This is a genomic window from Streptomyces sp. NPDC002156, from assembly GCF_053593675.1.
In genome coordinates, this window is sequence record NZ_JBSFDA010000079.1 from 1 (window position 1) to 46,450 (window position 46,450).

41 protein-coding genes and 1 pseudogene are annotated in these 46,450 nt (G+C 69.8%); 29 read left to right on the forward strand and 13 right to left on the reverse strand.

Annotated features, from left to right (window positions below):
• Positions 1 to 100 precede the first annotated feature (100 nt).
• The 3 genes from ACWCRB_RS28250 to ACWCRB_RS28260 all read right to left on the reverse strand — a co-directional run bounded on the left by ACWCRB_RS28250 (position 101) and on the right by ACWCRB_RS28260 (position 5,382).
• Positions 101 to 1,720, reverse strand: coding sequence for a penicillin-binding transpeptidase domain-containing protein (locus ACWCRB_RS28250; RefSeq protein ID WP_450998753.1), 1,620 nt, complete (start codon positions 1,718 to 1,720; stop codon positions 101 to 103).
• Between the two features lie 177 nt (positions 1,721 to 1,897).
• Complete coding sequence (locus ACWCRB_RS28255; RefSeq protein ID WP_450998722.1) at positions 1,898 to 3,526, reverse strand: penicillin-binding transpeptidase domain-containing protein; 1,629 nt, start codon at positions 3,524 to 3,526, stop codon at positions 1,898 to 1,900.
• 113 nt (positions 3,527 to 3,639) lie between these two features.
• Complete coding sequence (locus ACWCRB_RS28260; RefSeq protein ID WP_450998723.1) at positions 3,640 to 5,382, reverse strand: dolichyl-phosphate-mannose--protein mannosyltransferase; 1,743 nt, start codon at positions 5,380 to 5,382, stop codon at positions 3,640 to 3,642.
• Between the two features lie 72 nt (positions 5,383 to 5,454).
• Here ACWCRB_RS28260 and rsmI point away from each other — a divergent pair, with 72 nt between their 5' ends.
• The 5 genes from rsmI (at position 5,455) to ACWCRB_RS28285 (ending at position 9,803) form a co-directional block, all read left to right on the forward strand.
• Positions 5,455 to 6,342, forward strand: a complete 888-nt coding sequence (gene rsmI, locus ACWCRB_RS28265) for a 16S rRNA (cytidine(1402)-2'-O)-methyltransferase (RefSeq protein ID WP_450998724.1) — start codon at positions 5,455 to 5,457, stop codon at positions 6,340 to 6,342.
• 178 nt (positions 6,343 to 6,520) lie between these two features.
• Positions 6,521 to 6,910 carry a hypothetical protein gene (locus ACWCRB_RS28270; RefSeq protein WP_450998725.1) on the forward strand — a complete coding sequence of 130 codons (390 nt, stop codon included), beginning with the start codon at positions 6,521 to 6,523 and terminating at the stop codon, positions 6,908 to 6,910.
• 136 nt (positions 6,911 to 7,046) lie between these two features.
• Entirely contained in the window at positions 7,047 to 7,916 is an 870-nt protein-coding gene (locus tag ACWCRB_RS28275) for a TatD family hydrolase (RefSeq protein WP_450998726.1), read from the forward strand.
• Between the two features lie 104 nt (positions 7,917 to 8,020).
• Positions 8,021 to 9,379: a ubiquitin-like domain-containing protein gene (locus ACWCRB_RS28280; RefSeq protein WP_450998727.1), complete on the forward strand. Its 1,359-nt coding sequence runs from the start codon at positions 8,021 to 8,023 to the stop codon at positions 9,377 to 9,379.
• Between the two features lie 208 nt (positions 9,380 to 9,587).
• The gene (locus ACWCRB_RS28285) at positions 9,588 to 9,803 is read left to right on the forward strand and encodes a DUF6243 family protein (RefSeq protein WP_450998728.1); all 216 of its coding nucleotides are present in this window, start codon (positions 9,588 to 9,590) and stop codon (positions 9,801 to 9,803) included.
• A gap of 127 nt (positions 9,804 to 9,930) precedes the next feature.
• Here ACWCRB_RS28285 and ACWCRB_RS28290 read toward each other — a convergent pair.
• A pseudogene (locus ACWCRB_RS28290) lies at positions 9,931 to 10,214 on the reverse strand (ATP-binding protein); the annotation flags it as partial.
• Here ACWCRB_RS28290 and ACWCRB_RS28295 point away from each other — a divergent pair.
• The 9 genes from ACWCRB_RS28295 (at position 10,122) to ACWCRB_RS28335 (ending at position 18,241) form a co-directional block, all read left to right on the forward strand.
• Positions 10,122 to 10,784, forward strand: a complete 663-nt coding sequence (locus ACWCRB_RS28295) for a DUF5753 domain-containing protein (protein ID WP_450998754.1) — start codon at positions 10,122 to 10,124, stop codon at positions 10,782 to 10,784. The pseudogene ACWCRB_RS28290 and the gene ACWCRB_RS28295 overlap by 93 nt on opposite strands.
• 8 nt (positions 10,785 to 10,792) lie before the next feature.
• The gene (locus ACWCRB_RS28300; RefSeq protein ID WP_450998755.1) at positions 10,793 to 10,993 is read left to right on the forward strand and encodes a DUF397 domain-containing protein; all 201 of its coding nucleotides are present in this window, start codon (positions 10,793 to 10,795) and stop codon (positions 10,991 to 10,993) included.
• Entirely contained in the window at positions 10,990 to 11,148 is a 159-nt protein-coding gene (locus ACWCRB_RS28305) for a DUF397 domain-containing protein (RefSeq protein WP_450998729.1), read from the forward strand. Before ACWCRB_RS28300 ends, ACWCRB_RS28305 begins: the two co-directional genes overlap by 4 nt.
• A 262-nt stretch (positions 11,149 to 11,410) precedes the next feature.
• Positions 11,411 to 11,665, forward strand: a complete 255-nt coding sequence (locus ACWCRB_RS28310) for a hypothetical protein (RefSeq protein WP_450998730.1) — start codon at positions 11,411 to 11,413, stop codon at positions 11,663 to 11,665.
• A 130-nt stretch (positions 11,666 to 11,795) separates the two neighbouring features.
• Positions 11,796 to 12,722 (forward strand): 16S rRNA (adenine(1518)-N(6)/adenine(1519)-N(6))-dimethyltransferase RsmA, encoded by a 927-nt coding sequence (gene rsmA / locus ACWCRB_RS28315; RefSeq protein ID WP_450998731.1) that lies wholly within the window; start codon positions 11,796 to 11,798, stop codon positions 12,720 to 12,722.
• Positions 12,719 to 13,618 (forward strand): 4-(cytidine 5'-diphospho)-2-C-methyl-D-erythritol kinase, encoded by a 900-nt coding sequence (locus ACWCRB_RS28320; RefSeq protein ID WP_450998732.1) that lies wholly within the window; start codon positions 12,719 to 12,721, stop codon positions 13,616 to 13,618. The genes rsmA and ACWCRB_RS28320 overlap by 4 nt, the downstream gene beginning before the upstream one ends.
• A gap of 322 nt (positions 13,619 to 13,940) precedes the next feature.
• Entirely contained in the window at positions 13,941 to 15,023 is a 1,083-nt protein-coding gene (locus ACWCRB_RS28325) for a peptidoglycan recognition protein family protein (RefSeq protein WP_450998733.1), read from the forward strand.
• 288 nt (positions 15,024 to 15,311) lie between these two features.
• Positions 15,312 to 16,091, forward strand: a complete 780-nt coding sequence (locus ACWCRB_RS28330; protein ID WP_450998734.1) for an MHYT domain-containing protein — start codon at positions 15,312 to 15,314, stop codon at positions 16,089 to 16,091.
• 161 nt (positions 16,092 to 16,252) lie between these two features.
• The gene (locus tag ACWCRB_RS28335) at positions 16,253 to 18,241 is read left to right on the forward strand and encodes a sensor histidine kinase (protein ID WP_450998756.1); all 1,989 of its coding nucleotides are present in this window, start codon (positions 16,253 to 16,255) and stop codon (positions 18,239 to 18,241) included.
• Positions 18,242 to 18,335: 94 nt separating this feature from the next.
• Here the strand turns inward: ACWCRB_RS28335 and ACWCRB_RS28340 are convergent, their stop codons facing one another.
• Positions 18,336 to 19,934 (reverse strand): S8 family peptidase, encoded by a 1,599-nt coding sequence (locus ACWCRB_RS28340; RefSeq protein ID WP_450998757.1) that lies wholly within the window; start codon positions 19,932 to 19,934, stop codon positions 18,336 to 18,338.
• A 349-nt stretch (positions 19,935 to 20,283) separates the two neighbouring features.
• Here ACWCRB_RS28340 and ACWCRB_RS28345 point away from each other — a divergent pair, with 349 nt between their 5' ends.
• The 9 genes from ACWCRB_RS28345 to ACWCRB_RS28385 all read left to right on the forward strand — a co-directional run bounded on the left by ACWCRB_RS28345 (position 20,284) and on the right by ACWCRB_RS28385 (position 33,245).
• The gene (locus tag ACWCRB_RS28345) at positions 20,284 to 21,582 is read left to right on the forward strand and encodes a GNAT family N-acetyltransferase (protein ID WP_450998735.1); all 1,299 of its coding nucleotides are present in this window, start codon (positions 20,284 to 20,286) and stop codon (positions 21,580 to 21,582) included.
• 137 nt (positions 21,583 to 21,719) lie between these two features.
• The gene (locus ACWCRB_RS28350) at positions 21,720 to 23,531 is read left to right on the forward strand and encodes an ABC-F family ATP-binding cassette domain-containing protein (protein WP_450998736.1); all 1,812 of its coding nucleotides are present in this window, start codon (positions 21,720 to 21,722) and stop codon (positions 23,529 to 23,531) included.
• Positions 23,532 to 23,753: 222 nt separating this feature from the next.
• On the forward strand, positions 23,754 to 25,538 hold the full coding sequence (locus tag ACWCRB_RS28355) for an outer membrane protein assembly factor BamB family protein (protein ID WP_450998737.1): 1,785 nt from the start codon (positions 23,754 to 23,756) through the stop codon (positions 25,536 to 25,538).
• 54 nt (positions 25,539 to 25,592) lie between these two features.
• A complete protein-coding gene (locus ACWCRB_RS28360) occupies positions 25,593 to 27,191 on the forward strand; it encodes an outer membrane protein assembly factor BamB family protein (RefSeq protein WP_450998738.1) in 1,599 nt (532 codons plus the stop codon).
• Positions 27,192 to 27,429: 238 nt separating this feature from the next.
• Positions 27,430 to 28,113 (forward strand): helix-turn-helix transcriptional regulator, encoded by a 684-nt coding sequence (locus tag ACWCRB_RS28365; protein ID WP_450998739.1) that lies wholly within the window; start codon positions 27,430 to 27,432, stop codon positions 28,111 to 28,113.
• A 192-nt stretch (positions 28,114 to 28,305) separates the two neighbouring features.
• On the forward strand, positions 28,306 to 29,367 hold the full coding sequence (gene galT / locus ACWCRB_RS28370; protein ID WP_450998740.1) for a galactose-1-phosphate uridylyltransferase: 1,062 nt from the start codon (positions 28,306 to 28,308) through the stop codon (positions 29,365 to 29,367).
• Positions 29,367 to 30,329 (forward strand): UDP-glucose 4-epimerase GalE, encoded by a 963-nt coding sequence (gene galE / locus ACWCRB_RS28375; RefSeq protein ID WP_450998741.1) that lies wholly within the window; start codon positions 29,367 to 29,369, stop codon positions 30,327 to 30,329. The genes galT and galE overlap by 1 nt, the downstream gene beginning before the upstream one ends.
• A 52-nt stretch (positions 30,330 to 30,381) precedes the next feature.
• A complete protein-coding gene (gene galK / locus ACWCRB_RS28380) occupies positions 30,382 to 31,545 on the forward strand; it encodes a galactokinase (RefSeq protein WP_450998742.1) in 1,164 nt (387 codons plus the stop codon).
• Between the two features lie 95 nt (positions 31,546 to 31,640).
• Entirely contained in the window at positions 31,641 to 33,245 is a 1,605-nt protein-coding gene (locus ACWCRB_RS28385; RefSeq protein WP_450998743.1) for an MFS transporter, read from the forward strand.
• Here ACWCRB_RS28385 and ACWCRB_RS28390 read toward each other — a convergent pair.
• The gene (locus ACWCRB_RS28390; RefSeq protein WP_450998744.1) at positions 33,242 to 33,676 is read right to left on the reverse strand and encodes a DUF7144 family membrane protein; all 435 of its coding nucleotides are present in this window, start codon (positions 33,674 to 33,676) and stop codon (positions 33,242 to 33,244) included. The genes ACWCRB_RS28385 and ACWCRB_RS28390 overlap by 4 nt on opposite strands.
• 301 nt (positions 33,677 to 33,977) lie before the next feature.
• Between ACWCRB_RS28390 and ACWCRB_RS28395 the strand changes: the two genes are divergently transcribed.
• Entirely contained in the window at positions 33,978 to 35,378 is a 1,401-nt protein-coding gene (locus ACWCRB_RS28395) for a DUF2252 domain-containing protein (protein ID WP_450998745.1), read from the forward strand.
• 29 nt (positions 35,379 to 35,407) lie between these two features.
• Positions 35,408 to 35,833, forward strand: coding sequence for an SHOCT domain-containing protein (locus ACWCRB_RS28400; protein WP_450998746.1), 426 nt, complete (start codon positions 35,408 to 35,410; stop codon positions 35,831 to 35,833).
• 3 nt (positions 35,834 to 35,836) lie between these two features.
• On the opposite strand, the gene ACWCRB_RS28405 is transcribed toward ACWCRB_RS28400, so the two are convergent.
• A complete protein-coding gene (locus ACWCRB_RS28405; protein ID WP_450998747.1) occupies positions 35,837 to 36,748 on the reverse strand; it encodes a sulfotransferase family protein in 912 nt (303 codons plus the stop codon).
• A gap of 100 nt (positions 36,749 to 36,848) precedes the next feature.
• Positions 36,849 to 37,301, reverse strand: coding sequence for a GNAT family N-acetyltransferase (locus ACWCRB_RS28410; protein ID WP_405537006.1), 453 nt, complete (start codon positions 37,299 to 37,301; stop codon positions 36,849 to 36,851).
• Between the two features lie 308 nt (positions 37,302 to 37,609).
• Here ACWCRB_RS28410 and ACWCRB_RS28415 point away from each other — a divergent pair, with 308 nt between their 5' ends.
• A complete protein-coding gene (locus ACWCRB_RS28415; RefSeq protein WP_235478020.1) occupies positions 37,610 to 38,383 on the forward strand; it encodes a LuxR C-terminal-related transcriptional regulator in 774 nt (257 codons plus the stop codon).
• Positions 38,384 to 38,402: 19 nt separating this feature from the next.
• Here the strand turns inward: ACWCRB_RS28415 and ACWCRB_RS28420 are convergent, their stop codons facing one another.
• On the reverse strand, positions 38,403 to 38,900 hold the full coding sequence (locus ACWCRB_RS28420) for a MarR family winged helix-turn-helix transcriptional regulator (RefSeq protein ID WP_105974558.1): 498 nt from the start codon (positions 38,898 to 38,900) through the stop codon (positions 38,403 to 38,405).
• Between the two features lie 122 nt (positions 38,901 to 39,022).
• Between ACWCRB_RS28420 and ACWCRB_RS28425 the strand changes: the two genes are divergently transcribed.
• Both ACWCRB_RS28425 and ACWCRB_RS28430 read left to right on the forward strand, forming a co-directional pair.
• Positions 39,023 to 39,838 carry a trans-aconitate 2-methyltransferase gene (locus ACWCRB_RS28425; protein WP_450998748.1) on the forward strand — a complete coding sequence of 272 codons (816 nt, stop codon included), beginning with the start codon at positions 39,023 to 39,025 and terminating at the stop codon, positions 39,836 to 39,838.
• Positions 39,839 to 39,841: 3 nt separating this feature from the next.
• Positions 39,842 to 40,207 (forward strand): glyoxalase, encoded by a 366-nt coding sequence (locus ACWCRB_RS28430; RefSeq protein WP_450998749.1) that lies wholly within the window; start codon positions 39,842 to 39,844, stop codon positions 40,205 to 40,207.
• A gap of 193 nt (positions 40,208 to 40,400) precedes the next feature.
• Here the strand turns inward: ACWCRB_RS28430 and ACWCRB_RS28435 are convergent, their stop codons facing one another.
• Both ACWCRB_RS28435 and ACWCRB_RS28440 read right to left on the reverse strand, forming a co-directional pair.
• On the reverse strand, positions 40,401 to 41,078 hold the full coding sequence (locus ACWCRB_RS28435; protein ID WP_369035457.1) for a TetR family transcriptional regulator: 678 nt from the start codon (positions 41,076 to 41,078) through the stop codon (positions 40,401 to 40,403).
• Positions 41,075 to 42,100 (reverse strand): acyl-CoA desaturase, encoded by a 1,026-nt coding sequence (locus tag ACWCRB_RS28440; RefSeq protein ID WP_450998750.1) that lies wholly within the window; start codon positions 42,098 to 42,100, stop codon positions 41,075 to 41,077. The genes ACWCRB_RS28435 and ACWCRB_RS28440 overlap by 4 nt, the downstream gene beginning before the upstream one ends.
• A 277-nt stretch (positions 42,101 to 42,377) precedes the next feature.
• On the opposite strand from ACWCRB_RS28440, the gene ppc reads away from it, so the two are divergent.
• The gene (ppc, locus tag ACWCRB_RS28445; protein ID WP_450998751.1) at positions 42,378 to 45,119 is read left to right on the forward strand and encodes a phosphoenolpyruvate carboxylase; all 2,742 of its coding nucleotides are present in this window, start codon (positions 42,378 to 42,380) and stop codon (positions 45,117 to 45,119) included.
• 99 nt (positions 45,120 to 45,218) lie between these two features.
• Here ppc and ACWCRB_RS28450 read toward each other — a convergent pair whose 3' ends face one another.
• Together ACWCRB_RS28450 and pth are read right to left on the reverse strand one after the other, a co-directional pair.
• Positions 45,219 to 45,710, reverse strand: a complete 492-nt coding sequence (locus tag ACWCRB_RS28450; RefSeq protein WP_450998752.1) for a hypothetical protein — start codon at positions 45,708 to 45,710, stop codon at positions 45,219 to 45,221.
• A 65-nt stretch (positions 45,711 to 45,775) separates the two neighbouring features.
• Positions 45,776 to 46,378 carry an aminoacyl-tRNA hydrolase gene (gene pth, locus ACWCRB_RS28455; RefSeq protein WP_389352915.1) on the reverse strand — a complete coding sequence of 201 codons (603 nt, stop codon included), beginning with the start codon at positions 46,376 to 46,378 and terminating at the stop codon, positions 45,776 to 45,778.
• Positions 46,379 to 46,450 lie beyond the last annotated feature (72 nt).

Consider the following 46,450-nt stretch of genomic DNA (forward strand, 5'->3'; position numbering starts at 1 on the left):
CGGGCTGGTTTGTCAGCCCGTCCGGCGTTTGAGGACAAGGGGGTTCAGGGGCGGAGCCCCCGAGGATGGGACGGGTAGGGGCGGCGGGGGCGAGAGAAAATCAGCCGCCGGCCTTCAGCAGGGCCGCAACGATCGGCCCCGCCGTGCTCCCCCCGTGCCCGCCCTGCACAACCACACCCGCGCCCGCCAGATCCCCCCGGTACGCCGTGAACCACCCGTTCGGCTTCTCCTGGCCGTCGACTTCAGCAGACCCCGTCTTCGCCCCGTAGTCCGGGCCCAGCCCAACCATCGCCTCCGCCGCCGTCCCGTACGCCGCCGTGTACTGCATCAACTCCCGCAGCTGCGACAGCGTCGACGACGACATCGTCCGGGAGGCGGTCGCCAGCGTGCGGCCGTCCACCTCCGCCGAGACCAGATACGGCTGCCGGAACACCCCCGACTCCACCGTCGCCGCCACCGACGCCATGTTCAGCGGGTTCATCCGCACCCCGCCCTGCCCGATCAACGACGCCGCCATCTGCGCCTGCGACTGCACCGGCACCGACCCGTCGAAGGTCGAGACCCCGATCGCCCAGTTGTCCATGCCGAGGCCGAACACCTGCTGCGCCTGCTTGGTCAGGCTGTCGTTGTCGAGCTTCTTGGCCTGGCTGATGAAGGCCGTGTTGCAGGACCGCGCGAAACTCGCCTTGAACGTGCCGCCCTTGATCTCGAACTCGTCGTCGTTCTGGAACTTCCAGCCGCCGTACGTCGAGTACTTCGGGCAAGGGTGCGCCTTGTCCGCCGACGCCAGGCCCTTCTCGATCAGCAGCGACGACGTGATCACCTTCATCGTCGAACCGGGTGCGAGCGAACCCTGGAACGCCGTGTTGAAGCCGTGGGACTGGTTCGCCACCGCCAACACCTCGCCCGTCGACGGGCGGATCAGGACCACGGACGACTTCGCTTTCTTCGCGACCTGCGCCTCCGCCGCCGCCTGAAGCCCCGGGCTCAGCGTCGTCTTCACCACACCCGGCGTGCCCTTGCTCAGCTCCAGCAGCGTCTTGTCGGCCGACTTGGCCGCCTTGGACGCCGTACCGCGCACGACCCGGAGTTCGATGCCCGCCTTGCCGCCGGCCTTCTTGCCGTACTTCTCCCGGAGGCTGTCCAGGACCGTGCCCAGCGACGGGTACTTCTTCAGGGTCAGTTCGCCGCCGTCGCGGTCGACCGCCTTGATCGGCGGGGTGCCGGCCTCCCCCGTCAGCAGCTTGTCGCCGTCGGCCAGGTCGGGGTGGATCACCGACGCGTGCCAGTCGACCAGCGGCTTCCCGTCGGACGTACGACGGACCACGGTCAGGGCGCCGGTGTACGCCAGCGGCTTGCTCGTGCCGCCGAACGTCACCGTGCCCTTGACCGAGAAGGGCACCTTGGCGCCCGTCGCCACGCCGGGTGTGATCGTCACACCGGTGATGTGGGCGTCCTTGGTAAAGCCGGTGAGGAGCGTGGACGCCGCTTTCGTCGTGTCGTTCGTCGACGCCGCCGCCTGCGCGACCTTGCCCGTCTGCCAGGCGGTCAGGAACTGGGTGGAGATCGCCTTGACCTGGGCAGCCGACACCGGGCCCGTCGGTACCTTCGGCTTCTGGTCGGCCGTGGTGGCGGTCGAGGAGCCGTCCTCGGCCGCCGCTCCGCCGCCGTACAGCGCGTAGACGCCGAAACCGGCGCCGCCGACGACCACGGCGATCATCCCGCCGATCACGGCGGGCCTGGTCTTCCGTGCACTCTGTCGCTCGGCGACGTGCCTCTTCTTGCCCCTCTTGCCCACAGCTCCCGATCCTTCGCGGTAATCCCCAGGGTCCCCGTTGCCCTCACTTGCACCTCAACGACAACGACCACCCTAGAGTCCCGTCCTGTGCGGGTGAGTTCAGCCGCCGGTCCGTAGCACGGCTGCGACAATCGGGCCGGCCGCGTCGCCGCCGTGTCCGCCCTCCTGCGTCATGGCCGCCGCCGCGATGTCGCCCCGGAATCCGGTGAACCAGCTGTTGGACTTCGCCTGCCCGTCCACCTCGGCGGACCCGGTCTTCGCGCCGATGTCCCCGCTCAGCCCGGACATGGCCTCCTGGGCGGTGCCCTGGGTCGCCGTCATCCGCATCATCTCCTTGAGCTGCGCGGACGTACTCGCCGGCAGCCCCTTCGCCGTCGCCAGCTCACGGTCGTCCAGGTCCGGCGATACGAGGTACGGCTGCCGGAACTCACCGGTGATCGCCGTCGCCGTCACCGACGCCATGTTCAGCGGGCTCATCTGGACCTGGCCCTGCCCGATCGCGTTGGCCGCCCGGTCCGGGCCGGGAGACGCGGGGACACTGCCGTCGAACGACGTGATCCCGGTCTTCCAGTTGTCCTGCCCGAGCCCGAACCGCTCCTGGGCCTCGGTCGTCAGCGACTCGTCCGTGAGCGGGTTCGCCTCGGTGCCGTCGATCAGCTTGATGAAACCGGTGTTGCAGGAGCGCAGGAAGTCGTTGGCGAGAGTGGCGCCCTCGTTCGGCTCCATGCCCTTGAGGTTGTTGAAGGTCTGGCTCTGCCAGGTCGCGGTCGGCGTGCAGGGCGCCGGGCTGTTCATCGTCGCGACACCGTTGTCGATCAGCATCGCCGACGTGAGGATCTTCATCGTGGAGCCGGGCGCCAGGGTGCCCTCGAAGGCCGCGTTGAACTGGTCCGCACGGTGGTTGGCGACCGCCAGCACCTCACCCGTGCTCGGCTGTACGGCGACCACGGACGACTCCGAGAACTTCAGCACCGCCTTCTCGGCGGCGGCCTGCGCGCTCGCGCTGAGCGTCGTCGGGAGCTTGCCCGGGGTGCCCTCGGAGAGGGTCAGCAGCGAGGTGTCGGCCGTCTCGGTGTCCGCGTGCCGGACCATCAGCTCGATGCCTGGCGTACCGCCCGCCTTGTCGCCGTAGCGTGCCCGCAGGGTGTCCAGGATCGGCCCGAGCGACGGGTACTTCTCCTTCGTCAGCACCTTGCCGTCCCGGTCCACGGCCTCGATCGGCGGGTTCGCGGCCTCCCCGGTGACCAGCTTGTCCCCGGAGACCTTGAGGTCGGGGTGGATGACCGACGGCTGCCAGTCGACCAGCGCCTTCCCGGTCGTCGTACCCCGGACGATGGTCAGCTTGCTGCTGTAGGCGAGGGGCTTCGTCTTCCCCTCGTACGACACCGTGGCCTTCACCGAGAAGGGCACGGTCGCGCCGGTGGCCGTCCCGGGGGTGATCTTCACCCCGGTGATGTGCGCGTCCGTGCTGTACCCGGTGAGCAGGTTCTTCGCGGGTATCGCGTTGTTGGTGAGATCGGCGGCAGCCTGCGCCTGCCCCTTCTCCCAGGCCGCGAAGAACTCCTCGCTGGCCTCGGCGATCTCGTCCTTCGACGGCGGCCCGGTCTTCACGCTCGTACCGCCGTCGTCGCTGAGCGCGGACACGACGTTGAACGCGCCGTACCCGGCCCCACCGACCATCACCGTGAAGACGCTCCCCACGATGGCGGCCTTCGCTCCCTTGCGCATGTGTACTTCCCCTCCCCGTTGGCCACAGCACTGTAAGTGGCCTGAGGGGCTGCTGTGAGGGGAGTTGTCGTCTTCTTGGCCCAAGAGTGACCAGAGCGACAGGACCCGAGTGACTAGACCCAGGTGTCCAGCCACATCCGCGAACGCCACGAATCGAGCGGAATCGCCGTCCCCGTGTACAGGGGCCAGAAGTAGATGAAGTTCCAGGCGATCAGCAGCACCAGTACGCCCGCGCCCGCCGCCCCCGCGACCCGGCGGCGTTCGCTCGACCCTGGTGGGCCGACGATCGCGCCGATCATCATCGCCACGGCCAGGCAGAGGAAGGGCAGGAAGACGATCGCGTAGAAGAAGAAGATCGTGCGCTCCTGGTACATGAACCAGGGGAGGTAGCCCGCCGCGATGGCGCCGGCGATCGCGCCCGCGCGCCAGTCGCGCCGGAACAGCCAGCGCCACAGGACGTACAGGACCGCGAAGCAGGCCGCCCACCACAGCAGGGGGGTGCCGAGGGCCAGGACCTCGCGGGCGCACTGCTCGCCCGCGTCCGCCGGGCAGCCGTCCTTGCCGGGGGAGGGGGACTCGTAGAAGAACGAGACCGGGCGGCCCAGGACGAGCCAACTCCACGGGTTGGACTGGTAGTTGTGCGGGGAGTGCAGGTTCACGTGGAACTCGTACACCGCGTGCTCGTAGTGCCAGAGGCTGCGCCACCAGTCCGGGAACAGCCAGGTCCAGCTGCCGCCCTTGCCCTCGGTGGCCGCCCAGTTGCGGTAGTAGCCGCCGGTGCCGTCCGACGGGGAGAGGATCCAGGCCGTCCAGGAGAGCAGGTACGTGAGGATCGCGACCGGGACCGTCGCCAGGAACGCCCAGCCCAGATCGCGCTTGATGACCGCCTCGTACGGGTGGCGGGCGCCGGCGACCTTGCGGTTGCCGACGTCCCACAGCACCGCCATCACACAGAACGCGACCAGGATGTAGAGGCCGTTCCACTTCGTACCGATGGCGAGGCCCAGCATCAGGCCCGCCGTCCAGCGCCAGGGACGGAAGCCGAAGCGGGTCGTCTCGGCGACGTGCGCGTCCGGGCGTACGACACCGTCGGCGTCCGGCGGTAGCGCCGCCGCGAGCCGTTCGCGGGCCTTGTCGCGGTCGATGATCAGGCAGCCGAAGGCGGCGAGGACGAAGAACTGCAGGACGCCGTCGAGCAGCGAGGTGCGGCTCATCACGAAGGCCAGGCCGTCCACGGCCATCAGCGCGCCCGCCAGGCAGCCCAGGAAGGTCGAGCGGAACAGACGGCGGCCGATCCGGCACAGGATCAGGACCGACAGCGTGCCCAGCAGCGCCGTCATGAAGCGCCAGCCGAACGGATTGAACCCGAACATCCATTCGCCGAGCCCGATCATGTACTTGCCGACGGGCGGATGCACGACATAGGCCGGGTCGGACGGGATCGGGACGTTCCCGTCGGACTTCAGGATCAGGTCGTTGACGTTCTTGTCCCAGTTGACCTCGAAGCCGCGATGGATGAGACCCCACGCGTCCTTCGCGTAGTACGTCTCGTCGAACATCACCCGCTTCGGATTGCCCAGGTCCCAGAAGCGCAGCAGGCCCGCGAGCAGCGTCACCAGCAGCGGGCCGCCCCAGCCCGACCAGCGGTTGATCCGGTCGGTGACGGCCGGCGGCACCCCGAGGGTCGCCCACAGCCGGGGGCTCGGCGCGGTGTACGGCGGCACCAGCCGGTCCCGGACGTCGCTTCTCGGCTTCGCCGTGTATCCGTAGCGGCGCAGCCGCTGTTGCCACGACGGCCGCTGCTCTGGCGAGGATGCGCTATGCCGGGTGTCCGTGGAGGGCGCGGTACTGGTCACCGCGCCATCGTAGGGAACAGCGCTGTGTGCGTCCCGTGTAAGGGGTCCTTGGGGCCCTGCGAGGATGGAAACGTGACAGGAACACTGGTTTTGGCGGGCACACCCATCGGCGACATCACGGACGCGCCGCCCCGGCTCGCGGCGGAGCTGTCCGGCGCCGACGTCATCGCGGCCGAGGACACCCGGCGGCTGCGCCGGCTCACGCAGGCGCTCGGGGTGCAGCCCAAGGGGCGCGTGGTGTCGTACTTCGAGGGCAACGAGGCCGCGCGCACCCCCGAGCTGGTGGAGGCGTTGGTCGGCGGCTCGCGGGTGCTGCTGGTGACTGACGCCGGGATGCCGTCGGTCTCCGATCCCGGCTATCGGCTGGTGGCGGCGGCTGTGGAGAAGGACATCAAGGTGACGGCCGTACCCGGCCCGTCCGCCGTCCTCACCGCGCTCGCGCTCTCCGGGCTGCCCGTCGACCGCTTCTGCTTCGAGGGCTTCCTGCCGAGGAAGGCGGGCGAACGGCTGTCGCGGCTGGGGGAGGTGGCCGAGGAGCGGCGCACGCTCGTCTACTTCGAGGCCCCGCACCGCCTCGACGACACCCTCGCCGCCATGGCGGAGGTATTCGGGACCGACCGACGGGCCGCTGTCTGCCGCGAACTGACGAAGACGTACGAGGAAGTGAAGCGCGGTCCGCTGGCCGAGCTGGCGGAGTGGGCCGCGGAGGGCGTACGGGGTGAGATCACCGTCGTCGTCGAGGGCGCCCCCGAGAAGGGCGCGGAGGGGCTCGACGCGGCCGAGCTGGTGCGGCGGGTGCGGGTGCGCGAGGAGGCGGGGGAGCGGCGCAAGGAGGCCATCGCGGCCGTCGCCGCCGAGGTGGGGGTGCCCAAGCGGGAGGTGTTCGACGCGGTGGTGGCCGCGAAGAATGCGGAGGGCTCCGCCGGGAGCGCGAGGAGTGCGACGCCGGTCACGCCATAGCGGGGCAAAGGCGGGCGGCGAACGGCAAAGGGCAGGCCTCGGATCCGGGCTGTTCCCACAAGGAATGCCCAAAACGCCTTCAACAGTCGACAGGGGCTGATGCCTTCACGCCGGTGGAGGCGTCCACTGGTTCACAGGGACGCACCCGTCCTGTGTCCAGCGGACAAGAGGAGCTGGCATGAGCGAGATCACCGGCCACCGCAGCACGGCCACCGCCGTCGTTCACGAGTCGTATTCCTTCGCCTGCATGCGCTGCGGGCACGGCTGGGAACAGTCGTACGAGATCGAGCATCACGTCGACGGCAATGGTGCCGACATGGTGATGTACGTGGCGGACGGCCGGGTCGTGCCGTCGCCGCTTACCCGGCCCACCTGCCAGAACTGTGACAACCATGTGGTGCGCATCATGCGGGCCGGGCAGGTGTCCGCCGTGCAGCGGTCGGTGCAGCGGCAGCGGTCGGCTCCTGAGGCGGCGCCTGCGGCCGACGGGGCTGTCGAGGTGCCGAAGGAACACCACCACTGGCATCTCTCGGATCTCCTCCACCCGTTCCACCGCAAGGCGAGTTAGCGCTCCGCTGGTTGGGCGGTTCGTTGGCTGCGGGCCCGGTGGGGGCTGGTCGCGCCCACGCGGCGGAGCCGCAAATCGAATACAGCCCCGCGCCCCTGAGGGGCGCGGGGCGTGCGCCCCTTCGTAGGATCGGGGCATGTCTGCCAAGTCCGAAGCGCCGCCGTTGCCCGAGCCCCTCCGTGTGGCGGTGGCCGACTCCCACACCCACCTCGACATGCAGTCCGGGACCGTCGCGGAAGGCCTGGCCAAGGCCGCGTCGGTCGGGGTGACGACGGTCGTCCAGGTCGGCTGTGACATCAAGGGCTCGCGGTGGGCGGCCGAGACGGCGGCCGCGTACGAGAGCGTCCACGCGACTGTCGCCCTGCACCCGAACGAGGCCCCCCGGATCGTGCACGGCGATCCGGACGGCTGGTCCCGGCAGGGCGCGCGGGTCCCCGGCGGAGACGCGGCCCTGGACGAGGCGCTCGCCGAGATCGACCGGCTGGCCGGACTCCCGCAGGTAAGGGGCGTAGGCGAGACGGGACTCGACTACTTCCGTACCGGCCCGGAGGGCAAGTCGGCCCAGGAACGCTCCTTCCGCGCCCACATCGAGATCGCCAAGCGGCACGGCAAGGCGCTGGTCATCCACGACCGGGACGCCCACGCCGACGTCCTGCGGGTGCTGAAGGAGGAGGGCGCCCCCGAGCGGACCGTCTTCCACTGCTACTCCGGCGACGCGGAGATGGCGGAGGTCTGTGCGGCGAACGGCTACTTCATGTCCTTCGCCGGCAACATGACCTTCAAGAACGCCCAGCCACTGCGCGACGCGCTGGCCGTGGCCCCCCTGGAGCTGGTCCTGGTCGAGACGGACGCGCCCTTCCTGACCCCCGCGCCGTACCGCGGCCGCCCCAACGCTCCCTACCTCATCCCGATCACCCTGCGGGCGATGGCCGACGTACGCGGTATCGACGAGGACACCCTGGCGACGGCGATCGCGACGAACACCGCACGCGCCTTCGATTACTGACACGCACTCACGTGCGTTGACGCTCCGTAGTCGCGTCGCTTTGGAGAGTGACGGTCGCTCCGCTAGGTTCTGGTGCCCGTCGCCGGAACCTGGAGCGTGTCGTCGTGAGCAGTTCGCCGCCTTACGAGACGTACAGCACCGTCAGCGGGCCACAGCCGCCGCAGCCCTATGAGCCGTACGAGCCCTATGACCCGCACAGCGCCGAGACGGTGGCGTACGGGATGTCGATGCCGGGGCCAGTGACGCTGCCGCTGCCGTACGAGGACACGTACCGGCCCGCCTACGAGCCGCCGCCGACCCTCCCTCAGCAGGCGGCTGGCGGGAGGGCCCGGGACCGTCGGGCGGCCAGGCGCCGCAAGGGTTCCGAACGGCCGGACGCCATCCGCAGGCTGCTCCCGCAGGCGCTCGTCGTGGCGTTCCTGGCAGGCGGTACGACGGCCTTCGTCGCCGAGGACAAGGCGATCGAACTGAGCGTCGACGGCAAGCCGCGCACCCTGCACACCTTCGCCGACGACGTGACCGAACTGCTGGCCGACGAGGGGGTCGCGGTCGGCGCCCACGACGTCGTCGCCCCCGCGCCGGGCACCGCGCTGGCCAGCGGCGACGAGGTCCGCGTCCACTACGGGCGACCCGTACGGATCACTCTGGACGGTGAACGGCGTGAGCTGTGGACGACGGCACAGACGGTGGACGAGGCACTCAGACAGCTCGGGGTGCGCGCGGAGGGCGCGTACCTGTCGCTCGCGCGCTCCCAGAAGATCGGACGCCAAGGCCTCACCATCGACGTCCGCACCGAACGCACGGTCACGATCATGGCGGACGGCCGGGCCCGCACGATCCGTACGAACGTGGCGACGGTCGGCGAGGCGGTGGCGGAGGCCGGGATCACACTCCGCGGCGAGGACACCATCTCGGTGGCCGCCGCGAGCTTCCCGCGCGACGGCCAGACGGTGACGGTGCTGCGGGTGACGGGCACGAAGGAGGTACGCGAGGAGCCGATCCCCTTCGACGTGCGCCGCACCCAGGACATGTCCTTGTTCAAGGGCACGGAGGTGGTCGACCAGGCGGGCAGCCCGGGCCTGCGCCGGGTCACCTTCGCGGTGCGCACGGTCAACGGCGTGAAGGGCAAACCGCGCCGGGTGCGGACGGAGGTGGTGCGTGCACCTCGGGCACAGCTTGTGAGGGTCGGCGCGAAACCGCTGCCGACGTCGGTGCAGGGGGCGGACGGTCTGGACTGGGGTTCACTGGCGGCGTGCGAGTCCGGAGGGCGCCCCGGTGCCGTGGACCCCTCGGGGACGTACGGGGGCCTGTACCAGTTCGACACGCAGACCTGGCAGAGCCTGGGGGGTGCGGGGCGGCCACAGGATGCGACGGCGAGTGAACAGACGTTCCGCGCGAAGAAGTTGTATGTGAAGCGGGGGGCGGGGCCTTGGCCGCATTGTGGGGGGCGGTTGCATGGCTGAGGGCCTTTTCCTGGTCCAGTTCACCTAGGGGCTGTCCCTCGGTTGGTGTGCGGGGTCGACGGAACCGGGTAACGTCTTTGTCATATTTCTTCCAGACGCCGAGTTACGAGTGAGAGCGTGATGGGCCCCTGCTGACGTCCTTCGACGTGGCCGTCCGTCCCCCACCGGCGAATCCGTAGATCACTTCACATCACTACCGGGAGAGCCCGTGACCGTGAGCAAGAACATCAACAACCCTGTGGGCATGGGCGGCGGCAAGCGCAAGAAGCTGTCCCGCGCCGAACGGCAGAACAACGGTCCGCACCGCAACCTCGACCGCCAGGTTGCGGCCGACCAGAAGGCGGAACTGGTGCGCAAGATGCGCGAGAAGGCAGGCGCGGCTGAGGGCGCCGGGCAGGCGGGCAACGACACTGCACAGAGCTGACGCATCGCCGTCGCAGGGCAACACCGCACGGGGCAGGGCCCGAACCGCGACGCGCGGTCCAGGCCCTGCTGCCGTACCGGGCGCGGCCGGTCCCGCTCAGCTCTCGGCCGACCATCCGGGGCAACCCTTAGGCGCAGGTGCTGACACCGGTGGCAAGTTCGCACCAGACGTACTTGCCTCGGTTCCCGAACCGGCTCAACGGCTGCCACCCCCACAGATCGGCGCAGGCCACCACCATCCCCAGCCCACGCCCGTCCTCCGACTCCGGCTCGATGAGCTGCCCCAACTCCCGTGGCGGCTCCGGCGGTCGGGGTCCGCATCCCAGGCGCCGATGCGGAGTACGCCGGCGGACCAGCGGACGCGCAGGGCGGCGGGGCCCTCGGTGTGCCGTACGGCGTTGGACACCAGCTGCTGGCCACGTCATTCCTCGACCTGTCCGAGTTGGAGTACCACGCTGACTACCGGTGGGACGTGGACCTTCTGCACATCCCTGGGCTGCTCCAGACGGAGGACTGCGCACGCGCGCTCTTTTCGCGCCGCGTTCCCGAACTCCTGGAGAGTGAGGTGGAGTTGCGCGTCCGGCATCGTATGCAGCGGCGCGTCATCTTCGAGGGTGCTCAGCCAGTCCCGTACCAAGCGCTGATCCACGAGGCGGCGCTGCGGATCAAGGTCGGCGGCCGTGCCGCCATGCGGGCCCAGCTCGCCCGCGTTCTGGAATTCTCCGACGCCGAACACATCACCGTGCGCGTCATCCCCTTCGACCTGGACAGCTTCGCCGACACCGGAAGCGCCATGGTGTACGTGGGCGGTGCCGTTCCGAAACTGGACACCGTGGTACGCGATGCCCCTCACGGTGCGGTCCTCATTGACTCTGAGGCTCAACTCAGCGTCTTTCGAACGCACTTCCGTAGAGTGGAGGGGGTGGCGCTCGACCCCGAACGGTCGCGAGACCTCATCCACAGGCTGGCGAAGGAGCTGTGAGGCATTCCATGGACACCCTCGGCAACTGGCGGAAGTCGTCCTACTCCGGCGGCGGTGATGGCAACGGCTGCGTGGAGATCGCCGACTCGCGCACACGCATAGCCGTCCGCGACTCCAAGGTCGCGACCGGAGCGATCCTCATCTTCCCCACGGGAGCCTTCACCCGCTTCGTCGAGACTCTCAAGGCGCCCACGGCACACCTCCAGTGACCATCCCCAATACCTGGCGGAAGTTGTCCTACTCGGGCTCCGGCGACGGTAACGCCTGCGTCGAGATAGCAGGTCGCCGCACCCGAGTAGCCGTACGAGACTCGAAGGACCCCGCCTACGGCGGTACCGGCGGCATTTTGTCAGCTGCCAGGTAGGAGTTCGGACACGATCCTGTTGGTCGTTGGGCAGGCGCAAGGAGCACTTGTCGCCAACCCGTCCAACCAGGAGCGCCACCTTGTCCGACCCCCCAGTCCTCCGCCAACTCGGCCTGCACTCCACCAAGTTGGCAACGCGACGGGATTCGGCGGCAGCAAGACCCCGTTGCTGCCCCTCCTATGCCTCGCATGGGACCCCGGCCGATATTCCAGGCAGGGGCCGTCGTCGTGTCCGTATGATCCGGCCTCGATGAAGAGACGTGTGCAGTTCACCGAGCAGGTTGCGCGGTTCCGTGACTACATGCCGGCCGCAGATCGGGAGAAGTTCCTGCGTCTCGTCGACAGGATCGCAGCTGAGCCCGAAGGCACCGACAGCCATCTTGCCTACACAACCGACTCTGTGACGCGCTCGGCCTGGGAAGGCCACGTGATGATCAACTACGTCGTGACGAGCTTCTTCGTGGTCGTCATCGAGACTGACATCTACGACGCGTCGCGTGGCTTCAACGAGGTGTAGTCAGCCGCGACAGAGCGTGGTGCCCCGTTCCTTGCCGACGGCTGCTCCCCCACCCAGCACGACGCACCGAGCCCCCGCCCCCCCATCCCGCCTGCACACCCCCACCCCCCACCCCCCGTACCCTGGACCCGTGAGTACCAGCCCCGCCCCCGATGCCTCCCCCGATGCCTCCTCCGGCGCCCTCCTCGGCCCTGCCGACATCCGTGAGCTGGCCGACGTCCTCGGCGTCAGGCCCACCAAGCAGCGCGGGCAGAACTTCGTCATCGACGCCAACACCGTCCGCCGTATCGTCCGCACCGCCGATGTGCGGCCCGACGACGTGGTCGTCGAGGTCGGGCCGGGGCTCGGGTCCCTCACGCTCGCGCTGCTTGAGGCCGCCGACCGGGTCGTGGCCGTAGAGATCGACGACGTGCTCGCGGGCGCGCTGCCCGCGACCGTCGCCGCCCGGATGCCGACCCGCGCCGGCCGGTTCTCGCTCGTGCACTCCGACGCCATGCGCGTCACCGAGCTGCCGGGGCCCCCGCCCACCGCACTGGTCGCCAATCTGCCGTACAACGTCGCCGTGCCCGTGCTGCTGCACATGCTGGAGACGTTTCCGAGTATTGAGCGGACGCTGGTGATGGTGCAGGCCGAGGTCGCTGATCGGCTCGCCGCGCCGCCCGGGTCCAAGGTGTACGGCGTACCCTCCGTCAAGGCCAACTGGTACGCCGAGGTCAAGCGGGCCGGTTCCATCGGCCGTAACGTCTTCTGGCCCGCGCCCAACGTCGACAGCGGGCTCGTCTCCCTCGTCCGGCGGGCCGAGCCGCTCAAGACGACCGCCTCGCGGCTCGAGGTGTTCGCCGTCGTCGATGCCGCCTTCGCCCAGCGGCGCAAGACGCTGCGTGCCGCGCTCGCCGGGTGGGCCGGGTCGGCCGCCGCCGCCGAAGCCGCCCTCGTCGCCGCCGGTGTCTCCCCGCAGGCCCGCGGCGAGTCCATCGGCGTCGAGGACTTCGTCCGTATCGCGGAGAACAAGGTTCAGGAGAAGAACACTGGCGATGAGGAGTCCGGGCAGCTGTGAGCGTCACCGTACGGGTTCCCGCCAAGGTCAACGTCCAGCTCGCCGTCGGTGCCGCCCGCCCCGACGGCTTCCACGACCTCGCCAACGTCTTCCTCGCCGTCGGGCTCTTCGACGAGGTCACCGTCACCCCTGCCGATGAGCTGCGGATCACCTGTGACGGGCCTGACGCCGACCAAGTGCCCCTCGACCGTACGAATCTCGCCGCCCGCGCCGCCGTCGCGCTCGCCGAGCGGTACGGCCGTACGCCCGCCGTGCACATCCACATCGCCAAGGACATCCCCGTCGCCGGGGGGATGGCGGGCGGTAGCGCCGACGGCGCCGGTGCGCTGCTCGCCTGCGACGCGCTCTGGGGGACCGGGGCCTCTCGCGTCGAACTCCTCGACATCTGCGCCGAGTTGGGCAGCGATGTGCCGTTCAGTCTCATTGGCGGTGCTGCACTTGGGGTCGGGCGTGGGGAGAAGCTGACCGTTCTGGAGACCGGCGGTGACTTCCACTGGGTGTTCGCCATGGCCGGGCGCGGGCTGTCGACGCCCGCCGTGTTCCGGGAGTTCGACCGGCTGGTCGCGGTTGCTGACAGTGAGGTTCCTGTGCCTGTCGCCTCGGCCGAGCTGCTCGACGCGCTCGCCAAGGGGGACCCCGATGCCCTCGCCGCCAGCGTCTCCAACGACCTTCAGCCCGCCGCCCTCTCCCTCTTCCCGGCCCTCGCCGACACCCTCGCCGCCGGCCGTGCCGCCGGTGCCCTGACCGCTCTGGTCTCGGGCTCCGGTCCGACGACGGCGTTTCTCGCGCGGGATGCGGTGGCCGCGCGGCAGGTTGCGGAGGCGTTGTCGGCGTCCGGCACCTGTCGTGCCGTACGGGTGGCGGCCGGGCCGGTACCGGGCGCCAGCGTGCTGTAACAGCGTGTACAGGGAGTTACTTTCGGGTTACCCGAATTGCCCGACCCCCACAGGGAATTCACCGTTCCTTGGCATCAGGAGGTGCGGGTGGGGTGGGCGTGACGCGTAGGGTTTTTTCAACTTCAAGCACTCGCCGTCGCAGATCTCATCACGAGTCACGAGTCATGAGTTCCATGGGTTCCATGAGTTCTATGAGTGCGCGCGGCGTGGGGTCCCCCTTGAGTTGCCACCTCCCCCAGCACTTTCGGAAGGCATCTCCGTGTCCGTACCTCCCCCCTCGTCACCCTCCCATCGCAGGAAAGTCCCCCTCACCCGGCGCGGCATGATCGGCGCCGCGGGCGCCGTCGCCGTCGGCGGCGCGCTGACCCCGGTCGTCTTCGCGGCCGGCAGCGGAGGCGACTCCGGCGCGTCCGTTACGACGGACAGCGCGTCCGGCACCGCCGGTACCGAGCCGCAGAAGTTCCCGGCCACCCGTACCGAGGCAGCCAGCGGCACCGCCGAGGCGAGCGCCGCGTTCGCCATCTCGTACGTCGGTGTGCGCTGGAGCGGAGCGGCGGACGGCGCCGGGATCAAGTTCGCGGACGGCGACTCCGCGCCCGGCAAGTGGCAGGACCTGAGCGGCGGTTGCGCGACCGTCGAGGGCGGCGGCACGGCGCTGGTGGCGGCGGGGGACGCCACCGCGTACGAGCTGAAGCTGCCCGACGGCGCGAGCGTGAGCGGGGTGCGGTCGCTGGCGATCGACACGACCGGCGGGGCCGACAAGACCTTCCGGGTGCCGACCGAGCCGACCCGGGTGCGCGGCGTGCAGTACCTGTCGCGGCCGGCGTGGGGCGCGGACGAGTCGAAGCGGTACAAGGACGGCAAGGTCAACTCGCCCGAGGCGTACTACCCGTTCCAGACGATCACCGTCCACCACACGGACGGCGTGAACAACGACCCCGACCCGGCGGCGACCGTGCGCGCCATCTACGAGTACCACGCGGTCACCCTCGACTGGGGCGACATCGGCTATCACTTCCTCATCGACGAGGCGGGTGTCGTCTACGAAGGCCGCTACTCCGGCGACGATCTCGTCCCGGCCTTCGACAAGGACGGCAACCTCGTCACCGCCTTCCACACCGGCGGCTTCAACTCCGGCAACCTCGGTATCGCGCTGCTCGGCAACCTGGTCTCCCAGCCGCCGACCGACGCGGCCAAGGCGTCGCTGATCCGCCTGATCAAGGTGATCGCCCGCTTCAAGGGCCTGGACCCGCAGGCGAAGCTGACCTATGTGAACCCGGTCAACGGCGTGACGAAGGACGTCAACGCGATCAGCGGCCACCGCGACTGGCTGTCGACCGAATGCCCCGGCCAGACGATGTACGACCTGCTCGGCGAGGTCCGTACGGCCGTCGCCGGCAAGTAGTCCTCCAGTCCTTGCGAGCAGTCCTCGTCATTACGTGATCATGGCTCATTAGCGTCGGTGCGTAACGGTACTGAAGAGCGCTGAGGGGTCGGCCTGAAGTCGGCCCCTCTGTCGTTGACCTGCATAAATATTCGGGCCAACTGTTACCTGCATCACCGTATTTGAATTTCCGTCAATCCACCCCAAGGTCCCTTTCGCGCCATCTGGCGCATGGGAAGTGGTGGCATGATCGGCCGATCCCGGTTCCCTGTTACCGGCGGTACTACCTGGGCGAGAGGAACTCCCCCCATGGGTCACATGGACCACTTCAGTGCCGGATGGGTCACCCCCGTTCTTTCCTACGCGATGGCCTGTCTCGGCTCCGCACTCGGACTGCGCTGCACCGTACGGGCGCTGGAATCGGACGGCGCCTCCAAGCGGAACTGGCTGACGCTGGCCTCCTTCGCGATCGGGTCCGGCATCTGGACCATGCACTTCGTCGCGATGATGGGCTTCAGCGTCGAGGGCACCCCCATCCGCTACGACGTTCCGCTGACCGTCCTCAGCCTCGTCATCGCGATCGCCGTCGTCGCCGCCGGTGTCTTCACCGCCGGGTACGGGCGTTCCCGGGTCAGGTCCGTGATTCTTGGCGGGCTCGGCACCGGGCTCGGTGTTGCCGCGATGCACTACGCCGGGATGTACGCGCTCAATCTGCACGGTGCCATCTCGTACGACCCGTTGCTCGTCATCGCGTCCGTGGCGATCGCTGTTGTCGCCGCTACCGCCGCGTTGACGCTCACGCTGATTGTGCGGGGGCCTGTGCTCGCGACCATTGCCGCGCTGGTGATGGGGCTTGCGGTGAGCAGCATGCACTACACCGCGATGTTCGCGGTCGATGTGACGTTGGCGCCCAGCAGTGCGGAGTTGCCGGGGGCGACGTCCACGGAGTTCCTGTTCCCGTTGGCTGTGCTGCTCGGGTCGTTCCTGTTCCTGGCGTCGGCGTATGTCGCGTTGTCGCCGACCGGGAAGCGGGCGGAGGCGGCTTTCGCGGCGGAGATGCTGCGTGAGGTCGAGTTGGCCACCGTCTGATTTTCTCGCCCCCGCCGCCCCTACCCGTTCCCATCCTCTGGGGGCTCTGCCCCCAGACCCCCGTATCGCGCTGAACGCGCTCGTCCTCAAACGCCGGACGGGCTAAAAGATCAATCCCCGACCGGACTGAAATGTAAAGAGCAACGAGGTTCCACATGAGTATGGCTCGCACCTCCGAACGACTCCGCCCCAGATCCGTCCGGGCGAAGATCGTCGCCCTGCTGATGCTGCCCGTCGTCTCGCTCATGGCTCTGTGGAGCTTTGCCGCGGTCACCACCGCGTCCACCATCGGTGATGCCGAGCGGGCCAAGGACGTCAACTCCGAACTGCTCGCCCCGGTCGCCGACTTCGTCACCGCGATACAGGCCGAGCGGACCGCCGCCACCGGCGACGCCGATGTCCTGAAGCGGACCCGGACGGCCACCGACAAGGCCGCCGAGGCCCTGCTCGACGGCATCAACTCCGCCAGCTCCGACGCCGCGCTCCTCAACTCCGCGCTCCCCGAACGCCTCGACAAGCTCACCGACGATGCCAAGGGGATCGCGGCACTGCGCTTGTCGCAGCAGAGCGGCGCCAAGAACGCCACGCAGGACGCCTACACGGCGTACACCGGCATCGTCGAGGACGCCTTCGCCGTCACCGGGGCGCTCACCGGGGAGAAGGGCACGACCACCGCGTCCGAGGCCCGTGTCGTCCTCGAACTCTCCCGTGCCCGCGAGGCGTTGGCCCAGGAGCAGGCGCTCCTCGCGGCGGGCGCCGCCGCCGGAAAGCTCACCGACGAGCAGTACGCGCTGTTCGTCGGCGCGGTCACCGTCCAGCGAGGTCTGCTGAAGCCCGCCGTCGCCGATCTGAAGCCCGAGCACCAGAAGGCGTACAACGCCCTGCTGGAGAGCGGGAGTTACGGGCAGGTGGCAGCGGTCGAGAACCGGGTACGCAGTGCAGGACCCGGTGAATCGGCCGTGGCCGACGGCCTGTTGAAGGGCTGGGACGCGTCCGCGAGCAGTGTGCTGAGCGCGCTTGGGAAGGCTGAGACCGAGGCCGGTACGGCCGCCGCCGCCAAGGCCAACCCGTTCGGCTGGGACACCCTCGGCGCCTCCGGAATCGCCGTGGTGCTGGGCTTGGTGGGTGTGTTGCTGTCGCTGCTCGTTTCCGTGTCCGTCGGGCGCGGGCTGATCGTCGAGCTGCTCGACCTGCGTAACTCGGCCCTCGAAGTCGCCGGGCGGCGGCTGCCGCAGGCCATGCGGCGGCTGCACGCCGGGCAAGGCGTCGACATCGACGCCGAGGCCCCGATGCGCCGGCTCGCCGGGGACGAACTCGCCCAGGTGGGCACCGCGTTGACGGCCGTACAGCGTGCCGCGCTCAAGGCCGCCTCCGAGCGCGCCGAACTCCTCAGCGGTATCTCCGGCGTGTACGTCAGTCTCGCCCGCCGCAGTCAGGTGCTGCTCCACCGTCAGCTCGACATCCTCGACCAGCTGGAGCAACGCCCGCGCGAGGCGGCCGAGTTGCACGAGCTGTACCGCGTCGACTACCTCGCCACCCGGATGCGCCGGCACTCCGAGAGCCTCCTCATCCTGTCCGGCATCGCGCCCGGCCGCGGCTGGCGGGACCCGATCCCGCTGGCGGACACCCTGCGCGCGGCCGTGGCCGAGATCGAGGACGGCAGCCGCGTCCAGATCTGGGCGGTCCCGCGCGTGTCCCTGAACGGCGGCTCGGTCGCCGACGTCATCCATCTGCTCGCCGAACTCGTCGAGAACGCGGCGGCGTTCTCCCCGCCCAGCACCAAGGTCCAGCTGCGCGCGGCCCGGCTGCGCGACGGCGTCCTCATCGAGGTCGAGGACAGCGGCTTCGGTATGAACGAGGACGCGATGGCCGACGCCAACCGCAAGATCCAGTCGGAGAAGGTCGACCTCCTCGACGCCAAGCAGATCGGCCTGTTCGTGGTGAACCGCCTCGCGGAACGCCAGGGCCTGCGCGTCGAACTCCGCGACTCCCCGAACGGCGGCGTCACCGCGGCCGTCCTCATCCCCGAGAACCTGCTGCGCGACGACATGCCGGTCCACGAGCACGAACTGCAGGCGGTGGGCGGCGGCGGCCGGGCGCTGGCACCGGCGTCGGCGCTGATCCCGCAGCAGCGGGGCCAGCAGCCGTAGCGGATCCCCATGGAACGGCCGTGCGCCTCGGGTGAGTGGTGTCCCCGGGGCGCACGGCTTTTTCATGCGGCTGAGCTGGTGTGGATCACCTGGATCAGAAGGTGAGCTTCCAGCTGTTGATGTAGCCGGTGTCCACGCTGTACACGTCCTGGACCTTGAGCTGCCAGGTGCCGTTGACGGTGGTCTCGCTGGACGCGTCGACGGTGTAGGTGGCGTCGACGTTGTCGGTCGAGTCCGAGGAGCTGCTGCTCTTCAGGCGGTAGGTGGAGCCGTCCGGGGCGACCAGGTCGATGACCAGGTCACCGCGGTAGGTGTGCACGATGTTGACGTACACGGACAGGTCGCTGGGCGCACTGCCGGTGAGGCCGCTGACGGTGACGGGCGAGTAGACGGCCGAGCCGGCGTCCGGGATGGAGACGTCGGTCGTCGACTCGAAGGCCGTACCGGTGTCGCCGCCGTCGTCCCCACCGTCGTCGTCCCCGGCCGGGGTCACCTGGAGCAGCAGGTTGGGGCTGCCGGTGCCGACGCTGGTGAGGGTCGACGCGGAGGCCGCCGAGGTCAGCGCCGAGGTGACCGCCGAGGGTGTGGCGCTCGGGTTCTCGCCGAGGTAGACCGCGGCCGCGCCGGCCACGTGCGGGGACGCCATCGACGTACCGGAGAGGGACGCGGTGGCCGAGTTGGAGGTGTTGTACGTCGAGGTGATGCTCGACCCCGGCGCGAAGATGTCCAGCGTGGAGCCGTAGTTGGAGAAGGACGAGCGGGCGTCGGCGCTGGTGGTGGCGCCCACGGTGATCGCGGAGGCGACACGGGCGGGCGAGTAACTCGACGCGTTGGCGTTGTCGTTGCCCGCCGCGACGGCGTAAGTGATGCCCGCCGCGATGGAGTTGGCGACGGCGGTGTCGAGGGTGGAGTCCGCGCTGCCGCCGAGCGACATGTTGGCGACGGCCGGGAACTCGGCGTTCTCGGTCACCCAGTCGATGCCCGCGACCACACCGGCGGTCGTACCGGAACCGTCGTCGTCGAGCACGCGCACGGCGACGATGTTCGCGGCCTTGGCGACACCGTAGGTGGTGCCCGCGACGGTGCCGGCGACGTGCGTGCCGTGCCCGTTGCCGTCGTCGGCGCTGGAGTCGTCGTCGACGGCGTCATAGCCGTACGAGGCCCGGCCGCCGAAGTCGGTGTGCGTGATCCGTACGCCGGTGTCGATGATGTACGCGGTCACGCCGCTGCCCGCGCTGGACGGGTAGGTGTAGGCGGAGTCGAGCGGCAGATCGGCCTGGTCGATCCGGTCGAGGCCCCAAGTGGGCCCGGACTGGGTGTCGTTGATGTGGACCGTCTTGTTCTGCGCGACCGACGCGACGGCCGGGTCGGCGGCGAGCCGCTCGGCCTCGGCCTCGGTCATCTCGGTCGCGTACCCGTTGAGGGCGGCCGTGTAGGTCTGCTCGACCTCGGCGCCGTACCGGGTGGCGAGCGCCTTGCCCTTGCTGGACGCGGCCCGGAAACCGGCGCTGTCCTTGAGCGTGACGATGTAACTGTCCTTGATGGCGCCTTCGGCACCGGCGCCCTGGATCACACCGACGGCCGGGGTGGCGGCGGAGGCGGGGGTGATGGCGGCACCGCCGAGTGCGAGCACGGAGGCCGCGGCGGCGAGTGCGGCGAGGGCGCCACGTCTGCGGGACCCGGAGGAGGACATGGCTGTGGGGGAGTGCGGTACGGACACGGGGTGGTTCCCCTCTTGTTCGAGGTGCACGAGTGGTACGGGGACGTGTGGGGGGTGAGGGGGGTGGCGTCTCCGTGCGCACACCGTGGCGGAATTGAAGAGATCACGTCAATTAGGGGAATCCCTACGTCCGGGTAATGGGCGGTGCGATGTGGGGATGTGCCCCGGGAGTTCCCCAACTAAGGCTGTTGGGGCGCCTGTTGAGGTGTTGGGGTGTCTTGGGCGGGGCATTGGTGAGTGCTCGTCGCTCCGGGGCCGACCGGGGGCGACAGGGGTCGATATCCGGTTGCCGATCCATGAGACGGCGGATGCAATGTCCGGCATGGTGACCGAGATACGCCCGCCGCGCCCCGACGAGATGACCGCGTACTACCGGGCACTGCCGTTCGCGAACGGGCTGCCGAAGTGGGAGCCGGCGGACGCCGCGTGGCACGGTGGTCCCGAGCCGTGGCCGCCGCCGCGTGCCCCCGCGACCGCGGAGCAGCTCGATGAGTGGGCGGCGGCCGACGTCAGGGACGAGTCCTTCCACCCGGTCGCGACGTTCGTCGACGGCACGTGCGTCGGTGCGTCGGCCACCATCTCCTTCGAGGTGACGGTCCCCGGCGGGGGAACGGTCAGGATGGCCGGTGTCACCGCCACCGGGGTGATCGCGACCCACCGCCGACGCGGTTACCTGCGGCAGATGATGCGGGCCATGTTCGAGGGAGCCCTGGACCGGGGCGAGCCCCTGGCGATGCTCAGCGCGAGCGAGGGCAGCATCTACGGGCGGTACGGGTTCTCACCCGCGACCCGCCGCACGCGGTGGGAGCTGGCCCGTCACGAGGCCGCCCTCCTTCCGGCGGAGCCCGATCCGGGGTCGCTGGAGCTGGTCGGCGCCACGCAGGTGAAGCAGGTCTGGCCCGTGGTGCACGCGGCCGTGCGCGGATTCCGCGTCGGCGAGCTGACCCCTCCCTCCGGGCACTGGGACGGGCTCTCCGACGACGCCGACGGCACGAACGGACCGCTGCGGTATCTCGTCCACCGCGACCGGCACGGCGAGGTGGACGGCATCGCCAACTTCCGGCTGCCGTGGTCCTCGACGGCGGGCAACGCGGGAACGCTCGTCGTGGAGGCCCTGGAGGCGTCCAACCCGGTGGCCTACCGCGCCCTGTGGAGCCTGCTGATCGACTTCGACCTCACCAGGACCGTCGTGGCACCCGCCCGTCCCCGCGACGAACCCCTGCGGTGGATGCTCACGAACCCACGTGCGATGCGGGTGACCCGCCAGTCGGACAACCTGTGGGCCCGCCTGCTGGACGTGCCCAGCGCCCTGACCCGACGCGCGTACGACACAGCCGGTGAGCTCACGTTCACCGTCACCGGCGACCTGATGTGCCCGGCGAACAACGGGACCTGGTGTCTCCGGGCGGACAACACTGCCCCGGCGACGTGCGTTCCCACCGACCGGGCGCCCGACCTGACCCTCACCCTCCCCGCGCTCAGCTCGCTCTACCTCGGTGGCATGTCCGCGCACGACCTGGCATACGCGGGCCACATCACCCCGCACACCGACGGCGCGACCGGGCGGCTGGCCCGGATGTTCCGGACCGACCCCGAACCGCACAACTCCTTCGGCTTCTGACCCCGACGGCGGACGGGCCCACCCCTGCCAGGACGGGGACCGCACCCCCGCCGAGGCGGCCCCGGACTCCGCCCGCCGGGTACCCCACCCCCGCCCACTACTCTGGAAGGTCGATCCACCCCCGCGTCAGGAGAAAAATGGCCGTCAACCTCGTCAATGTCGAGAACGTCAGCAAGGTGTACGGGACCCGTGCCCTGCTCGACGGGATCTCGCTCGGGGTGTCCGAGGGGGACCGGATCGGGGTCGTGGGTCGTAACGGCGACGGTAAGACCACCCTCATCCGGATGCTCGCCAAGCTGGAGGAGGCCGACACCGGGCGCGTGACCCACTCCGGCGGACTGCGCCTCGGCGTCCTCACCCAGCATGACTCCCTCGACCCCACCGCCACCGTCCGCCACGAGGTCATCCGGGACATGGCGGACCACGAGTGGGCCGGAAACGCCAAGGTCAGGGACGTACTCACCGGACTCTTCGGCGGGCTCGACCTGCCGGGGTTCCCGCAGGGGCTCGACACCGTCATCGGGCCGCTCTCCGGTGGTGAGCGGCGTCGGATCGCGCTCGCCAAGTTGCTCATCGACGAGCCCGACCTGATCGTTCTCGACGAGCCGACCAACCATCTCGACGTCGAGGGCATCTCCTGGCTGGCCAAGCATCTGCGCGAGCGCCGCTCCGCGCTCGTCTGCGTCACCCACGACCGCTGGTTCCTCGACCAGGTCTGCACCCGTATGTGGGACGTGCAGAAGGGCGATGTCTATGAGTACGAGGGTGGGTACTCCGACTACGTCTTCGCCCGTGCCGAGCGTGAGCGCATCGCCGCCACCGAAGAGGTCAAGCGGCAGAACCTTGTGCGCAAGGAGCTGGCCTGGCTGCGGCGCGGTGCGCCCGCCCGTACCTCCAAGCCGCGCTTCCGCGTCGAGGCCGCCAACGAGCTGATCGCCGACGTACCGCCGCCCCGCGACAGCAGCGAGCTGATGAAGTTCGCCTCGTCCCGGCTCGGCAAGACCGTGTTCGATCTGAAAGACGTCACCGTGCAGGCCGGGCCCAAGGTGCTCCTCAAGCACCTCACCTGGCAGCTCGGCCCCGGTGACCGTATCGGCCTCGTCGGAGTGAACGGCGCCGGCAAGACCTCCCTCCTCCGTGCCATGGCCGACGCGGCCACCAGCGAGGGCGAGACGCAGCCCGCCGCCGGGCGGGTCGCCGTCGGCAAGACCGTCAAGCTGGCCTATCTCTCCCAGGAGGTCGGCGAACTCAACCCCAACCTCCGGGTGTTGGAAGCCGTACAGCAGATCCGCGACCGCGTCGACCTCGGCAAGGGGCGCGAGCTGACCGCCGGACAGCTGTGCGAGACGTTCGGGTTCGGGAAGGAGAAGCAGTGGACCCCGGTGGGGGACCTGAGTGGTGGTGAGCGGCGTCGGCTGCAGATCCTCCGTCTCCTCATGGACGAGCCCAACGTCCTCTTCCTCGACGAGCCCACCAACGATCTCGACATCGAGACCCTCACTCAGTTGGAAGACCTGCTCGACGGGTGGCCCGGCTCCATGGTCGTCATCTCCCACGACCGGTTCTTCGTCGAGCGGACCACCGACCGCGTCTTCGCCCTCCTCGGCGACGCCTCCCTCCGTATGCTGCCGCGCGGCATCGACGAGTACCTGGAGCGACGGCAGCGCATGGAGGAGGTCGCGGCAGCCGCCATCCAGGCCGCCGCCCCCGCCACCAAGGCCGTCGCCGAGAAGAGCGCAGCCGACACCCGTGCAGCGAAGAAGGAACTCCAGAAGATCGAGCGGCAGTTGGACAAGCTCTCCGAGCGCGAGAGCAAGCTGCACACCCAAATCGCCGACAACGCCACCGACTTCGGGAAAGTGGCCAAACTCGATGCCGAACTGCGCGAACTCTCCGGCGAACGCGACGAACTCGAACTTCGGTGGCTGGAACTCGCGGACGACGCGTAGAACTCGCGGACATGGCATGAAGAGCACGTGAACGCGCATAACGGCGGCATCACGGGGCCGTTCGCCCTTGGGAACAGAGGTGGGAGGGGTGGATACAGTCCGGTGCGGGACGGCCACGGAGTGGTAGAAAGAGCCCCCTGAGAACTCCCTGAGCGACCGCGATTCCGTACCTTTTGGTACCTCAGGGCGTGGCTAAAAATCAGCTGAAGGGGGAACGCGCTGATGACCCAGCCGCCCAGCCAACCACCCCAGGGGCCGTACGCAGGCCCGCCCCAGGGCGGCTTCGGACCGCCCCCGGAGCTGCCACAGGCCGGTGCTCCGCAGGGAGTGCCGTACGGGGCCCCGCCGCCCCCGCAGTCCCCGCCGCCGCCCCTGCCCACCGTCCCGCCCCAGTCCGGTTACGGCCATCCGCAGCAGCCCGGCCCCTACGCCCAGCCGGGCCCGTACGGCAGCCCGCCCGGCCAACCGGGCCCTTATGCCTACGGCTCCGCGCCCGGATACGGCTACCCCGGCCAGCAGCCCCCTCAGTTCCCCGGCGCCCCCGTACCGCCCCCGCCCGGCGGCGGTTCCCGCAACCCTTTCAAGGGGCGCCCCGCGCTGATGCTCGGTGCGGCCGCCGCCGCGCTGCTCGTCATCGGCGGCACGGTGTACGCCGTGACCAGCGGCGACGACGACAAGAAGCCCGCGGCAGCAGGCCCCGACCTCTCCGCGCCCGCCTCCGGACCCGCCGGCTCCGGTGACGACGGCGACGGCGACAACGGCGGCGGTGTCGCCGGTGCCGATCCCGGCGACCTCAACGAGGGGCGCCAGGCAGGCGAGTCGAAGGTGCTCTGGTCCAAGGACGCCCCGGACGCGCCCGCCTCCGGCGCCGATGCCAACGGCATGTGGATCACCGACAAGGTGGCCGTGAAGGCGGCGTACAAAGAGGTGTTCGCCTTCCGGGTCGCGGACGGGGAGACGGCCTGGGGGCCGATCTCCTTCCCCCAGAAGATCTGCGCCGTCACCCCGCAGAAGTCGGCCGACGACAAGATCGTGGTCGCCTATATGAACGGCGACAGCCAGCGCGCCAAGTGCAACAGGCTCCAGCTGCTCGACCTGAACACGGGTGCGAAGGGCTGGAGCGGTGAGGTCGCCGACGGGGCGCTGTTCGACAGCTCGCTCAGCGTCGAGCTGACGATCACCAAGACGACGCTGATGGTCGGGCGCTCGCAGTCCGGGACGGCGTACGACCTCAACACCGGCGCCAAGCTGTTCGACAAGGTGAAGTACGGGGCCGCCTGCTTCCCGGCCGCCTTCGCGGGCGGCGCCAGGCTGATCGTCGTGTCGGCGTGCGGGGCCTCCACCTCCACCGAGCACGACGAGGTGCAGGAGCTGGACCCGAGGACCGGGGCCGCCAAGTGGACGCGGGCGATCCCGAAGGGCTGGGCGGTCGGCCGTACGTACTCCGTCGATCCCGTCGTCCTCTACCTCACCAACGAGGACAAGAAGTCGTGGAACATCTCCACGCTCAAGGCCGACGGCAGCTTCCGTTCCGAGGTGACCGTCGACGAGTCCTTCGCCCCCGTGTGCGGCTGGGCGATCCTCGAACGCGACCTCCAGGGCTGCCAGGGCGTCGCCTCCGACGACCGGACCCTCTACCTGCCGACCGAGGCGACCACCGGCGCCAACGAGATCGTTGCCATAGACCTCGCCACCGGCAAGCAGAAGTGGCGCGCCAAGTCACCGGCCGACGAGTCCATGCTGCCGATCAAGGTCGAGGGCGCGCAGCTCATCGCCTATGTCGAGCCGTCGTACGACACCGGCGGCCAGGTCGTGTCGATCCCGCTCACCGGCAGCAGCCACACCCCGGTGAAGCTGCTCCAGAACCCGGCGTCCGCCGCCGACGTCGAGAACGGCTTCTACTCCAAGGCGTACGACTGGGTCGACGGCCGCTTCTATCTCTCCTCCACCAGGCTGAGCGGCAAGGACGAGCTGAAGGAGAAGCTGATGCTCGCCTACGGCAAGTAACACGCCCCCTCTTCCTTCCCCTCCCTCTCTCTCCGCTCACGAGGTACGCACGCCATGACCCAGCCGCCGCCCCCGCCCCCGCCCAACCAGCCCCCGCCGCCTCCCCCCGGCTACGGCTATCCCCAGGCCGCCCCGAACCCGTACGCCCAGCAGCCCCCGTACGGATACGGCTATCCGACTCCGCCCCAAGCCCCCACCCCCAACCCCAAGCGGAAGCTGAACGCGCAGGCGGTCATCATCGTCTCGGCCGTCGCCGCGATCGCCCTGATCATCGGCGGCGGTGTCTGGTACTCCTCCACGAAGGACAACCAGGCCGGCCAGGGCGAAGAGGCGGGCAACGACAAGAACACCGCGGCCGGCACCACGGCGGGAACCAGTGGCGGCAATGGCTCGGAGAAGGCCCCCGCCGACACCGCCTCCAAAGTCCTCTTCCAGATCCCCGAGCCCGCCATCGGCGCCGACGAGAACAGCGCCACCGTCGTCGGGTCCTGGCTGACCGACTCGGTGTACGCCAAGAGCGGGCACGCCGAGATCGTCGGGTACGACCCCGAGAAGGGCACCAAGCTCTGGACGGTCCCGCTGCCGGGACCGGTCTGCGCGGCCAGCCGGCACACCACCGGCAGCGACCGGACCGCGATCGTGTACGAGCCCGCCATGCCGACCAAGGACAAGCCCTCGCACGGCTGCAGCCAGGTCGCGGCGATCGACCTCGACGCGGGCAAGAAGCTGTGGACGCGGACAGTCAGGTCCGGCGACCAGGTGATCAACCTCAACAACGTGACGGTCAGCGCGAACACGGTCGCCGTCGGCAGCACCAGCGGCGGCGCCGCCTTCGACATCACCGGCAAGTCCCTGTGGGCCCCCAAGCCCACCGACACCTGCTACGACGCGGGCTACGGCGGCGGCGAGAAACTGGTCGCGGTCCGCAAGTGCGGTGCGTACGGCGCCCGTCAGCTGGACATCCAGACCATCGACCCGGTCTCCGGCAAGGTCCTCTCCGAGTACGCGATGGCCAAGGGCATCGAGGGCGCCAGCATCGTCACGACGAACCCCCTGGTCGTGGCCGCCGACGTCAACCGCTCCGCCGGGGACGGCAGCGGCATCTCGGACATCTTCTCCATCGACAACAGGACGGGACAGCTGCGTACGAAGATCTCGGTGCCCGGCGACAAGTACGCCGCCGAGTGCGAGGGCATCACCAGGATCGAGTACTGCACCAAGCTCGCCGTCGGCAACGACAGGATCTACCTCCCCACCGAGAACCACGACGGCACCGGCGAGTACAGCAAGACCAACGAGATCGTCGCCTTCGACCTCGCCACCGGGAAGCAGGACGGTCAGCGGGCCGACGCGGGCGACGGCTGGACGATCTCCCCGCTGCGCATGGACGGCGGCAACGTGATCGCGTACAAGCGCCCGCCCTACGACAAGGGCGGCCAGGTCGTCAGCATCGACGCCGGCACCTTCGCGCAGACGAAGCTGATGGAGAACCCGGCGACGAAGGCGGTGCGCGAGGTCGAGTTCAGCATGCAGCCCGAGTACGCCGAGCTGATCTACGGCGACGGGCGCCTCTACATGTCCCAGGTCTTCGCCCACAAACCCTCCAGTACGGGCGGGACGAGGTATCTGGCCATCGCGTACGGCACCGGCTGAACCCCTGCTCAGGGACGAGGTGGTGCACGTACTACATCATCACCCTCGAATGAGAGGATTTTCGACGATCCGGGGCACTTCTCTCCAGTAGGGGAAGCGCAACGTCGAACAAGCGTGTAGCTTCCGGGGGCATGGGAAGCGGGGGGAGCCGGGGGGCTCCTGTCCGTGCGGACCAATGGGCATCCAGAAGGGACAACCATTGGGGGGACTGGGGGGTGGCTCAGTGGGAGTGCGGCTCATGGTGGTCGACGACCACCGACTGCTCGCCGAGGCGTTGGCCTCGGCGTTGAAGCTGCGCGGGCACCGGGTGCTCGCCGCGGCGGCGCCCGCCGCGGGCGCGGCGGAACTGGTGATCACGCGCGCGCCGGAGGTCTGCCTGCTGGGCACGGCCACACCGGCCGAGCCGGGCATGTTCGACCCGGTGGTGCGGATCAAGCGCGAGCGTCCGCAGGTGGCGGTCCTGGTGCTGGGCCCGGTGCCCAGCCCGCGCGGAATCGCCGCCGCCTTCGCCGCGGGCGCGTCCGGGTACGTACGTCACGACGAGCGCATAGAAGGCGTCGAGCGCGCCATCATGAAGGCCAGGGCGGGCGAGGCGGCGGTCGCTCCCGCGCTGCTCCAGGGCGCGTTCAGTGAACTCCTCAACCCGGCCGCCCAGCCCGACGACGAGGGCCAGCGCCTCCTCCAGATGCTCACGCCGAGGGAGGTCGAGGTCCTGGTCCGGGTCGCCGACGGCGAGGACACCCGGCTGATCGCGGCCGGCATGGGGATCGCGCCCAGCACGGCCCGTACGCATGTGCAGCGGGTGCTGATGAAGCTGGGCGTGGGGTCCAGGCTGGAGGCGGCGGCACTGGCGGCCCGTACGGGCCTGCTGGACCGGGCGGGCCCGGTGCAGCAGCACTCGCCCCCTGGTACCGACTTCTGACGGACGTACGTACGTATCTGACTTCCCGACGGCGGAGCCGGAGTTCCCGTGAACTCCGGCTCCGCTGACGTTTCACGGCCCGCTCAGGGATACCCATGCTTGTGGACTTATGATTTGATGTGTTCGGTTCTGTTTGAAGCTTGGCTTGCAATGGCTGTACTGGCTGGTTTTGGCACGGATGGAGAGTCCGGCGTGAAGAAGACCTCGACGAGGCTCGCCGACGGTCGTGAGCTCATCTACTACGACCTGCGCGACGACACGGTGCGTGACGCGGTGGACCGGCGCCCCCTGGAGCGCACGGTGACCACGTCGCAGGTGCGCCGGGACCCGCTGCTCGGCGACTCGGTGGCGATCGCCTCGCACCGCCAGGGCCGCACCTACCACCCCCCGGCCGACGAGTGCCCCCTGTGCCCCTCCGAGGGCGACCGGCTGAGCGAGATCCCGGACTCCTCGTACGACGTGGCGGTCTTCGAGAACCGCTTCCCCTCCCTGGCCGGCGACTCCGGGCGCTGCGAGGTGGTCTGCTTCACCTCCGACCACAACTCGTCCTTCGCCGACCTCACCGAGGAGCAGACGGGGCTCGTCCTGGAGGCGTGGACCGACCGGACGTCGGAGCTGTCCCACCTCCCTGCCGTCGAGCAGGTGTTCTGCTTCGAGAACCGCGGCGCCGAGATCGGCGTCACCCTCGGCCATCCGCACGGCCAGATCTACGCGTACCCCTTCACCACCCCGCGCACGGCCCTGATGCTCCGCTCGGTGGCCGCGCACAAGGAGGCGACGGGCGGCGAGAACCTCTTCGACGACATCCTGGAGAAGGAACTCGCGGCGGGCGAGCGGATCGTGCTGGCCACCGACCACTGGGTGGCCTTCGTGCCTTACGCCGCCCACTGGCCGTACGAGGTGCACCTGTACCCGCGTCGCCGCGTGCCGGACCTGCTGGGCCTGGACGAGGAGGCCCGCACAGAATTCCCCCAGGTGTACCTGGAACTCTTGAGGCGCTTCGACCGGATCTTCGGTGAAGGGGAACCGCCGACGCCGTACATCGCGGCCTGGCACCAGGCGCCGTTCGGCACGCTGGAGGAGTTCGAGGGCGTCAACCGGGACGACTTCGCGCTCCACCTCGAGCTTTTCACCATTCGCCGTACTTCCGGCAAGCTGAAGTTCCTCGCGGGCTCCGAGTCGGGGATGAGCGTGTTCATCAACGACATCCAGCCGGAGTCCGCGGCCCAGCGACTGCGAGAGGTAGCGAGTTGATGAGCGGTAAGTACCTGGTCACCGGTGGTGCGGGCTATGTCGGCGGGGTGGTCGCCCAGCATCTGCTGGAGGCCGGCCACGAGGTCGTCGTGCTCGACAACCTCTCGACGGGCTTCCGGGAGGGCGTCCCGGCAGGTGCCACGTTCGTGGAGGGCGACATCAGGGACGCGGCCAAGTGGCTCGACTCGTCCTTCGACGGTGTCCTCCACTTCGCGGCCTCCTCCCAGGTCGGCGAGTCCGTCGTGAAGCCCGAGAAGTACTGGGACAACAACGTCGGCGGCTCGATGGCGCTGCTCACGGCGATGCGCGAGGCGGGCGTCCGCAAGCTGGTCTTCTCGTCCACCGCGGCGACGTACGGCGAGCCGGAGGAGACCCCGATCGTCGAGACGGCCCCCACCTCCCCGACGAACCCCTACGGCGCCACGAAGCTGGCCGTCGACCACATGATCACCAGCGAGGCGACGGCCCACGGCCTGGCCGCGGTCTCCCTCCGCTACTTCAACGTGGCGGGCGCCTACGCCACGCAGGGCGAGCGCCACGACCCCGAGTCCCACCTGATCCCCCTCGTCCTCCAGGTCGCCCAGGGCAAGCGGGACGCGATCTCGGTCTTCGGCGAGGACTACCCGACCCCGGACGGCACCTGCGTACGGGACTACATCCACGTCGCCGACCTGGCGGACGCCCACCTCCTCGCCCTCACGGCCGCGACGGCGGGCGAACACCTCATCTGCAACCTCGGCAACGGCGAGGGCTTCTCGGTCCGCGAGGTCGTCGAGACGGTGCGCCGGGTCACCGGCCACCCGATCCCGGAGGTCGTGGCCCCGCGCAGGGGCGGCGACCCGGCGGTCCTGGTCGCCTCCGCCGAGCGGGCCAAGACCCGCCTCGGCTGGAACCCGACCCGGTCGGACCTCGCGGGAATCGTCGCGGACGCCTGGGAGTTCGCGCAGCGCAACGCCAAGTAGCAAGCAAAAAGCAGCACTTAGCACGCACGAAGAAGGGCCAGAGGTAGAGGGCATGACGACTGTGGATGTCGCCGAGGCGTTCGAGGGGCTGTACGGGACCGCACCGGAGGGAGTGTGGGCGGCGCCGGGCCGGGTCAACCTGATCGGCGAGCACACCGACTACAACGACGGCTTCGTCATGCCCTTCGCCCTCCCGCACACGGCGCTGGCAGCCGTCTCCCGCCGCACGGACGGCGTCCTGCGCCTGCACTCCTCGGACATCGAGGGCGGCGTCGTCGAGCTGCGGGTGGGGGACCTGACGCCGGAGTCGGACAGGAACTGGACGGCGTACCCGGCGGGCGTGGTCTGGGCACTGAACGACGCGGGCCACACGTCGGTCGCCGGCGGCGCGGACATCCACCTCACCTCGACGGTCCCGACGGGCGCGGGCCTGTCCTCGTCGGCGGCGCTGGAGGTCGTGGTCGCCCTGGCCCTGAACGACCTGTACGAACTGGGCCTGCAGCGCTGGCAGTTGGCCCGTCTGTGCCAGCGCGCGGAGAACGTGTACGTCGGCGCCCCGACCGGCATCATGGACCAGACGGCGTCGGCGTGCTGCACTGCCGGGCACGCCCTGTTCCTCGACACCCGGGACCTCTCCCAGGACCAGATCCCCTTCGACCTCGCGGCCGAGGGCATGACCCTGCTCGTGGTGGACACCCAGGTCAAGCACTCCCACAGCGAGGGCGAGTACGGCAAGCGCCGCGCGGGCTGCGAGCGGGGCGCGGAGCTGCTGGGCGTCGAGGCGCTGCGGGACGTGGCGTACGAGGACCTGGACGCGGCGCTGGCCCGCCTGGGCGACGAGGAAGAGGTACGGCGCCTGGTCCGCCACGTGGTGACGGAGGACCACAGGGTCGAGCGAGTGGTGGCCCTGCTGAAGTCGGGCGGCGACACCCGCGCCATCGGCCCGATCCTCATCGAGGGCCACGCCTCCCTCCGTGACGACTTCCAGGTCTCCTGCCCGGAACTGGACCTGGTGGTCGAGTCCGCGGTGGAGTCCGGCGCCCTGGGCGCCCGGATGACGGGCGGCGGCTTCGGCGGCTCGGCCATCGTCCTGGTGGAGGCCGAGGACGCCGACCGCGTCGGCAAGGCGGTCGAGGAGGCGTTCGGCGCGGCCGGGTACACGGCACCCCGGGTGTTCGCGGCGGTGCCCTCGGCGGGGGCGCGGCGGGTCGAGTGACGCCGTAGCCGCCCTCTGAGGAGGCGGTCCGCCAACCGGTTGACGTCCGTGGCGGGTCACGGGTCGTCCTTCGGGTCGGCTGGGACGATTCGCCCATGGCACCCGGAACAGGCACAGCCGAGAGTGCGGCGACAGCGCGACTCGTCCTGCTGACACTCGCCGCCGGTCAGTTCCTGATGGCGCTCGACAGCTCTGTCATGAACGTCTCGATCGCGACGGTGGCCGAGGACGTGGGTACGACGGTGACGGGCGTCCAGGGCGCCATCACGGCCTACACCCTCGTGATGGCGATGTTCATGATCCCCGGTGGCAAGGTGGGGGCGCTGATCGGACGCAAACGCGCGTTCCTGATCGGCTGCGTCATCTACGGCTGCGGCTCCCTCACCACGGCCCTCGCACCGAACCTGCCCGTACTGCTGATCGGCTGGTCGTTCCTGGAGGGGATCGGGGCGGCACTCATCATGCCCGCGATCGTGGCGCTCGTGGCAAGCAACTTCGCCGCTGAACGCCGTCCCGCCGCCTATGGACTCGTCGCGGCGGCGGGGGCCGTGGCCATCGCGCTCGGGCCGCTCATCGGCGGTGTCGCGACGACGTACTTCTCCTGGCGCTGGGTCTTCGCCGGCGAGGTCGTCGTGGTGCTCGGCATCCTGGTGCTGGGCCGCCGTATCGCGGACGTGCCGGTCGGCGAACGCCCGCGCATCGATCTCGTCGGCGCGCTGCTGTCCGCCCTGGGGCTGGGGGTCTTCGTCTACGGCGTACTCCGCTCCAGCGAATGGGGCTGGTTCCGGCCGAAGCCCGACGCGCCTTCATGGCTCGGGGTCTCGCTGACCGTGTGGCTGATGCTGGCAGGACTGCTGCTGATCTGGCTCTTCCTCCGCTGGGAGGCCCGCCTGGAGGAACGGCACGGCGAGCCGCTCGTCGACCCGGCCATGCTGCACAACAAGCAGCTCACCGGCGGACTGACGATGTTCTTCTTCCAGTACCTCGTGCAGATGGGCGTCTTCTTCGTCGTACCGCTCTATCTGTCGGTCGCCCTGGGCCTGTCCGCGCTCTCGACCGGTGCCCGCATCCTGCCGCTCTCGCTGACGCTGCTGGCGGCCGCGATCCTGATCCCGCGGTTCCTCCCGGACGTCTCGCCGCGGCGGGTGGTGCGGCTCGGGGTCCTCGCCCTGCTCGCGGGCGCGGTGGTCCTGATGGCCGCGCTCGACGCGGACTCCGACGCGTCGGTCGTCACCGTCCCCCTCCTGCTGATCGGGCTGGGGATGGGAGCGCTGGCGTCCCAGCTCGGTTCCGTCACCGTGTCCGCGGTGCCGAAGGCACAGACCGCGGAGGTCGGCGGCGTGCAGAACGCCGTGACCAACCTCGGCGCGTCGATGGGTACGGCACTCGCCGGGTCGATCCTGATCGCCACCCTCACGTCCTCGTTCCTGACCGCCGTGGACCAGAATCCCGATGTCCCGTCCGGCGTCAAGAGCCAGGCCGCCGTCGAACTCCAGGACGGCGCGCCCTTCCTGTCGGACGCCCAGCTCAAGACCGCCCTGGCCGAAGAGGGCGCGAGCAGCGAGGTGACCCAGGCGGCACTCGACGCGAACGCCGACGCCAGGATCGACGGTCTGCGCGCCGCCCTCGCCATCCTCGCCCTCACCGCCCTCCTCGCGCTGTTCTTCACCCACAGGATCCCGAAGACACAGCCCCGCTAGTGCTCCGACGGACTGGGAGCGGTGCACAGTGCCCAGATCACCAGGGCGTTGATCGCGATGAGGACGATGGCCCAGAACGGCGCGTAGGGGATCCAGAGGAAGTTCGCGAGCATGGCCAGGCCGGCCAGCCCCACGCCGACGACCCTGGCCCAGGTGGCGCCCTGGAACAGAGCGGCACCGGCGAGAGTGATGACCACACCCAGGACCAGATGGATCCAGCCCCATGTGGTGAGATCGAACTCGTACACGTAGTTGCGGGTGGTGACGAACACGTCGTCGTCGGCGATGGCGGCGATGCCCGAGAAGAGCGCCATCAGTCCGCCGAAGATCATCAGGACGCCGGCGAAGACCACCCAGCCGCTGCCGATCCCCGTGTGCGCGGAACTTCGCGCTGCCGCACCCGAGTGTGTTCCGGTCACATGACTGGCCATGGCTGGTTCCTTTCCTGAAGACGGGCGCAGGCGATCATGCCGAGGGCCCGGACGATCGGAAGGGCACCCCGCGACGGCATGGTCACCTCTGGGACGAGAAGACGGATCTGCTGGTCCGTGCTGGTTCCGACCATGGGATGTCCCTCGGTCACGGTGCCCCTGCGTCCAGCCTCCTCCTCCAGCCCGTGGCTCGCCACAGGTGACCTTGCCGGCCGAGATGCCCGCGGGTGCGGAGTGTGGAACGGTGGGAGAGGGCTGGGGCACGTTCTCCACCGGGCGGCTCCGCCCTGGAGGTGGCGACATGGCTGACCAGATCGACGGAAACCTTCCCGAAGAACGGGCAGCGCGGGGACGGGCCGCCCGGGCGGACGCGCCGCGCTCCGCCCACGCCGAGTACCTGCCCGCGGCGAAACGGCCGGACCCGGTGGACACCATCGAGGCACAGTCGGCCGCCCGGGTCCCGGAACTCGTGCCCATCCGCTACGGGCGGATGCTGGAGTCCCCCTTCCGCTTCTACCGGGGCGCCGCAGGCATCATGGCCGGAGACCTGGCCGACACCCCCCGCTCGGGCATCACCGCCCAGCTGTGCGGGGACGCGCATCTCCTGAACTTCCGGCTGCTCGCCTCGCCCGAACGCCACCTCGTCTTCGACATCAACGACTTCGACGAGACCCTGCCCGGCCCCTGGGAGTGGGACGTCAAGAGGCTGGCCGCGAGCCTCGCCATCGCCGGACGCGAGAACGGCTACACGGACGCCGAACGGGCCTCCGTCGTACGCGCCGCCGTACGGTCCTACCGCGAGCGGATGCGCGGCTTCGCCGGCCAGGGCAACCTCGATGTCTGGTACACCCAGGTCGACATGGACACGCTGCAGGCACTGGCGGACCGGAAGCTGGGCTCGCGGGCCCGCGAGCGCACACAGCGGGCCATGACCAAGGCCCGCGGCCGCGACAGCCTCCAGGCCTTCGAGAAGCTCACGGAGGTGGTCGACGGCCGGCGCAGGATCGCCGCCGACCCGCCCCTGATCGTGCCGATCCAGGACCTGCTGCCGGGCGCCGAGCGCGACGCCCTGGAGGAACAGCTGCGCGAGCTGATCGAGCGGTACGGCCACAGCCTGCAGTCCGACCGCCGCCATCTGCTGCGGCAGTACCGGGTCGTCGACATGGCCCGCAAGGTCGTCGGGGTCGGCAGCGTCGGCACCCGCTGCTGGATCATCCTGCTGCTGGGCAGGGACGACGAGGATCCGCTGCTCCTCCAGGCCAAGGAAGCCGACCGGTCGGTGCTGGCCCCGTACGCCGGGGCGAGCGCCCACGACAACCAGGGCGAGCGGGTCGTCGCCGGGCAGCGCCTCATGCAGGCCACCAGCGACATCTTCCTGGGCTGGGAACGCGTCATCGGCCTCGACGGACGCCGACGCGACTTCTACGTCCGCCAGTTGCGGGACTGGAAGGGCATCGCCGAACCCCAGTTCATGGTCCCCAGAACCATGCGTGCCTTCGGTGAGATCTGCGGCGCCACCCTCGCCCGCGCCCACGCCCGCTCCGGGGACCGCATCGCCATCGCCGCCTACCTCGGCGGCGGCGACGCCTTCGACCGCGCACTCACGGTCTTCGCCGAAAGCTACGCCGACCAGAACGAACGTGACCACCGAGCCCTCACCGACGCCGTGCACACCGGCCGGGTCCGCGCGCAGAGCGCATGATTCGAAGGGCAGGAGACAGGAGAACGACCATGAGCGACAGCCTCTACCTGGCGTACGACTATCCGCTGCTGGGCGCGTTCTGGACGATGATGTGGATCTTCCTCTGGATTTTGTGGATCATCCTGCTGTTCCGTGTCATCGGCGATGTCTTCCGCGACGACTCGCTCAGCGGGTGGGGGAAGACGGGCTGGACGTTCTTCGTGATCATCACGCCGTTCCTCGGCATCTTCGTGTACCTGATCGCCCGGGGCCGTGACATGGGCAAGCGCGAACAGCAGTCCGCCAGGGCACGGCAGGAGTCGCTGGATGCGTACATCCGCCAGACCGCGGGAAGCGGAACCACGGGAACGGGCGGCCACGCGGACGAACTGGCCAAGCTCTCCGAGCTGAAGACCAGGGGCGACCTCACCGAGACGGAGTTCCAGCACGCCAAGGAGAAGGTCCTGTCCTCCTGACGCCTACAGGTACCCCCACGTCCGACACATCCCCCGCAGCACCTCAGGTATCTCCTCGGCAGCCGGGGCGGGCCGATCGGGCTGGACCTTCCCCGAGCGGATCTTGTCGTTCCAGTCGCCGAAGCCGCCGCCCAGGACCGAGCCCTCCAGGCTGCTGCCGTACTCCAGCATGCCGGGCTGCCACTCCAGGTCCAGGAAGTCGCAGAGGGCGCGGAGTTCGGTGGCGGGGTCGGCGGTGAGGTCCTCGTACGTGAGGATGTGGCCGCCCAGTTTCGCGTGGGCCTCCTCCATCGCCTCCATGTACTGCAGCACCCGGGACGCCGCCTCCTCGCGGGTGCGGTCGGGCACCGCCTCGTGCCAGGACCGGGCGACCGAGGCCGGGTGGCGGCGCAGGAAGACGAAGCGGGCGTCGGGCCAGGTCTCGGCGATGCGCTGCCACTGGAAGGTGTTGCCCGGGGTCTTCTCCACGATGAACGGCTTGCCCGACTTGACCAGTTCCCGGTGCAGGGCCCGGTCCCAGAGCAGGCCCTCCAGGTCCTCGTAGCCGAGACCGAGCGCCTCGAAGGAGCGTTCCGTGGGGCTGCCGGACTTGAAGTACACCTCCAGGCCGGTCAGATGCAGCTCGTGCGAGGCGTGCAGCTCGGAGTGGGCGCCCAGCATCATGCGGAGCAGTGTCGAGCCCGAGCGCACGGGCGCCAGGACGAAGACCGGACGGTCGAGGAGCCGGTCGACCTCCGGGTCCACCGGATGCCGGGGCGCGGCCGGGGGCCGGGCCGGACGCGGCTGGCGCGGCTTCGGCACGGCGTCCAGGGTGCCGGCCTTCGCACCCGCGACGGTCTTGGACGCGGGGACGCGGCGCACCTGGTAGCCGGTCGTCTCGGCGAGCTTGGAGTTCAGCTTCCGCAGGATGCTCATGGGGCGGCACGCTAGAACTCTTACCTGAGACTTACCTTGGTCTTGCCTGAGACGGGAGTAAAGGCCCGAGGTGAGCGCCCCCTGTCTTTCAGGCCCGGCCTCAAGCCCCTGACCGCAGCCGCTTCGTCAGTGTGTACTCCGTCACCCCCGGCGGATAGTCCGGGATCACGCACACCACCTCGTACCCCTGCTTCCGGTAGAAGTCCGGTGCCTGGAAGTCCCAGGTCTCCAGGCGTACGTCGGTGCACGCGCGCTCCCCGCGCGCCTTGTGCTCCGCCTCCGCGAGGAGACGGGAACCGAGGCCGCTGCCCCGGTGCGGGGCGTCGACCCAGAGGTACGTCACATGCAGCCAGGTCGTCCAGGTGTGGCCGACCAGGCCCCCCGCCAGCTCACCCTTCGCATCCAACGCCCATACATGGAGCGGGAGTTCGCGTTCGGCCGGGGTTCCGCGGAGGGCGCGCAGCACCGGCGATGCCGCCGTGTTCGTGTCGCGCAACCTTGATCGGAGAAGAGAGAGCCATTCCTTGTCGACTTCTGTCTCAATACGAAACATGCGGCACACCATAAACGTGCTGGCCAATCAGTTCTGCGAATTAGCTTCCGCTCCTGCCTCCCGGCCGTACCCTGATGAACAGCACCGGTGGGGGCCGGTGCTGATCAGGGGGCGAGACAGTCGGGTACGACGCCCGGAGTGGGGGTAGCAGTCATCGCACGGCGGCGGCCGCGCGGAGTGACTGCGGCAGCCCCGTCCCAGGCCAGAACCAACAGCCGGGGACTGCTCCGGGCGTCGTGTCCGCACGGGGTGTCCCCCCGACGATTGGGTGTCCCCAGCTCTTGAGGAGCTCGGGGAAGGGGGTTTCAGTGGTTCGCATCCGAGTCCTGGTCGTCGACGACCACCGCATCTTCGCCGAGTCGCTCGCCGCCGCACTGGCCGCGGAGCCCGACGTCGACGTCTCCGCCGCGGGCAGCGGTCCCGCCGCGCTGCGCAGTCTGGAGCGCGCGGTGGCCGAGGGCCGCCGGTTCGACGTCCTGCTCGTCGACTCCGACCTGGGCGGCAATGTGCCCGGAGCGCGTCCGGCGGTGCCCGTGCAGGAGGGCAACGAGGAAGGGCTGGTCGACGGCATCTCGCTGGTCGCGGGCGTCCGTACGGGCCATCCGCATGTACGAACAGTCGTCCTCGCCGAGAAGGACGACCCGAGGCGGGCCGCACTCGCCCTCCAGGCCGGGGCCTCCGGCTGGGTCGCCAAGGACTGCTCGCTGTCCCGGCTGCTGACGGTCATCCGGGGCGTGCTCCGCGACGAGACGCACCTGCCGCCGGCGCTGCTGACGGGCGTACTGCGCGAGCTGACGGCCGCCCGCAAGCACCGCACCGAGAGCGAGCGGCTCGTGGAGTCGCTCACTCCCCGGGAGCGGGAAGTCCTGCGGTGCATGGTCGCCGGCCTCGGCCGCAAGGCCGTCGCCGAACGTCTGTTCCTCTCCCCGCACACCGTGCGCACGCACATGCAGAACGTGCTGGGCAAGCTGGGCGTCCACTCCACCCTCGCCGCCGTCGCCCTCGCCCGACGGGCCGGCGTAGGCCCCGTCGACCTGGGCCCGGCCGTCCGGATCGGCGTGGAGGAGAGCAGCAGCGCCTGACCGGGGACGCCTTCGGCGCTCAGCCGGGGATGTTGTCGAAGGGCGCCGTCAACTGGCGCAGCAGCCCGGCGAGTTCGCCCCGCTGTGCCCGCGACAGCTCCGCCAGGATCGCGCGCTCCTGGTCCAGCAGCCCGGCCAGCGCCTGATCCGCCCTGTCCTGCCCCTCCACCGTGAGCCGCACCAGCACTCCCCGTCGGTCACTGGGGTCGGGGAGCCGCTCCACCAGGCCCTTCTTCGTCAGCCGGTCGATACGGTTCGTCATCGTGCCGGAGGTGACCAGGGTCTGGGTGAGGAGCTGGCCGGGGGAGAGCTGATACGGGTTCCCGGCACGCCGTAGCGCGGTCAGAACGTCGAACTCCCATGGCTCCAGGGCGTGCTCGGCGAAGGCGAGCCTGCGCGCACGGTCCAGATGCCGGGCCAGCCTGCTGACCCGGCTGAGCACTTCGAGCGGTTCCACGTCGAGGTCCGGGCGCTCCCGGCGCCACGCAGCGACCAGTCGATCGACCTCGTCCTCCATGACGATCAGTGTAGTGGTTGTGTCGACGTGAAGTCTCTTGGGATCAAGTCTCTTGACGTCGAGATACTTATGCGGTCAGGCTGGACCCGGAGACCTGACCGTGACCGACAGGAGGCCCACACATGCCGACGTCCGCCCCCACCTGGGACCCCGCCCAGTACCTCCGCCACGCCGACCACCGGGCCCGCCCCTTCACCGACCTCCTGGCCCGAGTACCCACCCTCCCCTCCACCGGGCCCCGCATCGCAGACCTGGGCTGCGGCCCCGGCAACGTCACCACCGTCCTCGCCGACCGCTGGCCCACCGCGCACATCACCGGGTACGACAACTCCGCACCGATGCTGGAACGGGCCGCGCGCTACGCGGGCCCCACGGCGGGCGGTGGGCGCCTCGACTTCGCCCACGCGGACGCCACGGCGTGGGCGCCCTCGGAGACGTACGACCTGATCGTCTCGAACGCCGCCCTCCAGTGGGTCGACGGCCACCTCGACGCCTTCCCGGCCTGGCTGGACGCGGTCGCCCCCGGCGGTACCTTCGCCTTCCAGGTCCCGAACAACCTCGACGCACCCCTGCACACCCTGATGCGCGAACTGGGCACAGGCGCCCGCTGGAAGAGCCGCCTGGGTGAGGTGCTGCGCCACGGGGACTCGGTCCACGCCCCCCTCGTCTACCTCGACCGCCTGGCCCGCCTCGGCTGCGAGACGGACGTGTGGGAGACGACGTACCTCCACGTCCTGGAGGGCGAGGACCCGGTCCTGGACTGGGTCAAGGGCACGGGCCTGCGCCCGGTACTGACGGCCCTGGCGGCCGACCCGGAGGCGAGGGACGCCTTCATCACGGAGTACCGCGACCTGCTGCGGGCCGTCTACCCGACGGAGGAGTACGGCACGGTGCTGCCGTTCCAGCGGCTGTTCGCGGTGGCGCGGAAGGCGGGCTGAGCGATGATCGCCGCCGTCGACCATGTGCAGCTGGCCGCCCCACCCGGCACGGAGGACGCCCTGCGGGCGTACTACGCCGACACCCTCGGCATGACCGAGATCCCGAAGCCACCGGCCCTGGCCGCACGGGGCGGCTGCTGGTTCCAGGCGGGCCCGGTGCAGTTGCATCTCGGGATCGAGAAGGCCTTCCGACCGGCCAGAAAGGCCCACCCGGGCCTGCGGGTCGTCGGCATCGAGGCGTACGCGGAGAGGCTGGCCGCAGGCGGGGCAGCGGTGGCCTGGGACGACGAACTCCCGGGCCACCGGCGGTTCTTCTCGTACGACCCGGTGGGGAACCGGCTGGAGTTCCTGGAACCGGGAGTTCGTTGACCAATCGGGCTGTGGGCGGCTGCGGGTCGTGTGTGGCTTGTCGCGCAGTTCCCCGCGCCCCTGGGTGGGTGTGCGGGGCCCTCGTCGAGAAGGCGCCCCAAGCCCGGCGCTTCCAGTCCGGCGCGCCCCGCAGTTGAAACGCGCCCCCGGCCAGGCGCACCGACCTCAGCGCACCCTCACCTGAAAAGTACCCTCAGGCCTTCCGGCGCCCGATCAAGTGCGGCTTCGCCTCCAGCCCGTCCAGGCCGTTCCACGCCAGGTTCACCAGGTGGGCCGCCACCTCCGCCTTGCGGGGGCGGCGTACGTCCAGCCACCACTGGCCTGTCAGGGCGACCATGCCGACCAGGGCCTGGGCGTACAGGGGGGCCAGTTTCGGGTCGAAGCCCCGGCTCTTGAACTCGCGGCCCAGGATGTCCTCCACCTGGGTGGCGATGTCCGAGATGAGAGACGCGAAAGAGCCCGTCGACTGGGGGATGGGGGAGTCGCGGACCAGGATGCGGAAGCCGTCCGTGTACTCCTCGATGTAGTCGAGGAGCGCGAAGGCCGCCTGTTCGCACAGTTCGCGCGGGTGGCCGGCCGTCAGGGAGCTGGTCACCATGTCCAGCAGGCGCCGCATCTCGCGGTCCACCACCACCGCGTACAGGCCCTCCTTGCCGCCGAAGTGCTCGTAGACGACGGGCTTGGAGACGCCGGCCTTCGCCGCGATCTCCTCCACCGACGTCGCCTCGAAGCCCTTCGCGGCGAACAGGGTGCGGCCGATCTCCAGCAACTGGGCCCGGCGCTCGGCACCCGTCATCCGGGTGCGGCGGGGGCGCCGCGGTTTCTCATTGCTCGGAGTGCTGCTGGAGTCGGTCGCCACGCCGTCAATCATGCCGCCTTCGCGGGCTCCTTCCGGCGCCGAGGACTGTCATCGTCCGTGTTTCGACGGGAATCGATACGCGAGCGTGACGGCCAGCGCACGTCATAGGCCCAGCCGAGCATCTCGAACCAGCGGACAAGCCGCGCCGAGGAATCGATCTGCCCGCGCATCACACCGTGCCGCGCCGACGTCGGGTCGGCATGGTGCAGGTTGTGCCAGGACTCGCCGCAGGACAGGACGGCCAGCCACCAGACGTTCCCCGAGCGGTCACGCGACTTGAACGGCCGCTTGCCCACCGCGTGGCAGATCGAGTTGATCGACCAGGTGACGTGGTGGAGCAGGCAGACCCGGACCAGCGAGCCCCAGAAGAAGCCCGTGAACGCGCCCCACCAGGACATCGTCACCAGGCCGCCGATCAGCGCCGGCAGCATCAGGGACAGGCCGGCCCACAGGAGGAACTGGCGCGAGATCGTGCGGATCGCCGTGTCCTTGATCAGGTCGGGCGCGTACTTGTCCTGCGGAGTCTGCTCCTCGTCGAACATCCAGCCGATGTGGGCCCACCACAGGCCCTTCATCAGCGCCGGAACCGTCTCCCCGAACCGCCACGGCGAATGCGGGTCGCCCTCCGCGTCCGAGAACTTGTGGTGCTTGCGATGGTCAGCCACCCAGCGCACCAGCGGGCCTTCGACGGCCATCGAACCGGCGATCGCGAGGGCGATCCGCAGCGGCCGTTTGGCCTTGAAGGCGCCGTGCGTGAAGTAGCGGTGGAAGCCGATCGTGATGCCGTGACAGCCCAGGTAGTAGAAGGAGACGAGCAGGCCGAGGTCCAGCCAGCTCACCCCCCAGCCCCACGCCAGCGGCACCGCCGCCAGCACAGCGAGGAACGGGACGATGATGAAGAGAAGGAGCGTGATCTGTTCGAGCGACCGTTTCCGTTCGCCGCCGAGGGTGGCTGAGGGCAGTGGGGTGCCGTCGGGCACGGTCGGGTTCGAGTTCGAAGCGTCTTCGATCACTTCGGAACCTGAGGTGGTCATGCGCGTCCCCTGTGGGGTGATGGGTCCAGTCCAGATTGGGCAGACACCGGGGTACGGGATCCGAGGAGGCCTTCGGATCCTCAGGCTCCCTACGGTTGCGTAACCTACGGCGTCGTAAGTATGGCAGCGCGTCGCCCGGCGGCAAGAGCCCGAAATTCTGCGCGTCCGACTCGACACCTATCCTTAGGTCGGTCGGACAGCGCGGTCCGCTTTGTTTAGTTCCCGGATGTTCCGCCCCTATGCCCGCCGAGCCTCCACACTGCAAGGAGCCGCACCTGTGAGCAGTGCCGACGACCATGGCCAGGCCACCACGACGACCAGCGGTGAGCTGCGCGCCGACATCAGGCGCCTGGGCGACCTGCTCGGCGAGACCCTCGTCCGCCAGGAGGGCCCTGAGCTGCTGGAACTCGTGGAAAAGGTCCGCCACCTGACCCGCGAGGACGGCGAGGCCGCCGCCGAGCTGCTGCGCGGCACCGAGCTGGAGACCGCCGCCAAGCTCGTCCGCGCCTTCTCCACCTACTTCCACCTCGCGAACGTCACCGAGCAGGTGCACCGAGGCCGTGAACTGCGCGCCAAGCGCGCCGCCGAGGGCGGCCTCCTCGCCCGCACGGCCGACCGCCTCAAGGACGCCGACCCCGACCACCTGCGCGCCACGGTCAGGAACCTCAACGTTCGCCCGGTCTTCACGGCCCACCCGACCGAAGCGGCCAGGCGCTCCGTCCTCAACAAGCTGCGCCGTATCGCCGCCCTGCTGGAGACCCCCGTCATCGAGGCGGACCGACGCCGCTACGACACCCGTCTGGCCGAGAACATCGACCTCGTATGGCAGACGGACGAACTGCGCGTCGTACGCCCCGAGCCCGCGGACGAGGCCCGCAACGCCATCTACTACCTCGACGAGCTGCACGCGGGCGCGGTCGGGGACGTGCTCGAAGACCTCACCGCCGAACTCGAACGCGTCGGGGTCAAGCTCCCCGACGACACCCGGCCCCTCACCTTCGGCACCTGGATCGGCGGCGACCGCGACGGCAACCCCAACGTGACCCCGCAGGTCACCTGGGACGTCCTGATCCTCCAGCACGAGCACGGCATCAACGACGCCCTGGAACTGATCGACGAGCTGCGCGGCTTCCTCTCCAACTCCATCCGCTACACCGGAGCCACCGAGGAACTCCTGGAGTCCCTCCGCGCCGACATCGAACTGCTGCCCGAGATCAGCCCCCGGTACAAGCGCCTCAACTCCGAGGAGCCCTACCGCCTCAAGGCCACCTGCATCCGCCAGAAGCTGGAGAACACCAAGCAGCGCCTGGCCAAGGACACCCCGCACCAGCCCGGCCGCGACTACCTCGGCACCGGCCAGCTCCTCGCGGACCTCACCCTCATCCAGACCTCCCTGCGCGAACACCGCGGCGGCCTCTTCGCCGACGGCCGCATGGACCGTACGATCCGCACGCTCGCGGCCTTCGGCCTCCAGCTCGCGACCATGGACGTACGGGAACACGCCGACGCCCACCACCACGCCCTCGGCCAGCTCTTCGACCGCCTCGGCGAGGAGTCCTGGCGGTACGAGGACATGCCACGCGAGTACCGCAACAAGCTCCTCGCGAAGGAGCTGCGGTCGCGCCGTCCGCTCGCGCCCACCCCGGCGCCCCTCGACGCGGCCGGCGCCAAGACGCTCGGCGTGTTCGAGACCGTCAAGAAGGCCCTCGCCGTCTTCGGGCCCGAGGTCATCGAGTCGTACATCATCTCGATGTGCCAGGGCTCCGACGACGTCTTCGCGGCTGCCGTGCTGGCCCGCGAGGCCGGTCTGATCGACCTGCACGGCGGCTGGGCCAAGATCGGCATCGTGCCGCTCCTGGAGACCACCGACGAGCTGAAGGCCGCCGACACGATCCTGGAGGACATGCTCTCCGACCCGTCCTACCGGCGCCTCGTCGCGCTCCGGGGCGATGTCCAGGAGGTCATGCTCGGGTACTCGGACTCCTCCAAGTTCGGCGGCATCACCACCAGCCAGTGGGAGATCCACCGAGCCCAGCGCCGCCTGCGTGACGTGGCGCACCGCTACGGTGTCCGGCTGCGGCTCTTCCACGGCCGCGGCGGCACAGTCGGCCGAGGCGGCGGTCCCTCGCACGACGCGATCCTCGCCCAGCCCTGGGGCACCCTGGAGGGCGAGATCAAGGTCACCGAGCAGGGTGAGGTGATCTCCGACAAGTACCTGGTCCCCTCGCTGGCCCGCGAGAACCTCGAACTGACGGTCGCCGCCACCCTCCAGGCCTCCGCCCTGCACACCTCCCCGCGCCAGTCCGACGAGTCCCTCGCCCGCTGGGACGCGGCCATGGACGTGGTGTCCGACGCCGCCCACGCCGCCTACCGCAGGCTGGTCGAGGATCCGGACCTGCCGACGTACTTCCTCGCCTCCACGCCGGTGGACCAGCTCGCCGATCTGCACCTGGGCTCGCGGCCCTCCCGCCGCCCCGGCTCGGGCGTCTCGCTGGACGGACTGCGCGCGATCCCGTGGGTGTTCGGCTGGACCCAGTCCCGGCAGATCGTGCCGGGCTGGTTCGGCGTCGGGTCGGGCCTGAAGGCGCTGCGGGAAGCGGGCCTGGACACGGTCCTGGACGAGATGCACGAGCAGTGGCACTTCTTCCGCAACTTCATCTCCAACGTCGAGATGACCCTCGCGAAGACCGACCTGCGCATCGCCCAGCACTACGTCGACACCCTCGTCCCCGAGAACCTCAAGCACGTGTTCGACGTCATCCGCGCCGAACACGAACTGACGGTCCGCGAGGTCCTCCGCGTCACCGGCGAGAGCAAGCTCCTGGAGGCCAACCCGGTCCTCCAGCAGACCTTCACCATCCGCGACGCCTACCTGGACCCGATCTCCTACCTCCAGGTGACCCTGCTGAAGCGCCAGCGCGACGCGGCGGCAGCGGGCGCCGAGCCCGACCCGCTCCTCGCCCGCGCCCTGCTCCTCACCGTCAACGGAGTCGCGGCGGGCCTGCGCAACACCGGCTGAGCCGGACGGACATGGGTTGAGGGTGCCCTCGTACGCATGATCACGCGTACGGGGGCACCCTCATGTCCTTGCATGTGTACGGGGGCACCCTCATGCCCCTTACAACGCCACCCAGGCCGCCGTCACCAGCGCCAAGCCGCTCCCGGCCAGCGCCCAGCCCGTCCGCGTCAGTCCCAGTCCGCCCGCCACCACGACCGACGCCAGCAGCAGCGCGCCGCCCAACGGCACCCAGGCGTACAGGAAACCGGCCGGGCCGGACCGTACGACATCACGGCTGCCCGGCTTCACGACCACGGTGTACGTCTCGCCCGCGCTGACCCCGACCGTCTGGTCCAGGACCACCTCGCCCCGCGCCTCGGAACCCACCGACACCGGCCGGTACGACCCCGTACAGACGCCGTCCTCGCACTCCGCCACGGTCATCGTGCCCTGCTCACGGCCCTTGGAGAGCATCACGTGCTGGGCCGTCCCCCAGGACGCCCAGACGCCCGCGATCAGGATCAGCGCGGCGACCGTACCCATCGCCGCGAGCTGTCCGAACCGGAGGGCGGCGACCGAGGCCTGGCGGGAAGAGGTGGCTGTGGCAGGCATGGCGGGGATCATTGGCCATGCCTCAACGAAGAGTCAACCTCGGGCCGTCCGGACGACCGGACAAGTCAGGAGTTGTACGTGCTTTGCGCCCGCTCAAGACCCTCGATCACCAGACACTCCACGGCATCCGCGGCCCGGTCCACGAAGTAGTCCAGCTCCTTGCGCTCCGCAGCGGAGAAGTCCTTCAGCACGAAGTCGGCGACCGGCATCCGGCCCGGCGGGCGCCCGATCCCGAACCGCACCCGGTGGTACTCGGCGGAGAAGGCCTTCGTCATCGACTTCAGCCCGTTGTGCCCGTTGTCCCCGCCGGCGAACTTCAGCCGCAGGGTGCCGAAGTCGATGTCCAGCTCGTCATGGATCGCGACGACGTTGGCGACGGGCACCTTGTAGAAGTCCTTGAGCGCGTTCACCGGCCCGCCCGACAGATTCATGTACGACATCGGCTTCGCCAGGATCACCCGGCGGTTGTACGGTCCCGGCGGACCGATCCGCCCCTCCACGACCTGCGCCTGCGCCTTGCCGGCCCGCTTGAACTTCCCGCCGATCCGTCCGGCCAGCAGGTCGGCCACCATGAAGCCGACGTTGTGGCGGTTGGCCGCGTACTCCGGCCCGGGGTTGCCGAGCCCGACGACCAGCCAGGGGGCGGACGCATCCGTCGTCACGTTCATCTCTCCCTCTTGATACGCGTCCTTGATACGAGTCCTTGATACGCGCGTCGGCCGCCGTTCCGGTACGGAAGC

Coding starts and splice junctions, on each gene's coding strand:
- ACWCRB_RS28250 (WP_450998753.1), bottom strand. CDS start 1,720: ATGATCGCCGTGGTCGTCGGCGGCGCCGGTTTCGGCGTCTACGCGCTG.
- ACWCRB_RS28255 (WP_450998722.1), bottom strand. CDS start 3,526: ATGCGCAAGGGAGCGAAGGCCGCCATCGTGGGGAGCGTCTTCACGGTG.
- ACWCRB_RS28270 (WP_450998725.1), top strand. CDS start 6,521: ATGAGCGAGATCACCGGCCACCGCAGCACGGCCACCGCCGTCGTTCAC.
- ACWCRB_RS28275 (WP_450998726.1), top strand. CDS start 7,047: ATGTCTGCCAAGTCCGAAGCGCCGCCGTTGCCCGAGCCCCTCCGTGTG.
- ACWCRB_RS28300 (WP_450998755.1), top strand. CDS start 10,793: ATGGACACCCTCGGCAACTGGCGGAAGTCGTCCTACTCCGGCGGCGGT.
- ACWCRB_RS28325 (WP_450998733.1), top strand. CDS start 13,941: ATGATCGGCGCCGCGGGCGCCGTCGCCGTCGGCGGCGCGCTGACCCCG.
- ACWCRB_RS28330 (WP_450998734.1), top strand. CDS start 15,312: ATGGGTCACATGGACCACTTCAGTGCCGGATGGGTCACCCCCGTTCTT.
- ACWCRB_RS28335 (WP_450998756.1), top strand. CDS start 16,253: ATGGCTCGCACCTCCGAACGACTCCGCCCCAGATCCGTCCGGGCGAAG.
- ACWCRB_RS28340 (WP_450998757.1), bottom strand. CDS start 19,934: ATGTCCTCCTCCGGGTCCCGCAGACGTGGCGCCCTCGCCGCACTCGCC.
- ACWCRB_RS28345 (WP_450998735.1), top strand. CDS start 20,284: ATGGTGACCGAGATACGCCCGCCGCGCCCCGACGAGATGACCGCGTAC.
- ACWCRB_RS28350 (WP_450998736.1), top strand. CDS start 21,720: ATGGCCGTCAACCTCGTCAATGTCGAGAACGTCAGCAAGGTGTACGGG.
- ACWCRB_RS28355 (WP_450998737.1), top strand. CDS start 23,754: ATGACCCAGCCGCCCAGCCAACCACCCCAGGGGCCGTACGCAGGCCCG.
- ACWCRB_RS28360 (WP_450998738.1), top strand. CDS start 25,593: ATGACCCAGCCGCCGCCCCCGCCCCCGCCCAACCAGCCCCCGCCGCCT.
- ACWCRB_RS28365 (WP_450998739.1), top strand. CDS start 27,430: ATGGTGGTCGACGACCACCGACTGCTCGCCGAGGCGTTGGCCTCGGCG.
- galE (WP_450998741.1), top strand. CDS start 29,367: ATGAGCGGTAAGTACCTGGTCACCGGTGGTGCGGGCTATGTCGGCGGG.
- galK (WP_450998742.1), top strand. CDS start 30,382: ATGACGACTGTGGATGTCGCCGAGGCGTTCGAGGGGCTGTACGGGACC.
- ACWCRB_RS28385 (WP_450998743.1), top strand. CDS start 31,641: ATGGCACCCGGAACAGGCACAGCCGAGAGTGCGGCGACAGCGCGACTC.
- ACWCRB_RS28390 (WP_450998744.1), bottom strand. CDS start 33,676: ATGGCCAGTCATGTGACCGGAACACACTCGGGTGCGGCAGCGCGAAGT.
- ACWCRB_RS28395 (WP_450998745.1), top strand. CDS start 33,978: ATGGCTGACCAGATCGACGGAAACCTTCCCGAAGAACGGGCAGCGCGG.
- ACWCRB_RS28400 (WP_450998746.1), top strand. CDS start 35,408: ATGAGCGACAGCCTCTACCTGGCGTACGACTATCCGCTGCTGGGCGCG.
- ACWCRB_RS28405 (WP_450998747.1), bottom strand. CDS start 36,748: ATGAGCATCCTGCGGAAGCTGAACTCCAAGCTCGCCGAGACGACCGGC.
- ACWCRB_RS28410 (WP_405537006.1), bottom strand. CDS start 37,301: ATGTTTCGTATTGAGACAGAAGTCGACAAGGAATGGCTCTCTCTTCTC.
- ACWCRB_RS28420 (WP_105974558.1), bottom strand. CDS start 38,900: ATGGAGGACGAGGTCGATCGACTGGTCGCTGCGTGGCGCCGGGAGCGC.
- ACWCRB_RS28425 (WP_450998748.1), top strand. CDS start 39,023: ATGCCGACGTCCGCCCCCACCTGGGACCCCGCCCAGTACCTCCGCCAC.
- ACWCRB_RS28430 (WP_450998749.1), top strand. CDS start 39,842: ATGATCGCCGCCGTCGACCATGTGCAGCTGGCCGCCCCACCCGGCACG.
- ACWCRB_RS28435 (WP_369035457.1), bottom strand. CDS start 41,078: ATGATTGACGGCGTGGCGACCGACTCCAGCAGCACTCCGAGCAATGAG.
- ACWCRB_RS28440 (WP_450998750.1), bottom strand. CDS start 42,100: ATGACCACCTCAGGTTCCGAAGTGATCGAAGACGCTTCGAACTCGAAC.
- ACWCRB_RS28450 (WP_450998752.1), bottom strand. CDS start 45,710: ATGCCTGCCACAGCCACCTCTTCCCGCCAGGCCTCGGTCGCCGCCCTC.
- pth (WP_389352915.1), bottom strand. CDS start 46,378: ATGAACGTGACGACGGATGCGTCCGCCCCCTGGCTGGTCGTCGGGCTC.